Here is a 49,900-nt window from a genome sequence, read left to right as displayed (position 1 = left end):
GTTGGGTTGCGTTTTGAAATTTTAGGACGGCTGCGGATGATGTCCAGACCACGCCAGTTAGCACCTACTACTGTTCCTACTTTACCGGAGAATCCACCAAGGATTCCTTTGTTTAATGTTGCCATATCAAAGATTTTTAAAATTTGTAACACGAAGGTATTGCAGAAAACAACAGCCTGTACATCCCTGAACGGTTTTGACCGGTTCTGACTGGTTTTGACCGGTCATGTGTTGTATTCCTTCGGGTATTCTTCGGAAAAAACATCCTTTTTCCGAACAAATCCCGAAGAAAGGTGGGAGAATAACGGGAAGATCTGACCGGATTTCCGGTAATTAAGATGATGAACATATTAAGATCCTTCGGCTCCGCTCAGGATGACACGGATGTAATCAAAGTGAGAGTTAAATATTATTCTCGCAGATATGGCGGATTGGGCTGATTTTGTAAGATCCTTCGACCCTACTCAGGATGACAGTGAATTGAACCCCATAGTCAATATCCAGGATCACAATACAAAACCCATACTATATAAATGGCATGGGTTATTAATTCAAAAAATAAAGCCTTGTTTTATTTCAGCAAATTTTCTATTGACTGGCGGGAATAATAGTATTTGCCGCCCAGCTTAATGAACTTGATTTTCCCGTTTCGCCTTAACCGGTAAATAGAACTGTCGCTCAGGTTATACATCTGCTTGAGATCGGCACTATCCAGAAGGTCTTTGCGAACGGTTTTGAGTGCTAAATTATCAATACGGCCGATCAATTCCTTTAACAATACATGGAATAAATAGTCATAGGACTCTTTTGAAGGAAAATTAGTTTTCATCATTGTAGTTTTTGTGATTTCCCCCTAGAACGACCATGCTATTCAATTTATTTTGCCAAACGTATAAAATTTTATGATTTAAATTACCAAATTATCATAATCCAAAATTCAGAAACAGACTGAACCTGGATCTGGCTTCGATATCGCCACCCGCTAATCGGTTATAAGCCGGCAACATCAGCTCACTACCGAGACTGAACTTTTGGTAAGACACCTCGAATCCCAACTTCCCGTACAAAGCGCTGCCGGCAGTTCCGGGCATCACCTCACTAAACTGCCTGTTCCAGTCATAGACTTCCCCTTGCAAACCCAGCTTGCCGGAAAAGATGCTCTTCTCGTTACGCCACAACCTGTAAAATCCTGTTGCAGAATAATTCCACTGGTTGCCGAAACGGTAATGTTTTTTATTTTCTGTTTTGATGGTATAATCGGTATTCAACATCAATGCAAAGAAGTTTTTCCGGAATGTGTAGCCCAATGCCAGCTGGTAATCCCAGCTCCCCATCCCCAGCTGAAAACTCGGATTGATGCCTGTGATCCCTTTCTCATCAAATTTTCCCAAGGGAATTTTAATCCCTAAGCCACCATTCAGCTGATGGTATTCGCTTTTGGACCTGAGGATTTCGTAGATGCCCATTAGGCTGGCATCCCCTATTCCATTGATCTTAATGTCACCCTGCAGGGTTTTCTTCTCATGAAACTGAAACGGAATGCTACCATAAATACTTAATTTCTGAGTTACCGGAATCTTGCCCCAAAGCTGAATGGTGTTAAAATACTGGTCCTGTGTCAAATCCTGCGTGAACAGGTTTTCTTTGGCTTTGTAATGCTGTGCAAAATATTTGATACCGATGAACTGAGGATTCAGCAACGACTCGAAGCCGGATGAGCCATTGCCGGCAGCACAACCACAGGCGTCGCAGAAAAATTCTTCGTAGCTGGATAGATGCTGTATTTGGTTTTGGTATTGTGGAATGTAAAGGCTGTCCCAGTTGGCTTTTATTTGCTGAGACAGGATGATTAGTATTAAGAATAGGATTGATTTTTTCATTGTTGATTTTTATTTTACCACAAAGGCACAAAAGTTAAACACAAAGTGCACTAAGTTTTTGTTTTAAATCTGTTAATATGCTCCAAAGGCATTTCGCTTAAATAAGTCTGTTTTTAATGAACTTATTATTTATTTCCTTTTGTATCTTTTGTGGTAATCATTAATTTATTCTGCGAATTTTTTATTGCTAATAAATTGTTGGTCACTGAGGGTTTTCAGGAAAGCAATGATGTACTGTTTTTCTAAAGTGGTCATTGGGATACCGATACGTCCGTTTTGTTTCAAGATCGGGTCCAGATTGACCTGATTCTCGACATTATCCGAATAGAAATTAAGCACAGCATCCAGAGAATAAAACCGCCCATCATGCATATAAGGAGCAGTATATTCTACATTTCGGAGACTTGGCACACGGAATTTCATATTGTCGTTCCAATCCAATGTCACACGGTATCTGCCACGGTCGTCATACTGGGCATTATAATACATCCCGGTATTCCGGTAACTTTCATCAGTAAACAAATCTCCTGAATGACAACTTGCACATTTGGTTTGAAATAATGCCAAACCTTGCTTTTCTTCATTGGTAAATGCCGCTGTTCCTTTCTTCATTCTGTCGTATTTGGAATCGGCGGAAATCATTGTGACCATAAACTGAGACAGGGCTTTCAAAACTCTTTCTCCTGTGATATTGTCATCGCCATAAGCTGCTTTGAATAGCCTTTTGTAACTGGCATCCTGACTTAGTTTTGAAACGACTTCGGGCAGAGAACTGTCCATTTCAAAATCTGTAGTAATAGGAACCAAAGAACGCTCATCCAGATTATGGCTCACGCCATCCCATGTATAATTTTTGAGAAATGCCATATTCTGAATCGGTGGTGCATTTCGGATACCAAGTTTATCATCAATACCGTGACTCACCGGGTGACCGTGATGTGTAAAAGCATACTCCTGGATATGACAGAATCCACAAGAAATGGTATTGTTACGGGACAGTTTGCCTTCATAAAATAACTTCTTACCCAAAGCAACGCCATTAACGGTTACAGGGTTTTTATCTGTGTCAAATAACAGTGCCGGAAAATTAGCCGGAATCTCCAGATTGTAAGCTTTGTCTTCTTCAAAAGCTTCGCCTTCGTATTCGTCCGTACATGACATTAACATTATAGAAAATGCAATGAAAATCCAAAGAGAACGCACCTGCTCCCTTTGGAATGGTAGAATTGGATTAATCATTGTGAACATGGTCAACTCTGAACATATTAATAAGGTTGTTGCTGACATCCGCCAGATGCTGGCTGCTGCCCATCGCCATATTGTTACTGGTATCTAAAGTCAGTGTTTTTTTCCCGCTCAGATATTGGTTAAGGTCTGCAAGGATGTGGATAGAAGGTGTAATATCCTTATTCACTCTGGCTGTAGTCGGTAAATCCAAAACAACTTCCCTGTAAAGATCTGCAGTTCCGTTTAAGGAAACATCTCCCATATTACCGCAATGGTTCATAAACTCGGTATCAGGTGTTGATGTTCCATACTTTCCTTCAAGTTTTGTGAAGATATAACCAGCAGCCCAAGACCAAGCCATTCCTTCTTGTTTGGCTTTATCCCAAAACAAACCTTGTCCATCCTGACCAATAAGATAAGCTGTGGGACTGATGCCTAAGCCTAATTTGATTTTCTTGTAATTACCTTTTGGGATCTCGGTAAGGTTGATATAAACTATTCCGCCTTTGGCTTCTTCCTGGTTGATGATGAAAGCACCTTTGTCCGGATTATTATAATTGTATTTGAATTCCGCTCCGTTTTCATCGATGAGTGAGATGTTGCTGATTATGTATTTAAGCGTTGAAAACTGATGTTTCTGTCCATTGACTGAGGTTTGTGTAGTCTGATTGAGCACGATATCACCGAGATTGTTGAAACCATTCTCGAACTTGAGCTGGAGATTTCCGGGTGTGTTATCTTGGATATCATCATCATTGTTACTGCAAGATGAAAGAGTTATTATTGAGATGAATAGTAATGATAATAGTTTATAGATTTTCATTTGTTCGATATTATGATTGATAATTTTTAAAGGTTTTTATCGCAAAGGCACAAAAGATTTTTTAAACAATTCTTCGTTTCTAAGGCACAAAGGTTTGACTTCGCCAATATTGACAAAGACTGTTTTGCTGAAATGTGAGTTTTTGTGCTCTGCTGCGATAGGGATAGCAGCGGTTACCCCGCAGGGCAGCGGCGGAGCGAAGCGGAGCCGTTGACCGAGGAGTATGAGCGGATAGCCCGACCCGAGTGGCTGCCTTAGCATCGGAGAGGGAATCGCCCTAATTACCTATATTATCTAAACAATTGGAGGTCTGAAAATGTGTTTCAGATACAGATAAGAATAATCTGTGGTGTATGGGAAAGTAAGGCTGGTAAAGAATCTTTGCCCTACTGTTTTGACTGCAGCAATCTCAACCGGAATATAGCAGTCGATGATTTTCTGGGTCGGATTTTTGGATTTGGAATCTTCTGAGCTATTTTTGGCAAGCTCTTTTCCGAGGTAACATTTACCGTTGCAATGCAGCTCCGGTTTTTTCTTGTTGATACACAAAACGTTTGAAATATAATCATAATTAACCGCATACTCTACCAATGGCAGCACTGGTTTGAGCACCAAATAAAAGACTAGTAAAATGTTAAAGATGAGTTTCAAGAATCTGTTTTGAGGATTTTAAAAAGCACAGGCTAGCTGTGCTTTTTTTTTGATATATTGAGACTGTTATTTAATAGCTTCCTCGTATCTTCTGCTGATCTCTTTCCAGTTGGTAACGTTCCAAAGTGCAGCTAAGTAATCTGCTCTTTTGTTCTGATATTTAAGATAATAAGCATGCTCCCAAACATCAATTCCGAAGATAGGCGTTCCTTTCACCTCCGCAAGGTCCATCAAAGGATTGTCCTGGTTAGCTGTAGAAGTCACCGCCAATTTTTTGTCAGCCGTTACTACCAACCAAGCCCAACCTGAACCGAAACGATCAGCACCAGCTTTGCTCAGCTTCTCCTTCAAAGCATCCAAACTCCCGAAAGAATCGTTGATTGCTTTTGCCAATTTTGCAGAAGGCTGAGTATTTTTCTCAGGCGTTAACACAGTCCAGAACAACTCATGGTTATAGTGTCCGCCGGCGTTGTTTCTAACCGCAGGGCTTTCTTTTGAAATGTGGGAAAGAATCTTTTCCAAACTCTCTTTTTCCAATGGTGTTCCAGCAATGGCTTTGTTAAGATTGGAAACATAAGCTGCCGCGTGTTTGGTATAATGGATCTCCATGGTCTGCGCATCTACAGAACCTTCCAAAGCATTGTAAGCATAAGGAAGAGGCGTTTGCTTGAATTGTGCCGTTACAAACTGTGCTGCTAATAGAAATGCAGCAGCTGAAATTTTTAATACTTTCATATTATACGATTTATTGTTAATGTTAATTATTTAACACAAAGTGCACAAAGATTCTCTTTTTCAACTAACTGTTTAAGGATCATAAAGGCGCTTCGCGCATAAAGGTTTTAAATTTTATTTTAATAATTTTCTGATATCTTCTATCAATTTTTCCCTATCCGGATGATATTTCCCTCTCAGACTGGTTTTAGTTCCAGCTTCATCTTCATAATTCAGTCCAGAATAATAAAGAACCGGCATATTGTTCTCATCAAACCGGCAACGGAGGTTTCCTTCTTTATCTACCAATGCAATCATCCCGCTATGATTGAGGCTTTCTGAATCATCTTCCTTGTCACCTACATAGATATCGAACATATCCGCCAATTTACCGATATAATCCCGGTTTCCCGATAGAAAATGCCAATTGGGCGACTTGGCTCCAATCATTTTAGCGTGATTTTTCAGAACTTCCGGCGTATCATTGGTTGGGTCTATACTGATCGAGATAATTCCAAAATCCGGATTGTTGATCTGCTCATCGATGTATTTCATATTGGAATTCATCACGGGACAGATTGTAGGACAACGGCTGTAAAAGAACTCTACGAGATAAACTTTTCCCAGCATATCTTTATTAGTAATTTTCCTGGAATTCTGGTCTGTGAGCGCAAATTCCGGAACTTTCATTATCGTGTAAAGACTTTTTTTGAAATAGCTCATCCCAATTCCTATCACCAAAAATAGTACCGCAAAAACTATAATCGGCAGAATCAGTTTACTTTTCTGGAAAGCCTTCTGTTTCTTTTTGTTTGTCATTTCAGAGCATATTTAGCTGGACTTTTCCTGAATTCTTTTTTGCAATGGTCGCTGCAGAATCCATAAGTTTTGCCTTTATAAACAATAGTATCTTTTAGGAATTCTGCTGTTTTCATTTGACAGATCGGATCATCGGCATTCACGACCTTTACACCTTTGAGGTCGGTTTTGGGTTTCATTTTGGAAACCTGTTTTACTTTTGGTGTTTCCTGCGCACAAGACAGTACAGATACCGAAAGTAATATCATTGATATATTGAATTTCATTTTTTTGAAGTTGATTTAATTGTATTGTTAAAGCTTTTGAACACAAAGCGCACAAAGATTTTTTACTTTATGCTTATTTAGGCTCACAAAGTCGCTTCGCTTAAAAAAGTTTGAGCTATTATTCTAACGCAAAGGCAGCTTTGTTCAGCTAATATTGGTTTGTTAAACACAAAGGCACAAAGATTATTTTTTAATAATAAATGTTTTTAAGGCACAAAGAGGAGCTTCGCTTAATTGGAATGATTCTTTTATTACTAAATCAACGGTGGATGGAATATCCTTGAGTTTAATGAGAAATTGTAGAATGAACTTAAATAAAAGTTCTGTTTTTGAATGTCCGAATTGAAATTGAACTCATTAAGAACAGTGAAAACATTTCCGACTGTGAATAATTCTGAGAATACAGAAAGCTTCAGCTGGTCTTGCTTTGCAGAGTTCTGAGAGGATTTGGAAAGTTCTTTGGCTAAATAGCATTTCCCATTACAGTTCATTTCCTTTTTTGCTCTGTTCTCACAAAGATTTTTGGTGATGTAATTGTAATTCACGGTATAATCTATCAATGGCATTACCGGTCGCAATGCGATTGTGAAGATAATGAATATGGAAATGAATGCTTTCAATACAACAAAAATAAAGTATTAGTCCCATATACCAAATGATATTTGACAGTAGATTTCAAAAGTTTACTGAAAATAAAAAAGGCCAGAAGAAACTCCTGACCTTTTTTATGATTTGAATTAGGTTAATCCACAATTACTTTCGTACTGCTGGATTTTGTTTTCACAAAATAAACACCTTTAGAAAGCTTTTTCAAGCTGATTTTTTCGTTGTTGTTAACGTTATTGATTGTTTGAATCAATTCTCCGCTGGCACTGTAAATCTGAACTGTTTCATTTTTAGAGATTCCGGCGATGAACAATTCACCGTTTTTAACAGGATTTGGATACACTGTTAATTTTTGATTTTTAGAAGCTGATTCTTCAACTGCCATTTTAGTGTAGCAAGTCCAAGATAAGTTATCAAAAGAAACTCTATTGTTTGTGATATCATCTACCAGCTCAATAACTACATTGCCTTCTACATTGATATCATTGATCGTATAAGTCTTAGCCGTTTTGGAATAAGGAATCTGACCTTTTACCTCTCCATTAACCTTCAATGTATAATTACCGTCTGAATCACTAAAAGGCAGATAAGTTTTAACCGTTAATGAACCGATACCTCCGGAAATTGTAGATGATTTCAATGAACCTTTTCTCAAACAGATGGCTCTGTTATTGTCTCCGTCGATGTAGATCTGCTTATCTGTTCTTGCATTGGTTGCAGTCCAAACAATATTCTGGTTAGACCATTCTCTGTCCAGATAAGAAGAGTTGGTTGCCGGCATACTTTCGAAATCTTCAGTTCCGCAAGTTGTTCCTGTACCAGGTGTGCTTGTATTGTCGGTAGTTCCTTGTACAGTTGCGCTGTTTCCAGATCTGTTTCCAGCCGCATCTTTCGCCACAACATAGAATGAATAGGTTGTAGCAGGCGCAAGTCCTGTTACTATTCCGCTGTTGGTATTAACGCTGGTTTTTAACACATCATCAACATAAATATCATATCCGCTTACACCAACATTATCTGTAGAAGCCGTCCAGGATAAAGAAATGCTTGAAGATGTTTTTCCGGAAACCAAAAGATTCACAGGTGTAGTTGGTGCTTCGGAATCAGCTGTTGTTCCTCCGTTGAACGTATCCGGCCAAGTATTCTGAGCAGCAGGGCCACCCCATATTACTGTTGCCAAATAAGGATTATCAATAAATGGGTTTCTATTGTGCTGAACCCCATAAACCACATTATTTCTTTGTCTTTCGAAATCGGAAACAGGATCTTCGACATTCCATTTCAAAAGAATATCCGGAAAGTCTGAAGAATAAGTTGCAGGATTCATTGTGATGTTCAATGGCAAACATCTTGTGTTGTATCTTACATACATATACATCAGGATCCTCGCTACATCTCCTTTCCACTCATTACCAGGAAACCAACCTCCACGACTTGTTTTATAAGCAGTTGCCCCGGTTCCGTCATCAAATAACAGACTCCCTCTTGTACTGTTCAAAGTATTGTCTGCAGGACGCAGGTGGTGACCATCTGAACCCGGACCGGAAGTCCCCAAATTAGGTGTCCCTTTTGATTTTGCATACACATGCTCTCTGTTCCAGCTGCCACTGTAAGGACGGCTTCTCTGGTGAGTACCGGAACTTTGTGATCCGTAAATCAATAAGATATTGGATGGATTTTCCGGGTCCGCATCACTTGTTTTGAATAGAGATGCCAATCCTTCAGAGTAAGCAATAGTCTGTGTATGGGTCGTTGTAATTAATGTTGCAAGATCAGCTTTTAAGTCATTTTTTGTCTTGCTAAAGTTAACTCCCGAATAATACGACGGAGCTGACTGTGCAAAAGCAAAAAAAGATAAAATACTTGCAAAAAAGGAAACCTTTAATTTCATAAGTAAATATTTAATTATTTTAATAACTCTTTATAATTCTATCTTGATAAATGATATCGAATGGGTGTTCCTCAATAATTACTGAGATTTTGTTTTCAAACTCCAGAAAAAAGCTTTTATCAAATCCATAAAGTTTAGTCTGAATTTTATTTTCATTAATCTGAGTCGAAACTTCTACATCAATCCCATTTTCTAATTCTTCTTTAGAAAAATTAATATCACTTAATTCTAAATTTTCTCCAAGACGAATAACACTCGTCAAAAGTCCCGGATGCGAATCTCCTGCTCCCACAAAAAGCCTGTTCTCTTTCTCATCAATCCAGATGACATACAAAGGCTCTTTTTTTCCACCTACATTGATTCCTTTTCTTTGTCCAATCCTGAAATTTTCTACACCTTGGTGTTCACCGACCAAAAAACCATCAAACAAAGAATACTCTATTTTCCGAGATTTCCAGATGAGTTCATCTTTTTTTGAATGAAATACCGGTAATTCTCTGCTATAGATTAGAGCGCTTGCAGGGATTTCTACTATCTGTCCTTTTTTGGTCATAAAATCTTCGATATAAATCTTTTGTATCAGGAAGGGCGCGCAATTTAATTATTTTAAATTAAATACAACTATTTTTCAAAAAAATTATCAATTTATCTGAAAATAATTGTTTTAATTATAATGGTAATATTTTATCTTAATCAAATAAAAACTTCCCATCAATTTAGATAGGAAGTTCTTTAAAAGAAAATAATATAAACTTGATTTGTGAGAATCAATTCTTGTTAGTAGCCAGCATTCTGGCTCAGGTTCGGGTTTGCTGTAATGTCTGCAGATGGCAATGGATATATATTGAATTTGGAATCCACGGCTTTTCCAGCCTGGACATTTCCTTTCCAGCTCCAGAGATAATCGCCTGTAGTAAATCTGTTGAAACGGATAAGATCCGTTCTTCTCAATAATTCCCATGACAGCTCTCTTGATCTTTCATCCAAGATGAAATTAAGGCTCAGGTCAGAAAGAGTGATTGCTCCATTTCCATTATTATAAGCTCTGTTTCTAATAACATTAATATAATTGAGCGCTTCGGAGGATTTTCCCAGTCTCAGATAAGCTTCCGAAGCGTTCAGATAAGCCTCAGCAAGACGGAACATAGGGAAATCTGTGTCTACATAAGCAGCGTCAGAACCTGCTACTCCATTCTTAGTAACATTTCTCCATTTAGTAAAAGCATAACCATCCTGAAAGGTTCCGGGAAGCGCAGCAATATCCTTCTTATGTCCAATGTTGAAGAACAAAGCCCTGCTGTCACCTTTTGCAAATGCATTGGGATCTGTAGTTGTAAAACCCTGATCCGTCGTTTGAAATTTGTTGACAAAATCCGGACGGACACGAATATTCCCCCAGCCTCCTGAGATTCCCATATTCAGGTAAGTGAGCATTGTTCCTCCGGTCTGAGCTAAGACAAAGAATGTTGTACCGCCATAGGTTTTAGCTTTTATACCATCCATATTCAGAGACCAGATCACTTCCGGCGAAGTATTGTTATCAGCCAGAAAATTATAAAGATATTTTGGTGCCAGACTGTAATGGCTACCAATCACTTTTTCGGCATACTCTGCTGCCTTATCCCATTGTGGAGCATTGGTGTAAATCTGGGCATTGAGGTATAATCTTGATAATAAAAAATTTGCTGCCGTTTTATCAACTCTTCCATATTCATTGGTTTCCGGGAGAGCGGTTTCAATATCTTTTAATTCGGTTTCTACATAAGCATAAAGATCACTTCTTGAGATCTGTCTGGGCAAAAACTGCGGATCTAATTTATCGGAATCTGTGACGAAAGGGACCTTACCAAAGGTGTCCAGTAAAACCCAATAAGAATAAGCTCTGAGGAAGCGCGCTTCTGCCCTGAAATTAGCAACCTGTTGCTTGAAACCTGGATCCGTGTGTCCTCTTTCCTGAAGTTTGGCATCAGTAGTCTGTCTCAAAAACTCGTTAGTATAACCGATGATCTGGTATAATCTTGCATAATAACCATTTAAAATAGCGGTGTTAGAATCCCAGGTGTTGGTAGCCATCTGTCTCAATCCGTTGGTCTGCGAACCCATTATCGCCTCATCTGTCGACAGTACCTGGACATAAAATGCCAAACGGATGAATGAACTGTAACCTTCATCAAAATTACCGAGATCAGGATCACCTGTTGGCCCTTGCTGACCGCTAAGGCATAATGCTGCATAACATTTGGCCAAAACACCTTTGTAATTGTCCGGATTGGAATATACCTGTTCCGTGGTAACTATATTGGGATTAATTGGAGCTGTATCCAAATCATTGATACATGAACCTGCCGTAAAAAGCAAAAATATAAAAGGAATGATATATAAACGTTTCATCGTAAAATTATTTAAAGTTAACATTAAGCCCGAAAAGGATTGAACGTGGTCTGGAATAGATATTATTATCAATACCCAAATAAACTTCCGGATCAAGACCGCTGTATCCTGTAATAACAAAAGCATTCTGTAATGAGAGGTTCATCCCGATATCAAACTTATCACTGATATTTTTGAAGTTATGTCCTAATGTGATATTATCCATACGAAAAAATGAAGCATTCTCTAGGAAAAAATCAGAATAGAGCTGCAGATTCTCAAAGCCTTCATTGGCTGTATAGCTCAGGATATTGGTATATGTTCCGTTTGTAGGCAAAGTTCTGGACTTATAATCCTTTGATTTGACATTATTATAGACATAGTTTCCGAAATTGGCATGTGCGTTAAATCCGAGATACCAGTTTTTATAGCTCACTTTGGAAGACAATCCCAGATAAGCCCTGGGCATCGGATTTTTACTTTTCACCAATCCTCCGTCTTTGTATTTTCCTTCTATCGGTTTCCCGTTCTCGTTATACTCCTGCTGATAGAGGTAAAAAGTATACGGCGCATAGCCTACTGAATGAATCTGTATCGTCCCAGCCGTAGAGCCGGAAACGTTTCCTATATTAACACCATAATTTGGGCTATTTACTAATGTAAGTTGTGTGATCTCTGATTTGCTGAATGTAAGATTTGCGTCCAGATTCCATTGCCAGCTTTCGGTTTTAACCGGGATTGTGTTCAGTGTTAGCTCTACCCCTTTATTTTCCATAGATCCGATATTGGTATAGATCATATTAGTAAGGTTGGATCCTGCAGCAACGGAAATCTTATTCAGTAGATCATCAGTCGTCCTTTTATACACTTCTACCGATCCCGAGATCCGGTTATTCAAAATACCGAAATCCAGACCTATGTTATATGTGGATGTAGTTTCCCATTTCAGATTGGGATCGTATCCGTTCGGTCTTATTGTAGTGTAATAACGGTCACCAAACTGGTACATTGCATTGGGTTGGCTAAAAGTATAGGTCTGCATCCATTCATAATCTCCACCTATATCCTGCTGTCCAGTCTTCCCATAGCTCAATCTCAACTTCAGATCAGAGAAAAATCCAGCATTCTTCAAGAAATTCTCCTCATTGATCTTCCAAGCAAAAGCTGCGGAAGGAAATAAGCCCCAATGATTCTCTTTAGAAACTTTTGAAGAACCATCACTTCTTAGGGTAGCAGTGAAAAGGTATCTGTCCTTAAAAGTATAATTTAACCGACCATAGAATGATAAAAGATAGTACTCCGATTTTTCATCAGCAATATTCTGATATATCTTGTTCCCCACTAGATTAGCCTGCTTGTTATTATAGCTTTTCCAGAACCATTGCCAGGAATAACCTCCCATAACATCTAGCTTATGATCACCAAGCGTTTTGGTATAATTGGCGTAAGCATCCAGCTGTAGGTTCTTTTTTTCATTAACATATTTACCGGTCATTCCCTGTCCGTCGTTCCCTACAGAAACCCAGGTAAGAGGTGCGTTATCCGGAATGAATAGATCGCCTTTACTTTTCAGAATATCGAACCCAGTATTAAGATTCAGCTTCAGATCTTCAAATCCGTGAATTTTATAATCCACTTGGATATTCCCAATATGACGAAATATCTTTGATTCATCACTTCTTAAATTGAGAACTGAAACAGGGTTTGCTCCGGCCTGGGTTATCGGCTTTCCGGCAGCATCCGTCCAGATAAAGTAGCCTAAGCCATAAGGTTTGGAATTATCATAAACCGGACGCGTTGGATCAAAAGAAGCTGCTCCGCTTGCAGGATTGGAAATAAAATCATTATTCTCAATGCTCGGCTTATAGTTTAGGTTCACGTTTAGATGCTTGTCAAAAAATGAAGGATTAAGATTCAGGCTCAGATTCATTCTTTCATATGCATTTTTTCTGATAATCCCTTCCTGATTCGTATATCCCAAAGATAATCGGTACGGAACATCCGCCACTGCTCCCGTCATACTGAAATTCTGGTCATTACTAACAGCAGTTCGATAAATCTCTTTTTGCCAATCAGTATTATACGTGCCTAATCCATTAATTACAGCTGTGTTACCGGCATATGTTCTTTTCATAAAATCTCTGTATTCATCTGCATTAAGAACATCTAATGTTGCCGGATTCCAGTCTATTTTGGTGTTTGAAGAATATTGGTAACGAGTTTTTTTGCTTCCTTTTTTTGTTGTAATAATGATAACACCGTTAGAAGCTCTGGAACCATAGATCGCTGTTGAAGATGCATCTTTCAGTACGGTATAAGTTTCGATGTCATTTGGATTTATCATCCCGAGAATATTGCTTGAACCTGATGTTGAGGAATTGTCGATAGCAATTCCGTCAATTACAATCAGAGGATCATTACTTGCAGACAAAGAAGAGCCTCCCCGGATCCTAATGGCAGAACCTGCACCAGGTGCACCCCCGGGAGAAATAATATTAACTCCTGCCGCCTTTCCTCTCAACGCATCCTGAGCAGTTACCGGATTACCGTCATTTTCCTCATCTATTTTTACCGTGGTTAGCGAACCTGTCGCATCGGACTTTTTAACTTTACCATAACCAATAATTACAACCTCATCAATCTTTTTCTCCTGCACCGAAATAGTATCTTTGGGAATGGGAAAATTTTCTGACTGGGAAATCAATTTAACACTGGTTTTTCTAAGAACAACCGTATTATTTTTTATTTCATATTCTATCGGATAGAATTTTTTGAGATATCTAAGCGATGATTCCAAAGATGAATAATTAATAGCATTTTCATCAACCTTAATATCTTTGAAGTCTGTGCTAGAATAGAGAAACGGAATCTTGGAAGATTTGCTGAGCTTATCAAAAACTTTGATAATGGACACCGGATTCTCTTTTTTCATAGCAACCGGCGGTGTTTGCCCGGCTTGTCCGTAAGCGACTGGAAGACCTGTGGCAACCAATAAGATTACAGACATTACTGTTTTTTTCATAAATTTGAGGATTAATTTGATTATACTTTAGCGAGTCGAATCATTTATTGCATCGATAACCGTCATTATCGGTGCTTTTTTATTTTAATTGTATTTGATTGTCAGATTTTTTTTCAGCTTTAAGATTAAATGGATAACAAATTGCGAACAACACCTCGTTCATATCGCCCGAGAATGAACCTTTAATTTTCTTTTTGGAATATTCCTGTGGATAATCGATTTTAACATTATAAACCACTTCCAGTTCATTGATGATATTTTCAAAATTTTCATCTTCGAAAGAAAAATTCCTTTTAACATTAGCAACGACATAAGTCTGAGGCTTTTCTTCCATATTCTTGTTCCAAGATTCGTTTGGAAGCAGATAGGTAATTTTCCCTTGATGATTGACTTTTACTTTCCCTTCAAAAAGTTCTACTTTTTCTTTTCCGCTTGTTTGGTCAAGGAAGAATTTAGTACCTAAAACCTGTACTGTAAAATCTTTTGCATTGATTTTAAAAGGTCTTGTCTTATCTTTTGCAATATCGAAAGTTGCTTTTCCAGTAAATGTGATTTTTCTGTCTGTTTTGCCGAAATCCTTTGCCAGTTCAAGTGTACTGTGAGGTTCTAAGACAATATTACTTCCATCGGGAAGACTAATCTTTTTCGTAAAATCCACACTGGAATAAAATTGAGACTGAGCTTTCTCCACAGAAGCCGGCGAAGAAGGCGTGTAAAAAAGAATACCAAATCCTGTGATTACCGCAGCTGCAGCAACCCAATATAATTTTTTGAACTTGTTGCCGGATTTTATCTTAGTCTGAATTCCCGCTTGGATTCGTGCATCTGTCTCCGAATCCATTCTCTGGTTTTCTTCGTAAGTTTTTTCCCAGTTCTTTTTAAAATTTTCGTCGTCTATGTTGTTCATATTCAGTATTACGCAAGATTTTTAAATCGTCAACCTTTTTTCTAAAGTTTTTTAAAATTAATATTAGTTAAAAATTCGATATTAATTTGACTTGGTTATTCTTTCCAAATAGGCTTTCACATCATTCCATTGGTAGTAAGGAAAACTCTTGGTTTCAACAGGAACGCTGACCTCATTTTCATTCAATAGAAATTTTACCAAAACATCACTTTTCTTATTCTTATAAAAAATCATCTGAAGATTGGCAGCCATTGGTGCAGCCTGAAAAGTATTCCAAACTTTATAGACTTCTTTGGGATTGATTTCTTCTTTATCCATTCCTTCAACTCTCATAAAAGCTAATAATGGTGCAATATTTCCATCGTGACCAAATCTTAGCGAAGCGCCACTTTTATTATTTTTAATATAATCGTCTGCTTCTTCCAGAATATTTTTAACTAATGGAATTGCATTATCTTTTACCAATCCTTTGCTCAAAGGCGATGCAGCATCATTCACATAAAATTGATAATTGATGGCCTGATAAATATTGAACAATTCATCTTTCGTGAACAAATCGTAAAAAGAAATGTCCGTCTCCAGATTCTGCATATCGCTGGCAATCCAGTAGAAAGATTCCACTACTTTTTCAGGATTCACGTTTTTGTAAACATAGTCTTCATTATTGAAAAGATTTTTGATAAAACGTTCTGAGCGTAATGCATCTTGTTTCAGTTTCCTCTTCTCTTCCTGCCAGAAGTTATCTGGGCTTTTGAAATCGATAGATTCTTTGGTATGATGATTCAGATATTTCATATACTTATCGGAAGATTCTATACTGATGTTCAGTTTTGGATTGTTCGCTGTTAATTCGTTTGTAAAATACGCCATACTTATGATGCATCTTGGAACAACCGTTGATTTGGCTGTCACAATCGCATTATTTCCAAAAGCCTGCGGATTGTTCTTGAACATTCTTTGAGAAATCTGTTTATGCTGCAATCCTCCTAATTCCGTCAAATCGCCATTATGCCCCTCAGCAATTTCCCAGATTTTCTCCAATCGTTGTAACGCTGATTTTCCGTTTTCTGTCAAGGCATTATTCTCATTAGCTTTTTTCAGAATGTCCATCACACCGGAAAAATCTTTATCATTGATGAGCCATCTTGAGCCGTGTCTTCCGTAATGACTGATGTAAAATGGCTGATATCCGGACGGAACAGCAGTCAGTTTTTTTGTCGGAGTTGGATAAGCATAGTAAACACCGCCTGTCTTATTGAGGTCTGAAAGGATTTCTTCTTTGGTAGTTTGTCCCTGATAAAAAAAGGAAACTGCAATTAGCAGAATTGAAAATGATTTCTTCATTATAAACTTATTTTAGTTTCAGATTGATTTCTGTCTTATAATTTAATTACGCAGACCCATTGAAATCGTCAACCCTAAAAAAGCTTTTTAATGAAAATCAGTAGCAGAAAAAAGAGATTAATATTTGTTTTTAGAATATGAAGCACCTTATTAACGTGCTTGGCCACAGCATTTTTGGAAATACTGTTTTCTTTTGCAATTTCGGAATAGCTCAGTCCGTCAATTTTATGTTTGAGAAAAAAAGATTTACTTTTTTCGGGAATCAGCTGGAGTATTTTTTCAACCTGTTCAGAATAGGATTTGAATTCGTCCTCGTCATATTCTTCCTTTACAATACTAAGATGAGATTGCTCTTTGAAATCTGAGAAAGACAATTTATTTTTTCTATAGAAATTAGCAATTTCCTGTTTCGCAGTCTTGAAAACAACAGCTTCCTTATTCTTATCCAAAGCATCTTTGTACTTCCACAGATGAACAAAAATATCCTGCACGATATCCTCAATATCATCCTGTCCGTGAACATATTTTTTCACGAAAAAGAAGACCTGATGTTTATAGTCAGAATATAGTTTTTCAAATTGAGATTGCACTTAGGAAATATATTTTTAAGGTCTAATATATACGAAGCTTTCAAATATATCAAAAAAAGGAAACCTGCAAAATAAAATTTAATTCACTATATATCAACCATTTAAAACCAATAACAAATAACGATACTTTCCCAATACGCTTATCTAAAACCGATACTTATTCCGGAAACTCTATTTTGAAACCAATCCCGCGAACAGAATCGAACTTGATTCTATCATCCTTTTGGAAATATTTACGTAACCTCGTCATAAAGACATCCAAACTTCTTCCCAGAAAATAATCATTTTCTCCCCAAAGTGTTTCAAGGATTTCTTTACGATTAATAATTTTCTGATTGTTTTTGGAAAGTAAAAGCAACAACTCAGATTCTTTCTCCGTCAACTGAATGGTTTCATCATGAAAAAGCAACTGAAACTGCGAAGGAATGAAAGAATAATTCCCGAGTTTAATTATTGCTTTTGTAGAATTCTGTTGTCTTTTGAGTATATTTTTGATTCTTAATATCAGCTCTTCCGGTTCGCAAGGTTTTGTAATATAATCGTCTGCGCCAAGTTTTAATCCTAGAATCCTGTCAATACTTTGACCTTTAGCAGTAAGAAAAAGAAACGGAATCTCAGACGATTTTCTGATTTCCTTAGACAATTCGAAACCGTCGATAACTGGTAACATCACATCTAGAATCGCTAATTGATATTGGTCAATCTGCTTTTTGTTTTTAAGAATTTCTTCAGGATTCGGGATCCAATTCACATCGAAATCAGAAAATTCCAAATACTGTTTCAGAACCATTCCTAAATCTTGGTCGTCTTCAACTAATAAGATTTTAGGCTTCATTTGGAATCGTTATTTTAAATGAAACACCTTTCTTTTTTGGATTCACTTCGATATCGCCTTTGTATTTGTCAACGATTGTCTTAACCAGAAAAAGTCCGACTCCAAGACCATTGACGTGAAGATTTTCGTCTCTCGTAATGCGGTAATATTTATCAAAAATGTTTTGCTTCTCTTCTTTCGGAATTCCGATGCCGTCATCAGAAACTTCCATTCCAATTGCGTTGTTCATTTTGATCAAAATCTCGATTTTCTTTGCGCCATATTTTGATGAATTATCGATGAGATTATCCATAATTTGCTTGAAATCGTTTTGATATAAAGATTTGTTCTCAATAAAATCCAATTTAATTTTGAAATCGATGTTATGAAAAGACTTCTGTATTTCCGAAAAATAACGTTCCATCTCGTTTTTATTCATTAAAACATCATCAGAATCATTGTTATGAATGGACGAAACAATATTCTCGAGGCGTTTGATCTGACGTTCGAGCAGAGCTTTGGTTTCAGAATCGGAAGATTGAGCAACTGAAAATTTCAGAGTTGTAATTGGTGTATTCAGTTCGTGAGCGATGGAATCGATTGTTGTGTGAAGCTGTGAGATTTTCTTTTCCTGGCGATTCAGGTTTTTGATACTGTTTCGGAATAAGATTACAATCAGAGTAACAATCAATAAACTAATGATAATCAACGGAATGATTTTCTTTAGAACTAAAAATTTGACATTCAGAAGTTGGAAAGTCGATTTAGATTTAACTAAATAATAATCTTTCTCATCCAAATTCAAATCCGTATTTTCCCTGGATTGACGACTGGACCATTTGCCTTCATTAATGGTCAAAGGCTTTGACATTTTTTTTACAGTTTGGTACAAAACAAGTGAACGATTCTTTGGCAAAAGCTCTTTTTTCTGAACCTCATCCAGTATCGAATAGATCTCGCTTTTCATTGCGATCTCAAAACCAGAATCTCCTATATTGTCTTTAAGCGTTTTCTCAAGTTTTTGATTGTATAGCTTTTCCGAGCTATAAATCCTTTCCGGATGTGTAATTTTTTCTTTTTGTATCGTAATACCTTTTTTTAGTCTTTCAAAATCACCAACCAGTTTTTCTTCATTCGTCTCGGTCTCGTATTTTTCCATTGTCTCCAGTGTTTTATCCGCAATCATCCTGGCCTGTCTGTTGAGCTCTTTTTCCTCAAGACGGTAAGAATTGTAGATATAATAACCCTGCAAAACAACCAAGATAACAAGGCTGAACGTGAACAAAATAATTGTGATGTTTTTCTTCCGATTCATATTGATTCTTCTAAAACCATAAAGAATAATTTAAACGCAAAGTCCGCAAAGTTTTTTGAATCTTATTGAAAATATTTTTAAGATTCGCAAAGGCGCTTCGCTCAGCAAAAATTAATCTTGAAATATTCAAATTCGTGTTCTTGGTGAAAATCTTTGTGCCTTCGTGTTTAACTTTTTGAACATCAAAAATACAATCAAATTTCTTTCAAAAAAGACATTAACCTTCCATTAACCGTTCATTAACAAAACTTTCCTGCGTTTCGTCTCAATTTTGTCAAAATTATTGAAATGAAAATTTATAATGTAGTTTTACTTTTACTTCCAATTTTTATCTGGAGTCAGAATATCAAAGGCCACATCGAGAATGAAAATCAGGAACCGGTTTCTGAATCAAGCATTGAAATCAATGATAATCAAACGATATTCTATTCTGATAAAGAGGGAAATTTCAATCTTGAAGGAATTTCAAAATTCCCTGTGTCAATAACAATCAAAAAAATGGATTATCAGGATTATGAAATCACTCTGGAAGAAAATGAATTTCTGAATATTATTCTCAAAAAAGACACGGTAAAATCAATTGCAGGTGTAACAATAAAAGCCAACAAACCTTTACTGAAAAGGAAAATTGACCGAATGGAATTCAATATCGATAAAACAGCACTTCAAAATCTGAATGCCTGGGATATCTTGAAAAGTACACCCAATATTTTAGTGAAAAATGAAGAATTAAGTGTCAGAGGAAACTCGCAAATCATCGTCACCATCAATGATAAGAAAACATTGATGACTCAGGAACAGTTAAAACAACTTCTTGAAAATACCGACGGAAATAATGTTTCATCGGTTGAAGTCATCACCAATCCGCCTGCGAAATACGAAGCACAAGGTAGCGCCATTATCAATATCAAAATGAAGCAAAATGTTTTGTCTGGTTACAAAGGAAGAATCTCGACAAGATATACTCAGGCAACTTATGCCAAGGGATTAATCGGGACTTCGCAATCTTACAATACTGATAAATGGCAACTGACGGGGAATTACAATTTTGTAAGCGGAGATTATGTCCGAAAAAACTTTGATGTTGTGGTTTTTGACAAGGACAAAACCCGTTGGGAAAGCGATATGGTAAGAAAAACACACGCTCACGAACAGCACGTCTACAACTTCTCAGGACAATATAATTTGGATAGTTTATCGACTGTACAATTTGGTTTTGATGGTTACAATGCGCCAAACAACAATGGTCATTACAATGTTCCGACGAATATTTACAATACGGAAAATAATCAGTTGCAATCGTATTATTTAACATCCAACAAGAAAAAGCAATATGATAACAGTTTTAATTCTTATCTGGTTTATGATAAAAAATTCGGGAACAACAACCTGACTTGGACAAATAACTCAAGTATGAAACGATTCAAGGAAAATCAGGATGTAGAAACATTATTGAATTTCCAAGGACAGCCGGAAAGTAAAAACAGGTTTGCCAACAACAGCATTCAGGATATTTCGCTTTATGCGACGCAATTGGATTACCGATTTTCGAATGATAAATTCACGTTGGAAAGCGGATTGAAATACAGTTTTGTTAAGAATAAAAATGACCTTAATTTCTTTGACGGAACCAGCGGAACTTTGATTCAGGATTTAACAAAAAGCAACCTGTTTAATTATAAAGAGAATATTTTTGCTGGTTATATTTCCACGGAATACAAATGGAAAAAATGGGAAATGAAAGCCGGTTTGCGCTCAGAAACAACCCTTATCAAAACCAATTCTGATAATCCGGTTGTGGAAAATAAGACGACCAGAACCGGACTCTTCCCTACTTTTTACCTGATGTATAACCTGAAAGAAGACCAGCAATTAGGATTCTCGTACGGAAAACGTATCGACAGACCAAACTACGATTTCCTGAATCCTTCCAAATCTTATTACAATCTGTATTCTTACTTCCAAGGTGATGCGAATCTGAAATCAACCATCATTCATAATCTGAGTCTGACTTACACGGTGAAAGACTGGAATTTTGAAGCTTATTACAGCTATATCAAAGACCCTTCTATGGAAATTTCTATCCAGAATCCGCAGACTTTTGAAACGGTTTACAATTACACCAATATCGACCACGGACAAAACCTGGGAGCGAATTTTTCCAAAAACTTTTCTATAAAACCTTACTGGAAACTGAATCTTTTTGCAATGGGCGAATATCAGGAGAATTATTTTATGGGAACTGATAAGATTTTGTATAAAAATGACGTCTTCTTTTATAATGCGAATATTTCTACGCAAATCACGTTGGACAAAGCAAAAACCTGGGATCTCAATGTTTCCTATGTTTATAATTCGAAGACAATCCAGGGTTCGTTTGACATCAGTTCCTCTCAGAACACCAATGTCATCATTAACAAGAAAATGTTTGATAAAAGATTAGAAGCAGGCTTGATTTTCAATGATATTTTCAGAACGAATAAGAATACGATCTCGACGAGATATGCAGACCAGAATCAATATTTCAAGGATTATCGCGACACACAATATTTTATGATTAATCTGAAATATAATTTCGGAAATCAGAAAGTGAAAGATGCGAAAGCCGGACGCAAAACGGATGAACAAAACAGGTTATAATCGGATTATTGGCCAATCAATTATTATAAGCGTCGGAATTAAAATGTTATATAATTGATATTATTCTGACATGAAATGGAGACAATGGAGGGAAAAATAAATCATAGTTCATAAATAATCAATTCAGAGTTCTGAATTGATTATTTATAAAACTGAATTTAGCTGACGCCTGATTTCTGAAAAATCTGTAGCATATTGTGGATTATAAATCCATATCTCTATGATTGTTTATTTTTTAATAAATTTGAATGATCTCATGATACTTGAAGATGACTTTACTGTCAGAATATAGTTGCCTGAGTTATATTTTTCAACATTGATTTTTCCTGAGTTTACAACTCCTATTTCCAAATTTCTACCTAGGAAATCTGTGATCGAATATTGATAACCGTCCGAATCTTTGGCATTTGTAATGTAAATATAATCTGAAGTTGGATTTGGATAAATGTTTATTTCGCTAGCTGCGCCTGACCAATCATTTACATTTAAGTTAGAAGAACTTGTTGCCAGCCAGATAGTCGCATTTAATAATAATGGTTTATGATTTCCATTGGCATCACCTGTATAACCATTGTACAAAGTATCGCTAGGATCACCTGTTCCATCGTCCGGAACCGAACTGTCTCCCAAAGCACAAACTTTTCCAAGTCCGTAAGTAGCGGTTGCAAATAAAACATTGTTAGTACCAGATGCAGAAGAGCCTGTTTTAAACATCAGTCCTTTTACAGATGGGTTTGCGACTTTGTTAAGAGTCATTGTCGTTCCGTTGCTGAACTGGATCTGTGTCGGTGTTCCTGCCGGACCATGCAGAATGGGGTCTGTTGGAAGATTTGCAATATTGGTGCTCGTTTGCGAAATATTCTGCAAATCAAAAGTGATCCCGAAAGGGTTAGGTTGTACTGTATTATTGCTTAGGATATCATTCCAAACTCCGGGAGAATCCCACCCGTCACCATTTCTATCACTTATATCGTGATCACTGATCATAAACAGCCCACCACCGTTGTTCACAAAATTAACAAGGGCATTAGCTTCAGCTGTTGTAAACTTCAGATTAGGCTCATCAATGATGTAAACTTTGTAATTGGACAAATCCTGTGCATTTGAAGAATCTCCATAAGTAATTTTACCATTATAAGGAAGCGTTTCTACAATATATCCTCTTTTCACCAAATCTATTGCCCATGCACTTAAAGCACCGGTCCAATAGGTTTCCGCTGTATTAATCGTTACACCGCTTTGTGCCGGAGTCGGTATCCTTTGGGGATTAGAATCCGATCCGCCTGTAGTAACAGTTCCGTTAGAATTTGCTTTAAGGTTATGTAAATCCGCATCGATTACCCAATCTCCATTTCCCGCCATTTCCGCTTTTGTGGCATCAAATAAAATTTTGGTTTGTGCTTTTGAAAAAATAACAGCACCTAATAAAGTGAGAATAATTATTCTGTTCATAAATGGCAATTTATATTAAAAATGTATCAATTTTAGAAGCGTGCAATATTGCAATCTAATTCTGTAGAAAAATTGAATTTTTTAATATCAAATAGAAATTATAAAAAAAACTGTAAAATATGATGTTGCTATTTTACAGTTCTCTAGTCCTAAACAATATTTAAATCAAATTGTGGCAGTTTAAACGAAATGAAAGGAAACTTAGCCATTCATTATTTATAACCGGTCAGCACTTTCATTGACTGTCTTTTCTTTGTAATTGGATTTACCGATATTGCCTAGGTTGTATTTTAAAGTCAAAGATACTGTAGGTGTATTACCATAAAAAATACCTGTAGAAGCTATTTTTTTATAAGTCAATTTTTGAATGTAGTCCATTTGTTTGAAAATATCGTTATACCTTGCAGTAATATCAAGTCGGCCAAAACTCGCATTCAATCCCAGGTTTACCAGACACATTGCATTGTAATCAAAAATACCCTGCGTGCGTTTGGCGATGTATGAAGCATCAAGTAAAAAGCTGATATTTTTCCTGAAGCTGTAACTGTTGTTGGTGGAGAAATAAATGTAAGGCGTGACTTTTCCGGAGATCGCCATAGCATCTTCGATCTTGTCAATATTAAGGCTAAGATTGTTCTGAGATGTCCACTTTTTATAGACCAGTTCATAGTCTACACCCAGATTACCTCCAACTGCCCTGTCGAAATTAACAATTGTAAATGTTGATATATTTTTTTCTTCGTCAAATACCAACGTGTACCCCATAGGATTTTTATCTTCATAAAGAGAAGCGGTTAATGACCATTTTTTCAATTTGGCATTCAGTGCCAGTGTATTGGAGTATGATGGTAGCAAGAATGGATTTCCTCTGTACTCGATGTAGGGACTTCCGTACAATCCTCCTGACGAAAGATTACCATAACTAGGTCTTGTAATACTTCTCCGATAATCCAGGCTATAGTTAAAATTCTCATTAGGTTCAAAACTCAGCTGAGCGGACGGAAACCAATCAGTATAGTCTCGCATTATGTTATCCACCTCTGTAAATTTATTTTTTCCCTTGGCAATGGTATTTTCCATTCTGACACCACCCTTCAGAGCAAATTTTTTCAAAATGATATCTAGATTAACATAAGTTGCTGTATTCGATTCTTGAAAGTGATATTCCAAATGTCCCAACTCCTGGGTATTGGCAAACCGGGTGGTATTATCTGTCAATGTTTCGGCGCTGTTATAGCTGCCTCCAAGTTCCAGTTTCAAAAGATCTGAAAATTTCTTTTCTATATCCATTCGTCCGGAATAGACATTCCCTGAATAAAGCTGATGCCGAAACTGGCTGAATTCAAAACCTGAAAAATCCCTGTTATCATAAAAATCATATTTGACATTGTCGCTCTCTCTTTTATACTGGAAACCCGTGAAAATACTGGCATTTAATTTTGGAAGATTTTTATTGAAATTAAACATCGCATTGATCGTTGTTCGATTCCTGTCCTGCCTGTTCATCGTCTGTACATTGGAACGTATCATATCCTCGGTATAATTTGTAATCGTATTATTATCGCCTTTATCCGGTCGCATATTGCTGTTGAGAGCCATAGAAATATAATCTCCGTCATTGTCTAATTCCTGATAGAAATTGGCTCCAAAGATCAACTGTGGACGCTTGGTGATGGATTTTATCACATAGTCTGAGGTAATTGCTTTTGTATCGACCTTATAATCAAAGCCGTTACTCTCCCAGTGATTGATCTGGTTATAGGAAGCATTTAGTTTCCATTCAGATTTATTTTTCTTTGCCTGGTAATTGGCTGAGAGATAATTGCTGTATTTCTTTTGAAACATCGCTGTTTCTGTCAAAGTTAATTTCTGGCCGTCTTTTTTGCTTTTTTTAAGGTTGATCTTTATAACAGCTTTGCCTTCAGCTTCATATTTGATCGATGGATTTCGGATCAGTTCTACTGACTTGATATCATCTACGGAAAGCGAACTTACGACGGAAAAATCAACTCTCTGATTATCGATATATAATAAGGGAACGCCTTTGCCAACAAATGAGAGACCTTCACCATTGGAATCAATTCTTACAAAAGGAAGCCTGGATAACAGATCTGTAGAATTTGCCACTTTGCTCAGGGCTGAATTGGTAATATCGATGTTTAGATTGCCATTCTGAACTTTTACATTATTTCTGTTTTTAATGATCTTCAGTTCTTCCAGCTCAGTCACATCAGAATTGAAAATGATTTTGGTCCTGTAATCTGAGTTTAAAGTAAAGATCGGCTCATTCTGTATCCTGGAATGGCTAATGATCTGGATGTAATAACTATTGACATCAACATCTTTGAATTCAAATGTACCGTATTGCGAAACAGTGGTCTTGACCAAATGATTTTGATTATCGAATAAATTAACTTCAGACAACTCAAGTCTTTGATTTTTCTGATCCACGATCTCACCGGAAATACTGAAACGGGTCTGAGCAGTAATACCAATCGAAAACAGGCAAAGAAGCATAATAATGCTTTTCATACTAACAATAATTTTTGCCAAAAATAGCTTCCGGTATCAAATCACCGAAACATTTGACGTCCCAATTGATGAATTAAGACCACTCTAAGGTCCTGATCTTTCAATTTGTAGAATAGCTGCCAGTCGTATTTCATCTATCACCTGAACTTCCTTGGAAAAATAGTTTATTTTTGTGTGTAATAACTTTTAGAGATGAAATTATTCAACAAGTTTCTAATTTTCTTTTCTTTTCTGGTGCTAGGTTTGGTTTGGGAAAAAGCTGTTCCGGAAAAGGATTATACTGCTTTGAGACAACAATATATCTCTCTGCAGGAAAATGACGCTGCAGCTTTTGACAATGGTCTGGATGCTTTTATTGCTAAAGCCATAAAAGAAAAAAATTACGAAAAGATGGCTCAGGGATATGATGATGCTATCTTTTTCACCTCTGACAGACATCAAAAATTAAACTATGCCAATGAAGCCATTAAGAATGCATTAATTTCCAAAAACAAGGATACGATCGGCAGTGCTTATCTCAGAAAAGGTGTTATTTATTATAATCATTTCAGACAATTCAAAAAAGCACTAAACGAATATTTGCTGGCTTACAGATATTTAGAAAGTTCAAATAATAAAGTCTTGACTCATCAAAATCTCTATCATATCGCTGAGATGAAAGCTTATCTGGGTTATAATGAAGAAGCTCTGCTCCTATTCAAAAAATGTCTGGCTTTCTTTGGTAATGATCATAAGAAGTCGGAATCTTACTCAAAAGATTATCTGAATAGCCTGCACCAAATCATAGTATGCTTTCAGAAACTGGATCAATTCCAAGAAGCCGATACCTATCTCACAAAAGCACTATATATAGAAAAAGATGCGGGCAACACATTACAAAAAAGTTTATTTTATAAGTCCAAAGGCATATCAGAGCTGCATCGGGGTAATTATCAATCAGCAGGAAATTATTTTGAAAAAGCACTTCCGGGATTAATTTCGCACAACGATTTCATCAATATTTCTATCATCCATTTTTATCAAGGTCTTCTGTTTGATAAAGAAAATCAAAAGCATCTGGCTTTAGAATCTTTCAAAAAAGTAGATTCTATTTTCAACAGACATCAATTTGTTCTGCCCGAAGTCCGACCAGCCTTCGAATATCTTTTGAAAAACGAACAGAGCAAAATGGATGTGAAAAACGAATTATATTATACAAGGCAACTCCTAAAAGTGGACGGAAATTTAAATGAAAATTTCCAATATCTATCCGGCAAAATCCACAAAGAATATGATAGACATTCGCTCGAAGTACAGCAGCAACTGTTAAGAGATCAGGAGACAAGGACTTTGTACATACTGCTTTTTGTGGCTATATTATTGGTATTTTCCGTAATATTCGGGGTTTATAAATTACTGGAGCATCGCCGTTCCAGACGGGAGTATTTTACATTAAAAAATCAGTTGCAACAGATGGAAAATGAACTGAATACTATAAAGGATATTGCTTCTGAACCACTTGAAAAACCAAAGCTCCAAATACCCAAAGATATTACAGAGCAGATCTTACTGAAATTAGAGATATTCGAAAAAGAACAAGGCTTTTTACAAAAAGGCCTGACACAGCAGAAACTGGCTTCTCAGCTACAAACTAACGTTAATTATCTCTCACAGGTGATCAACGAATACAAAGGCTCTAATTTCAATAAGTATCTTGGCACGTTGAGAATTGGTTATATCACAGAACAGTTGCATAAAAACAGTGTATTTAGAAAATACAGTGTAGAGACCTTAGCTCATGAATGTGGTATTGCTTCCAGACAAAACTTTTCTGATCTTTTCTTTGATATCAACGGCATAAGACCTACAGATTTTATCCGTGATCTCAAAACAACAATTTAACAAATAAATCTTAGTTCGCCCTATTCTTTTCATCAAATGTCATCTGTCGCCCTACTGTTTTTATCTTTCGGTTTCCAAAATTATACGTGAGTGAGACAGACAGGTTTCTGCCATCGTAATAGTTATCAAAATAATGGGTGGAATCTACATAATAGATCTCGCCATGACTCTTGCCCTGCCTGAAAATATCAGAAACATAGATATTCATCAGAAGATCTTTGTTCATCAAGTTTAATTTCAACCCAGCCGTAAAATTACCGACAAAATAGGAATAGGTATTCCCAATGCTGGAAGGCACACGGAACCAATAATTCATCAGGAGTTGTACGCTTTTATCTTTGGTCAATGAAAAATTGTTTCTGATATCAAAACTGCTGCTATTACCTTTTCGGGATTCGGCATCAGTGGCAAAAACCTGTGTTTTCATATAAGACAGATCTGCGGAGTAGCTGGCTTCCCAAAAATTAAAGAAAGTATCTGAATAATTCAGAGAAATGCCTGTACTGTTTTTGTTGAAGAAGTTGTAAAAATTACTCGTCTTATTCTCACCTTCCAGAATAACCAGCTGGGCAAAGGCATTCAGTTCCCGCTGGAAGTAAGTGGAAACAGAAAATCTTCCTTTATATAGGTATGACAATTCAAAATTATGATTGACTGATGGGTTCAGAGCAGGATTTCCTGAATAATAGGAATTGATGTTCGTGTACCATCGAAAAGGATTAAGTGCGCGGAATCCCGGCCTGTTGATACGCTTGGAATAATTAATATTGAAAGTATTATTGTCATTGGCTTTATAAGTCAGGTAAGCTGTAGGAAAAAACTTGCCATAGGAATTTTCCGAACTCTGACCTGATGAAACAGAGTTTCCGGTGATGGTGGAATATTCATACCTTAGCCCGGCTTTTACAGTCCATTTTTCGCCGAGTTGTCGTTCCATTCCTACATAGGCAGCATAATTTTTTTCATTATAATTGAAAAGATCGCTCTTTAGGGGATCAGTCACATAATCCTGGCCGATAAAATTTTGGTATTGCAGATCTGAATTGTTATCAAAATTGGTAAATTTAATTCCGGCTTCTGTCTTTGCAAATTCAAATGGCAGCGTAAGATCGGCCTGACCGGAATAGATCTTATAATCCAATTCAGACGGTGTTCTTACGACATAGGAATTAGCAGAATTATCCTGAGTGGTAAAATCGATATTGCTACTCGGTGTGTTAGAGAAATAGTTACCTGTTATGCTGAGCTTATTGCTCCGTTTCCCAAACTTAAGATCATAATAGGCACTTACCGTGGCTTGCCTGTTGTCATTGCGGTGCTCTGCATAAGTAGATAAGGTATTTGTGTAGTTTTGATTCTGGAAATAATCCGAAGTGTTCATGATATCCATTCCAGATTTTCCGGATCCGTAGTCAATTACAAATCCAAGGCCGGACTTACTATTGATCTCATAATCTGAACTGAAGTTGAGGCCTGTACCTTTCCAGAAATCTCTTCTGTCATCAGCACTTTTCAGACCATCTGAGCCAACAATTCTGTAATTTTCATAAGAATGCTTCTGGCTGTCATATTGCCTTAGTTTTAATGAAGACCTTAATTTTTCATTCTGATAATTTACAGTTACAGAGTTCGAATTGCCCGTATAAGTGGTCTGAAACAGACTTGTGGTGAGACTTCCATTCCACCCCAGATTTTGATTTTTCTTCAGTACGATATTGATGAGACCGCTATTTCCCTGCGCCTCATATTTAGCCGGCGGTGCTGTGATAACTTCTATTTTTTCAATATTTTCCGATCGAAGACTTCTGAGATAGTTGATAAGTTCAGACCCGGAAAGGTTCAGCATACGTTCATTGACCATAACCGCCACACCGCTTTTCCCGACCATTGTTATCCCCGCATTTTCATCTACTTTGATCTGTGGTGTCGTATCTAATGCCTGTACACCGTCCATACCTTGTGATGCTGCGGAATTAGACAAATTATAGATCAGACGGTCCGCCTTTCTCTCGATCAACTTTTTCCTGGCTGTTACAGTTATACCTTCAATTTGCTTCTCATTCACATCTGGAATCAATAAGTCATAAGCTGTATTACCATTAACCTTTACTTCTGCCCTATAGAGTGTATTTCCGTCATATATGCATTCAATAGTATAGATTCCGTTTTCAACAAGTTTTAAATCGAAATGACCTTTTTCATCCGAGATCGTTGATTGTTTGTACTGATCTTTTCTGGCAATGATCTCTGCATAAGAAATGGTGTTTTTTGATTTTTTGACCGTTCCGTTGATACTTTGTGATAAAGCAAATAAAGGCATCAGCAGTAAAACTGAAGATGTTATTTTCAGCATGGTTGTCATTTTTGAGGTTGTTCTATAATGACAATCTTAATCTGTATTTTATTACATTGTAGCCTTAATATATAATAATTCTTAGATTTGAATCTTGGATTTGGTGTCTAATCACTATACGGTTAGACGAAATAAAGATGAAAATTGCAAAATGACTAACGTACTTGAAAATTATTTATTCTCAACAGGGGTATTATCAGCCGATGAAATCAAATTTTCTTCGCAATTCTTCCAACTGGTCCGCTTAAAAAAGGGTGATTTTTTTATTCGCGAAGATGAGTTCTGCCGTCATATTGGATTTATTGCCAGTGGCGCTGTGAAAGCATATGCAACTGACAAGGATGGAAAGGAAAATATAACCTGCTTCAAGTTTGAGAATGAATTTATGACTTCGTTTCCGGAATTTGTAGCGCAGGAAAAATCAAAAAGGAATATAAGAACAATAGAAGATAGTATAATCTACAGGATAAGCTACCCGGATTATCAGTTTCTGCTTGGTAAGGTTACCGCTTGGCACGGAGTTATAAAATCGGTAATGGAAAAAGAGTATAACCAAAAAGAACGTTATTTGCTGAATTACAACAATAAGTCAGTTGTAGATAAGTATCTTCATATTCTTTCCAACGAATCAATGCTCATCAAGCGCACATCAACACAGGATCTGGCATCATATCTGGGCATTACACAACGATCGCTTACACGCGCAAAAGGACAAATACATCTAACGAAAGCATTATAGGACAAATGTCCTTATACAGCCATAAGCAGCAATGTAGATTTGCACAAAAAATCTATGCTAAATCGAATTGCTCCTAAAGTTTACCAGATATCACTAATACCGCGAAACAGCATTAACTGCTATATCATTGAAGGCGTATTGGTAGACTCGGGAATACGAAGTTCTTATAGTGCTATAAAGAAAGCTATTCAGAAAGTCCCCGTTTATCAGCATGTATTGACACATGCGCATGCAGACCATCAGGGCTGCAGCGATCAGATATGTGCAGAATTTGAGATACCATTAATCTGCCATCCTAACGAAGTTTTCAGGACAGAAACGGGCATGGTAACGAAAGATTATCCAACTCCGCAACATTGGATAGCAAAGCTTCAGCAAAAGTATTGGGCAGGTCAGGGACATAAAGTCGACCGGACAATCATTGAAAATGACAGGATCGGAAACTTTCGGGTAATAGAGACTCCCGGACATTCGGCAGGTCATATTTCTTTATTTCGTGAGCGGGATGGTGTGCTTATAATCGGGGATGCAGCAATAAATATGAATCTGCTTACGACGGCGACCGGCCTGCGACTTCCGCCAAATATATTCACTTCGGATCAGCAACAGAATATCAAATCACTTCAAAAATTAGCAAAACTCAACCCTGCTATTATCTGCTTCGGTCACGGGCCGGTCATGCGAAATACCGATCGGGAGTTCGAACGATTTGTGGCTAAATGCAGCGCGGCAATTTAAATATAGATCGTGCTGGATACATAATTAAAAATAATTTGTAATATATGTATCAATTGATGAGAAATTAATAGTATAATTAAAATTCTCTTACATTGGTTCGTTTAAGAAATCCTTATTTATATCCTTTTCCTTTTTCAGTTCTGTTTTACCAAATTTATAGCTAAAGCTGAGTCCAAAAGAGCGGAATGGTAATTGTCGAACTGAGTAAGAATCATAATCACCGGTAATAACCGTTGTAACCTGTCTAATATATTTATTAAAAGGATTGGTCATTGTGAATCCTATGCTGGCTTTTTTATTCCAAAACATTTTTCTGCCCGCTAATGTATAAGTAATGGACTGAGGATTTTTTCCCTGAATGTTTTTTGCTGCTGAATTATAATTTCCGAAAGCTTCTAAAATATAATCATTGGCAAACTGGTAATTTAGATTTAAATTCAGACGATATCGGAATCCCATATCAATATTGCCGAAGTAATCACTTACGATATATCGATGAAACGCCATAAAATTACCTCGCACATTGAGCTTGTTATTGCAAAATGGCAAAGAAGCGGTAATGATACCTCCTGAGTTATATTCTTTCCCTACATTTTTCCTTGATGTAACAGACACATCATTGTACTCGACTCCATTTGCTGTAAATACCGGATAAAATGTTGTGATTTGTTTTAAATCCTGACTGTTTATTCTCTCTGTCAGCGTCATAGAAATATTACCTCCGTTATCAAAATTTTTGCTGTACCCGAATTCCATATTATTTCCTATCTCAGGTTTTAATGCCGGATTTCCCGTAGTAATATTGTGAGGATCGCTGATATTCAAAAACGGGTTAAGCTCAGCATATTCAGGTCTTTCTACTCTTCTGCTGTAAGCAAGTTTTAAGGTTCCGTTATTATTAAATTTATGTGACAAAATCAAGGATGGGACCAATAAACTATACGAGGGTATATGAGTTCCCGGAAAATCTATTTTTAAAGTGGTAAACTCATATCTTGCCCCTGCTCTTACATCAAGCCAATTATAAAATTTAAATGAAAAAGAGAAATAGGCCGCATACACCCCCATATCGTAATTCAAATGATAGGACTGAAGAGGATCTGGTTCATATTGATTTGACAAAGTATTATAAACATGGACGTCAGTCGAATTGGTGATATGCTGAAAAATGGTTTTAGCCCCCATTTCAAATGTAATATTATCTGATACAGGATGCACATAGTCTATAGAAATATTATGGCTGTTATCTGTTCCCGGATTATTAGCAGAAATTCCATTGTATGGGAAAACTGTACCGTTAAGACTTTGGGTTTGGATATAGCTGCTTTCAGGAGTGCCATAACTAACAACATAGTCTGCCGTTAATTCCTGACCTTCTTTTTGGAATGTTTTTCTGTAACTTAAACTTCCGTCAATGGAACTTACTGTTGAGCGATTATAAAAATTTCTGTAACCCAATATAGATTCAAAAGATGAATCTGAAAAATCTGTAATATATTGCTCCTGATTAATAAAACCTACATTTTTATTACTAAAGTTGTTGTAAGATATCGATCCGCTAACCGTATTTTCTTTGTTGATGGACCAATCGAAACCGAGTCCCGTCCTATAACCATGCCTTTGAAAATCCGTGTAGCCGTCCTGCAGCAATCTTGTTTGGGAATTTCCCTGAATATCTTTCGATAATCTCTCCTGTGAAAAAGGCGTTCGGGATTTTAATTGAGCATTGCCGCTGAAAAATGCATTCATACTGAAATTATTATTTCTATAACTCAAATTTAGAGATCCTGTCTCAAACCTTGTTCCTGCAGATGCATTGATGATTCCGTTAATCCCTTTTACCTTGGTTTCATTCAGGATAATATTGATAATGCCTCCTGTGCCTTGTGCATCGTATTTTGAACCGGGACTTGTAACGGCTTCAATACTTTTGATCTGGCCGGCAGGAATTGAAGCCAAAGCATCTGCCAAACTGTTGCCGAAAATGCTTGATGGCTTGCCGTTAATTAAAAATCTTATGTTTGGATTGCCTTGTAATTCCACATTGCCATCCGCGTCAACAGTTACCTGAGGAACCTTTCTCAGTACATCGATTGCAGCTCCGTTCTGTGATGTGAGATCATTAGCGACATTGTAGACTATTTTATCAATTTTGTTTTCCACAACAGCCTTTTTACCACTAATAATGACTTCCTGAATAGTTTTTACTTTATCGGTTTTTAAAGTGTCGTTTTCCTTCTTTCCTGCTAAGTCAGTTTTTTTACTTTGAGCATTTACGAACATGGTGGATATTACTGTTAAAAGAACCGGTATTTGCTTCACAATCTTATTTTAAGACACAAAATTGAGATACAAATTAGAATAAATCCTGAATTCTATTCGAAGTAAGATAAAAATCCTGCTTGCATCAGACAAGTGATTAATATCATATTTTCATTTATTGGCACATTAATTGAGAATTATTTCCCAAATTTTAAAAATATGATTAAAACAACACAATTTACAAAGGCAATTTTTATTTTTTTAACAGCATTATTTAGCAGCAGTTTTACTGCTCAGACTTTCATTAAAGTAAATACAGATATTTTTCCAAAAGCCGAGAAAAATCAGAAGAAAGTGGTCATAGATGTACCTTATTCTCCAACAGATGCTAATAAGAAAATAGAAATCTTTGTTGGAAAAGATATGGAAACTGACAAATGTAACCAATATAGCCTTTCCGGAAGTTTTGTGAAGAAAGATCTGAAAGGTTGGGGATATGATTATCTGGTTTTTAACTCAAACGGGAATGCGGTTTCAACCATGAAGGCATGTCTGGAACCAGGAAAAAAAGTACAGTTTGTTTATGCACAAGGATATCTTACTGATTATAATGGTCGTATGCCGATTGTTATATACATTCCGGAAGACTTCAGTGTAAAGTACAAAATCTACAAGGCAGACTCCGAATGGTATGAAGCTCCTGAAGTATCAGAGAAAAAGTAATATTCCAACCAACACAAAAATTTGGTAAAAATATCAATCAATTTTCAATATTTAAAAGCAGTTCGAATTATTTTGAACTGCTTTTATTTTGAGAGCTTAAATGTTTACGAGTGCTTATCAAAATGCATTTACAATAATAATTATGATTTATTATTGTTGTAATAATTCCAGCCATAAATCCAGTCAAGTTGCCGAATTTGCTTACCGATAAAAACGCCAATGAAGCGGTCACGAAACCACGTTGCTATTGGATTCGTTTTGGTTTTAGTATCACCTACTTTTCTGGCGCTTTTTATTACTTTCTCTACTCTGGACTGGCGTTCGGATTGGAAAATCTGAAATGCAGTTCCGTAGTCTTGATGTAATTTTAATAACTCAGCAATGACAACTGTATCTTCCAATGCCAATGATGCTCCCTGTCCAATATGCGGAGAAATACCGTGGGCAGCATCTCCGATAAGGCAAACTCTGCCTTTGTACCAGTGCGAAAGTTTCGGTACATCATACACAGGATATGCAATAATCTCGTGACTGTTTCTGATTATTTTGGAGAATAATGGGTCATCATTTTTATGAACGTTTACCAAATGATCCTGAATTTCAATTTTTAATGTATTTTCTATTTCGTACGGTTTTGGCTGTTGCTCCCTAAAATAGTTGTTAAACCACCAAACCTCACCTTGGTCAGAAACCGAATAAGCAAAGAACCCTCTTTCGCCGAAGGTCATCCGAATTGAATCCAACGGTTTTGAAAGCTCAGGAATCTTTGCGTAACCACCAGTAGAAATGAGTTTTGTATATTGAATTGCGGAAACGTCCGGAAATAATTGACTTCTAACCTCAGAAAACATCCCGTCACAACCGATCATAATATCAGCAGCAGCTGAAGTTCCATCAGCAAAATATGCGATTACCTGCTCATTTGTTTCATGATACTTAATAAACTTTTTATCATAAGATATTTTTATACCTGCTGCTTTTGCCGCTATCCGGGCATATTTATTGAGATTCGATCTTTTAATCTGAATGGTCTCAACACCATATTGCTCGTTTTGGTAAGCTGTTCCCAACTTTGCGATCTGTTTTCCTTTAGAATTAAAAAATTTCATTGAGCCAGGAGTATAATCTTCTTTGAGCAGCCTCAAATCAACAAACTCTTTTAATATATTCAAACCATTAGGAGTAAGTCCCAAAAAAGCACCTTCTTTTGTGTTGTCTTCTGACCTTGATTCAAATATTTCAGAATCAAATCCTATTTTTTTTAGTTGTAAAGCCAGTATTGGTCCTGCTATACCTGCACCTATGATGATTGCTTTTTTATTCATTGTTTTTCTCTTTAAATTTTAATCCGGGTATTAGTAAAAAATTAAGTATAAAAAATATTGCCACTCTCAGATCATTCAGATTGCGCCATTGAGCGGCTTTTTCCTGTAAGAATATATCAACAGTATTGCTATACGGTAATTGCTGGAACTCCATGATAGTCGGGGCAAAATACAGTAATGTCCAAACCCTGACTGCAATATGCCCAGCCAAAACCAGTAAAATTAAATTTCTGCGTTTCCTGATCTTCCAGTTAAAAATTAAAGCTGTGATAAATATTAATTCATGTATTCCATGTGTTATTATCCAGAACACTTTAAAATCCAGGCCATAAGGTTTTTGAAAAAAGATTAATGAAGAAGGCGGAGCTGCAGTCCATGCAGGAACCATCAGAACGGTTTCCCATAATTGTGCGCCATTCATTATAAAGTAAGCACAGATGGCATAGAATAGCCATTTGGTAGCGTTTGAGAATTGGTACGTATTATCCATATTTAAAGATTGATATTAATGCTATGTTATTTATGATCGTTTTCGAAGTCAATAGGCTATGGAATTTTTTCTAACTTTGATTTTGTTTAATCTCGCATAACTCACGGTACAAAATTATTTTCTGATCAAAAGATGAGGTTACAAAAAAAGGAGTTAAACTGGCAAAATAGGGAGCAATGGGATTTGAGTTAAGAAATCATGAAAAGGCTTTTAAAATGGCCTTGAAAGAAAATGACTTTAGTAATCAAGGTTTTAAAGAAGATACCTTTAAGATCAAAATCCCTTTTGGACAATTAACTGCCAAACAATGGCTTTTTGATGGCATCAAGATTTTATATTCCGAAACTGATCTTGATAAACCAACAGAACTGGATTGGAAAGGAGATTCGGAATTAGTAACTATGCATTTTAATTTACAGGGAAGAACTTCAATACAACAGGATGGAATGAGCAATTCCTTTGCATTGAGCACGAACCAGCATAATTTGTTCTATGGCACGAGCGCTGAAGGCAAAATGAAAGTTGACGAATTGCGGATGAAATCATTTATGATTCAGTTTTCAAAGGATTCTTTTTTGAAAATATCCAAAGACGGGAACGAATCACTGAAACATTTTGCAGACAAAATAATTCTGGGAACGCCTGTCGCTTTTTCAAATTCTAATCTGAATATCGACTTGCCTTTACAAACCTGCATTAATTCGATTTTGAATTGTGATTATACAAATGGCTTAAAGAGATTATTCCTTCTTTCAAAAACAATTGAGCTGCTTGTTTTGCAGGCAGAATCGTTTAATAATTTTCAAAATTCAGCATCTGCATATATCAAATCTGATTACGACAAAGAACGAATCGTATTTGCCCGTGATTATCTGGTCAAAAATATAGAATCACCACCTACATTGGTAGAATTGGCAAAAATAGCAGGGCTAAATGAATACAAACTGAAACGGGGCTTTAAAGAAGTGTTTAATCAAACAGCTTTTTCTTATTTGTCTGATTTACGTTTAGAACTGGCAAAAAATAATTTGCTTGAAGGCAAAAAACAAGCTACTGAAATAGCGTTTGAATTGGGTTACTGTTCATTACAGCATTTTAGTAGTGCATTCAGGAAAAAATTTGGCATTACTCCGAGCCAGGTGAGACGTTAAATAATAACAAAGCAAAATTCTTAAACACAGCCGATGTTACGGATTTGCAATCTGTGATTTACGAGGTACTTCAGCCCTGTTTTTGCCAAATCATTGTTGAGCGTCTGTGATTCTTCTGTCGTCTGGTCTATTTTGTCCTATTGATTGTTTCTTCATAACCATCATCCCAATACATTTTAATAGCGTTACATACATTGTTGCTATCCGTTATAAACTCTACTTGATAATCAGTGCCTATCTGGAATAAATTAGCTGTTATGGCTATTGCTTTTCTTGGTTCGTTACTTTTTTGATTGGTGTCTCTAAACATCAATTGATTCTCCGAAAGAGTAATTTCAAATTCCTGAAATCGCCCGATTAACTTTGTTAATTCTGTTGGATTGATGATTACATTTGAAGATTTTGATTGATTAAAATTGATTTGCCAGTTAATTTTCCTTTTCTCATTTTCATCTTTTTCGGTCAGTAGCTTTTGATTCAGGAAGTGATTCTGAGCGGTCAAAATACAATTTTGCTCTTCTGCTTCAATGTCCGGAATTACGCCAATACCTTCCCAATCGGTTTTAGTGATAACATTTTCTTCTCGTGAATATGGAATAAATGCCACAAAGCCATTTCCCATGCTGAAACTTCTTGTTGCATGAGCACCGCCTTTTGATGTATTTCCAATGATAACAGCCTTTTTCATACTTTGTAAAGTATAAGCAAAACTTTCAGCAGCCGAAAAGGTTCTCCTGCTTGTTAGAATATACAAAGGCATTCCTAATTTTAAACCGTTTGTTATTTCCTTTTTATTTTCAATATAAGAATCTGTCCATTTATTTTCGATTCTGTTATAAGTTTTCCCTGTGTAAGTTTTTGTAGGAAAAAAGTAACTTAGAATTTCACCTAACATTTCACTATTACCTCCGAAATTATTTCTTAAATCAATGATCAATCCGTCAGTATGGGAAATAAACTGCATTGCTGAATGTACCGTCTTTCTTGCAGAAGGACTGGGAACAGCGAAGTTTGTAAATTCTATGTAGCCTATATTTGAAGGCAGAATTTCTACCTTTTTGAAATAAAAATTTTGTTTTTCATCTTTTTTAATTTGGTCTGCTAAAATTGCATTTGCCCCTTTTTTATTGGCAAGAAATTTTATGATGTCTTTTTCTAATCGGGGATTATATTCAATTCGCAAATGATTGTCTTCATTTACTGAACGAAGCGCTTTTTGAATCTCATTGGCGAATTGGTTGGGGTTTGTGACAGACCTAAATATATTGTTTTGAGTTTGTTGCTTCAAAAAGTCTGTCATCACTTTTGCCTTGTCAGGGAAAACATAATTATTGATCAGCGAATTACAAATGCTGTTTACAACTTCTATTTTCGTTAAACTGTCAATCTTTGGCGGCTCATTATTTTGAGCAAAAAAAAGTTGTCCAATGAAAATGAATAAGCCCTTCAAAATGTTTTTCTGTATTATTTACTGTCCGTTTTAAAACCATTGATAAACTTTCTGAGCTTAGGCTAATTACGCTGTTTTTTGTAAACATATTCATGTCTTTTAATCCATGCAGTTTCTCCGGAAAAAAGGACATCTTTCTGTGTGGATAAAGAAGTATTGCCTAATATGTAAGTCTGTCTTATGGTTGCTTTCTTGCCATCGTTTCCATCCTTGCCTTCTTTTTCAGTGATGATTCTTATATCGCCGTTGGAAAGTTCTGTCCTGGAAACCAGCTTTTCTTTACCGATGTATTGTCCATCTTTTGAAATAGAAAGGGTATCGGTCTTATTCGCACTTTTTTCTTTGGGATAAGTGTGAACGAAAAGGAATTCATTGGTGTTGGAAATTCTTTTTATCTCAAGATCCGCAGACATCGTATAAGGTTTTCCGGAGCTGTAATCCAGATAGGTTAATTGTCCTGTCCAATTTCCTTCAACCTTCATAAAATCATTGATTAGCCGATTGGATTTTTTCTGAGCCTGCATTAATATTACTGTCAGTAAGAAGAACCCGATAAGTAGAATGTTTGTTAATTGTTTCATATTAATTTTTTTGATTAATTAATTTCACTTATATAAATCTTTCAACATTTTACCGCTTCAGAATAAGAAATTGATTGTGTGATTTTTAGTTTATAATTAAGACAAATATTACTTTAGAACTGTTACATTTCGGTTTGCCCGTATATGTTTTGCCTGATCTAAATTCAATTAATTTCTATTAATTAATTGAATGGTATAATCCAGTTCCAAATCTTCCTTATTGATCCAATTTTCGAATGTAGTTAATGTTTCGTGATCCGGTATTGTCCCGCGGCCGAAGTTTTTATTCAGATCAACTGCATTGGTGTATTTCTGCAAAGGTATAGTAATAACCAGCCCGGTCGGAATTTTAGCCCTGCTCAGCATTCCGCTTGTATTGCCCTGATAACCACCACCCGTCTCCTGCCCGATCACTAAAGCTTTTTTGTTATGTGACATTACTGCCGTAAAATCAGCACAGGATGAAAGGCACAGACCGTTGGTTAGCAGATAGCTGTTTCCTTTAAAATTCATTTTGGCAGGTTCCTGCGGTTCGTAGTAATCGAATTCTTTTGTGATCCAGGATTTTTTCCAGAGATACAGTCCGTTATTTTCTTCAGGTTTTTTGTAGAACATCTTGTTGACACCTTTAATCTCTTTCGCGACAGCTTCTGTAACTTCAATCTTATCCCAGTATCTGAATGTCTTGTCGAAGAAGAAAGATGCCAGCAAAGCAGCATTATCATCTGTCCCTCCTGTATTGTTCCTTACGTCAATGATAAGATTTTTGATATTCTGTTGTTGCAGAGTCTGGAATACTTCCTTGATAAATTTCTTAAAATTCTGCCCGCTTTGCTTTATTGAAGTATCGGCAAAGGAATGAATTTTTAAAATAGCTATACCATTTTTCACCTCAAACTCAAGTGGCAAATCATAGTTCTTTTCAAGCTGTTCTAAAGGAGGAAAAACATCTTTGAAAGCTCCATTTAGCTCAAAGGTCTGATCAATGCCTTCTGATCTCACAACCACTTTAAAAACTTTGGGCGCATCTATTATTTCTTGATACCAAAATGGAAATCTGTAATTCAGCAAAAGAATTTTTTCCGTTTGGTTATATCCGTCTGATGGAATAGCATCGAGCAATTTATTTAATATCGCTGAAATCGGAGTTCCATTAATTGAAACCAATTCTACCCCCCGTTTAATACCTTTATTTTCCGAGTAATTCTTTGAGATTAATACCTTCTGATTCTTGGCATCTACGAAAATTTCTAACGGCAACAAAGTATTGGAAGCATTAATAGAAGTCTTGGATTCTTCCGGCAGCTCAATTCCGGTATGGAGGCACCCGATCTTAGCAAACAAAGGTTTCAATTTTCTGTAAAATTGCAGTTGGGTCAAAGAATCCTGAATGCTCTGTCGAGTGGAATCAATTAAAAATCCAAATTTTTCCTTGTCTGTATATCTGTAGAATCCGGGATGTTTTTTGCTGATCTCATCCATTAATCCTGATGTCCATTGACGTAAGCTATCAGCCGGATATTTTTGCTCGGGTTTAAATTCCTTTGTCTGCCCAAATAAATTTAGCGTTGAAATTATCAATAGCATAATTATTAATACCGGTTTGATAAAATAATTTCCTTGTTTTGATAGATGTATCATTGTTTCTATAGTGAGTTAATTGTAATATTCCCCCTATTTTCAGAATTTACTTATAAAGGTGTCGTTATTAAAACAGAAGTATTTATTTCCCTGTATTCTCGAAAGATTTATAGAAAATCATAAATGCAATCCAGATTACTAATAATATGGCAATTATGATCAATTCCGTCTCATGAAGGCCATTTCTGAAAAAATTATTCAGCGAATGAAATCCGGCTACAGCCAGTAATGAATAGGTCTTGCTGTAGACTTTGCCGATTCCCCATGTACCTAAAAACAATACACCAAGAAAAATCATATTGGGAGTAGTAAATTCAAAATTCAGATGCCAGATAAACCATAAAACGGCGATAAAGATGATGCTTTGAAGTTTCGGCAGATCTTTTAATTGTTCCTGCAAAAATCCGCGCCAACCGATTTCTTCCAATAAACCATACACCAAAACTGTGGAAAGCAACACAAAAGGAAATTGTCCCTGCTGAATATAGCTGACTGTTCCAATAAGCAAGACCGGAACAATCCAGAAAACAAGAAAAGGCAAAAATATGTTTCGATAATTTCCTTTCAGGGAAAGCTTTAAGGTAATATTAAACAACTTAACCGAAACAAAAGCACCGATAGCCGGACCAATTCCTCGTAGTAAAATTTTTATAAATTCGTTGTCGGTAAAGTCAAGCAGATTGGTTTTCACTGCCAAAAAGCGAAACAGAATGGCAATAGCATAAAAAACGATAATGCTTCCAAGTCGTTTTCTTTCTTTCATATTTTTTTGAATTAGATCATCCAAAATTAATTATAAGAAAGCCAAATCCACTTGACGATGGGTAAGTTTTACTTCCCAGTCACTCTTTTTCTGAGGCGGCTAAGACTTTCCGCAGTTAACCCCAGGTAAGAAGCGATTATTTTGAGAGGTGTACGCTGGAAAATTTCGGGGCGCTGGCTAATGAGATTGAGATAACGTTCTTCCGGACTCAGTGTCAGAAGATTGATCTGATCCTGTTGTTTTCGCAGGAACAATATTTCGGGAATCGCTTTGCCAATCCTTAATCCTGTTTCATTACGGGAATAGAGCTCATTGAGATCTGGATAGCTGATCGACCATAATATACAGTCTTCCAATGCCTGTGTTTTAATACCTGAAGGCTTCTGTTTGAGGAAAGAAAAATAATCGCTCATAAAACTGTTTTCATACAGTAAATTGATGCAGATGTCTTTCTTTCCGTTCCAAACGAATAAGCCGACAGAACCTGAAGCTACAATATTCAAATATTTTTCTACACTCTGATAATCTTTTATAACCTCATTTTTCTGAAATTCTCTGACCTTTATTTTTTCTGAAAAACGCTCCCAGATATTGGTTTCAGCATTATAAAACGGAGAAAAAACCTTCTGAATATCTTGTGGTGTAGGCATATATTCTGTTTATACAAGCAAATTTAATATTTCCAGTCAAATTAACCGAGCGTACTAGTCATTCTTATTAAAAGCATAATTCCACATTTGTTATACTATTCAAAGTTAATATTTCATAAATATAATTTGCTCACCCATAAAATTAATGGTATTTTAACAGTATTATTCTTTTTTTTTCGCAACTTGTCGTCATCAAATTTTTCTTCCTATCAATATTCATTTTGTAAATGTTTTAAAGCTAAAAGCTTTAAATTTATTTCAAAATTGAGTCTTAATAAAGTGGCTATTCTATTGCTTTATAAATATGAAAATAAAAATACTATAACTACTTACCGGATTGGTGGAAATTAATCAAAATATCTGAAAGCATCCTTTCAGGCGAAACGAACTGTAGATATTGCAGTCTTCAACCTTTCCGTATATCACATTTAAGGAAAAAAGATATTATTGGAATCTTAAAGTAGGAAAACACTGGGACGAATTAGGTATAATTGTAACGGCAATTGCTTCCTGATAAGCCAATTTTGTGGAAGAATCTATTGACCACCATTCACCACGCCCGTCATAAACGATCACATAAAACCATCTTTTTTTATTCTATATGTGACATATAACAATTGCAATATTGATGTTGCGAACACATCTGAAACACTATTTATGTCTGTCAATACTTTATTTCTGCTTTTGTCATTTTGTCTACCTATAATACCATTTCTAAATTTTTAATGTGATGAAACAACAATAAAGGAATACTGATTTTCAATACTCTTTTTATTTACCAACTTGTTTGAAATGCAACCAATTTTCCAAGATTTCTAACCACTAATCCTAATGATTATCCTTTGGCTAACAGTCTTTTGCAATAGCATCACCTACTTCTGAACTTACTCTTGTTATAATTACGAATTTTTGTTTCCACATCTTTTTATTTACGATAAAGCTACTTCTCTCAGTAAATTTTAGTGTAAACAAAAGGCGGAAAGGACTATACATTTTACCTTTTTTGATATCATTTGTTTCTTGCCTTAGGCTTCATCAGCATTACACAAGCACCAGCCAGTAAGAACAGCAAACCCGTCAGAATAATGACTGACGAAGGATTATCATCCAGAAAAGTCTTGTAAATGAAGCCGAAAGAAACAGTCTGTAACAGCATAGGTATTACAATCATCATATTGATAACGCCCATATAAATTCCTCTTTTTTTCGGGGGAATTGATGGAGAAACCATGGAATAAGGAAGTCCCATCATGGATGCCCAGCCTATTCCCAAAGCGACCATCGGAAGCAGGATGAGGTATTCATTCTTAATGAATGGCAATGTCATGATCCCCAATCCTGTGATACAAAGACAGAAAATATAGGTATTTTTAGAAGTGAATTTTTTGGCAAAAGGTACCAGCAACAAGGCAGAAATCATTGTTATGATATTGTATGATCCGTTCATCAGTCCGGTTTGCCCTACTGCCACTTCTACCATGTGAAGCACATTTTTTGCCCAGGACATATCTTTTTCTGCTACGGACACGCCACTTTTTGCTAATGCAATAATTTTGCCTGCCTTTTGCTCATCATTTTCAGAAATTCCGTAAAGTGACCACTTGAGCATTGGTGTGATGAACTGCCAGTAGCAGAACAGTGCATACCACTGAAACATATATACCAAAGCCAGCTGCCAAAGTAATTTCGGCATATCGCGTATTGCAGAAAAGATTTCGATAAATGGTGTAAAAAAGTGGCTTTCCTCCTTTGATTTTCTGAGTTCTTCCAGCTCTTCATCAGATGGCGGAATCTCAGGCGTTTTGTAAACCGACCATACAACCGATGCAATAGAACAGAAAGATCCCAGGAAAAAAGAATAATAAACCCAAACAGGAATCCCCCCGCCGGAAGCATTGCCGCCGAGATATTTCTGGAAAATAAACAATGACAGGTTAGCAAGTGTAATCCCGGCTCCTACAAACAAGCTCTGCATCTGAAATCCGAAAGTCTGCTGTTCGTGCGGAAGCTTGTCTGCAATGAAAGCACGGTAAGGTTCCATCGCCGTATTATTGGCAGCATCCAGGATCCAAAGCAATCCTACTGCCATCCAAATGGCGGAGCTGAAAGGAAACAAAAATAAAGCGATACTGCAAAAAATGGCTCCCAAAAGAAAAAACGGTTTTCTGCGCCCCCATTTCGGACTCCAGGTTTTGTCGCTGATAGCACCAATCAAAGGCTGAATCAGCAGTCCTGTAATAGGACCGGCAAGATTCAGGATGGGAAGCTGCTCTGCGTGCGCCCCAAGAAAAGTATATATCGGGTTCACCGCGGTCTGCTGCAATCCAAAACTATATTGTATTCCGAAAAAGCCGACATTCATATTCCAGATTTGCCAAAAACTGAGATGCGGAATTATTTTCTTTGTTGTCATAATTTATTTTTCTTTGTGAGAATCAACAGGGTAAGGCACTATTAAATCTATCTTTTATTTCAGCAAGAGTTCGTAATTTTTTCCAAGAACCAAGTCTGCTTTTGCTTTGAATTTTTTAATAATCTGATGTTCTATCTCCAATACCTGCTCTACAAAATCACTCTTTTCGTCGCGGTTTCTGCTCATCCTGTTTTCATAGGTATCTTTGTAATTTCTGTCGATGAAAATTGTAAAATCAAAATCATCAATCTCCAGAATGTATGTTCCTTCTACGATAAGAACCTTATAATCTAATGTATCTATCTCTTCATCTGCAATTCTGTTCTCATTGTAATGTACCAGAGGTTTTTCTATAATTCTTTTTCCGTTTTTAAAGTCGGAAATATTCTGAGAAAGCTTTGCCAAATCGACTTCCAGTGTTCCTACATTTTCTATGGATTTCAGGCGATTTTCGTGATTGCTCTTTGGTGGAAGTTTAAAATAATCATCCATCTGCCACACCAGACTTTTGATATTATTTTCGTTTAAAATCTTTTGGAGTGCAAAAGCGGTCACAGATTTGCCGCTTCCGCTTTCTCCTGCAATTCCTATGGTGAGTTTGTGTTTATTTTTTAATGGCAATCTTACATTCAGCATTTCAAATATTTCTTTACCTATTGCCAAATGCTTTTCCTTAAGTTCTATTATATCTCCAATCATTTTATTCTTTCTTAATTTATTCATTCTATTTTTCCAGGGTCATCATCAGATATCCTGAGGCCGAAAAACACAATTGCTCGGTTCCCAGAGGCAGGAGTTTATCAGTGGAATAATATTCCCTGAAATGAAAACCTTTTTCCTGCATCAACTGTTCGTACTGTGAAAGTATTTTTCCAGGGATCTCTGCCAATCCTTTTCTATTAAGTGCCAAACAAAGCCATCCCAAAAATATAGGCCAGGAACCGCCATTGTGAAAATGGTGTGGTTCGTTTTTGAAGCTATAACTGTAATTGTTTTCCAGGAGTTTCCAATCGTAATCGCCGGGATAAATCACGGGATAGAATACTGGAAGCATCCAGTGTCCGAATTCTGTATAAAGCTCTTCCAAAAATTCTGAAAAAGCTTTAAAATCCAATTCAAAATCTAAAAGAATCGCTAAAGCATTTCCTGCAAGGTCGAAACGCACATCGTAGCCATTGGCGTTCAGCGAAGCCCAGAAATAGGGTTTAAATTCGGTTTTGGAGTAGGCTGTTTCGTGGTATTTTAGAGAATCGGATTCGGTTTTATAAAAGTTGTCCTGAATTAACTTTTTAATATTCGTTGCCTGATTTTCCAGTTCCTCATTTTGATATAATCCTGCTGCATTTTTCACCGCCCAATATCGTAAAACGTTATCATACAAAGTGTATCCGGAAGTTACATATTCGTCTGCCCAATTTCCTCCAAGCGGGCTGTATAAAAAACCTCTTTGATTATATTCCCAGGTTTTGAGACAGGAAAGCGCCTTGGAAATTTTTTCTTCGAGATCTTTTTTGAGTTCTGTTTTATTATATCTGATAATATATTCACAGGTAACAACAATCCACCAGGTTGTTGCGTCGGTCCTGCCGACGTGTGTTCCATAGCTTGCTTTGTCATTAAAGACATTGGACGGAATCTGCCCGTTTTCTGCCTGATGTTTTGCAAGCGTAAGAATGGATTTTTCCAGGCCTGCAAGAATCTCTTCATCATTAATCAAAATCCCGGCAAAACCTGCCATCATCGAGTCTCTTGCCCAGACTCTGGCATAGTTGTCCCTTTGTTGCGCTGATGCCAAAATTCCTTCTTCTGTAATGGCTTTCCTGATGATGTTTAAGGCTTCTTCTTTAAACATTTTAAATTAGTTTGTTCATTAATATTTATTCGAAAGGATTTCAATCAAATTGAATTTACTCTTTCGAAATTATGTTGAATATCATTATTGTCCGATGAAAAATACAAATGAATTTATAGGATAAAACGACAGGTCGCTCCTCCGGAGCTATGTTTTTATCGGCTTAATTTTTTCTATTAACAGCTGTTCTCTCTGAGGCCAGATACAGCTCCGATAGGAGCAAAGCTGTTAATAGCTAAGTTTTTTTCAAGCAATTAAAGCTCCATAGGAGCGACCTGTTTATGATATCTATTTTTATCGGACAATAATTTTAATATATTTTATTGATAGGAGATTGCATCCTATCCTTTGTTAAATCATCCCTTAGGGACTCTATTCTTTTTAAAAAAATGCGACAATTTAGGTAGCATACCTACGGCGTGCTTTTTCCAAATAGTTCTTTTGTTTACACAAATATTGCTTCTACGAGCAAAAAAAGCTTCTGCTGACTCCTATTTTACCCCGAGCTTCAGTTCGGGGCTATTGATAGGAAACACCATAGAGCTTTTTATAATCAATTATTTATAAATCAAATTTCACACTCACGCTATAGCTGGCTCCCGGAAGAGTTCTTGCTCTCACGATTCCGTTTCCGCCGGCAATTGAACCTTCTTCTGCCTCTGTCACCGCAATGGTATTGAAAACATTATTAGCATTCAGACTTACCGAAAGGTTTCTGAGTACCTGGTAAGAAACATACGGATTTACGATAGCGTAACCCGGCATTACCAATTTGTTGTTATCCTGGGTGAAAGCTTTGGTAGCACCAATCAGGTAGAATCCTATATTGAACTTGTTCGCATTAAAGTTAGGATTCACAGAATACATTAATTTCGGTGTTCTTCTCGGCATATTCCCGATGATAGTGGGGTCTATGGCATTTTTGATTTCTGCGTGGGTGTAGGTTAGGCCGGCCTTTACATCTAACCCCTTCGTAATTTTGTAATAACCATCCAATTCTACCCCGAAAGACTGGTATTTGTTCTCCGTTTTTCTCTGAGTGGTCGCTTCGTAATTGGCTTCTCTTGTTCCGGCATAGAACAACGTGGTGTTAAGGAAATATCCTGAGCCTCTTAGCTTATAACCTGCTTCTACCTGATTCACCTTATTGACTTTCACGGCATCCAAAGCCGGGTCATCATTATTGGTATAATTATATCCGGAGAACAGGATCCTGTCCGCAGATGCGCTTCCGCCCTGGCTCACTCTTGCGAAAACGGCATTTTTGTTGTTCAAAGCATAGTTCGCGCCCACTGAATATCCGAAAATTCCGTATCTGTAATTTACTGGAACATTAATATTATCATTGGAGCCAACCATTTGTTCAGGAATGTCAATTACGCCGTTTCCGTTCATATCCCGGCTGGTGTAAGTTACCGTTGCTCCTGAAAAATAGCCTGTTACTTTTCCAATATCATATCTTGCGCCTGCATCGATGGTTAATTTGTCTGTTGCGTTGATTTCCACCTGAGCATGCGGAGCGGTAATATCATATTTGGTGTTGTAGTCTCTTTTCAGGTTGCCCCAGTCTTTCATTCCGTAGTTAAGCAAACCGTTGTCGGTAATGTACTGTCCGGCGGTATTTTTCACATCAACTAATCTTGCGTTTTTATCGCTGACTTCCTGCAGATAGTTGTTCCACATCCAGGACATATTAATGTTCTGGGAAGATTTGTACAATCCTGCGTTAAACTTCACAATATCCCATTTTTTGCTGATATTGAAGTCATTCACAAAATTATTGAAGTTATTCAGCTTTACATTGAAAAGGGCAATTTTCATATAGTTCGCATTCATGTCAATCGGTGTGTTGGTTCCTGCATAGACTGCGCTTCCGAAATTGGTAAAGTTAGTTGCATTGAAGAAGTCGCTTCCTTTGCTCACACTTGCCGGAAAAGGCGCTACAAACTGCCCGTCATTGGCTGCATATCTGATTTTTTCTTCTAATTTCCAACCTTCACCAAGGTTATAATTGAATTCAGCACCGATAACTTTTGACAGAGAATGCATCCCGTCTGAAACATCAGTATTAAAGATGTTACCATCATTTCCCAAAGTTCTGTCGTGCTGCAGGTTGATGGTTTGCAGGGCTCCTGTAAGAATATTGTAGTTAGGCAGTGAAGACCATTTCGGGTCAGCATCCGTTCCGGTAACGCCAACAGGCATAGGCATATAAGCTGCGGTTCTGTCGTCCAGGAATTTGGCATAAACGCGGAAGCTTCCTTTTTCAAATTTTTTAAGGAAAGAAAGTCTGAACTGTCCGCCGTTGTTGGAGTTGAAGCCTGTTTTCCTCGGGCCGTCCCCAATTCTGTAGAAGCCTCCAACTGCCATATAAGTATCATCACCTATTTTAGTGCCGTAATCGAAATCGGTTCTGTAATTTTTGTAGTTAAGTCCCATCTGCTGGGTAATGCTTCCGCCTTCTTTCTCACCGGTCTTGGTAATAAAGTTGATAATCCCTGCCGGAGAATTGCTGGCAAATACAGAAGCCGAACCTCCTCTAAGCGCTTCAACTCTTGAAACGAACGAGTCGAATCTTGTAAACTGGTCCTGAGTTCCGAAAGCGATGTCTCCAAACTGCATTACCGGAAGACCATCTTCCTGAATCAGCAAATATCTGGAACCACCGGCTGAAACGGGCACCCCTCTCACGGTAATGTTAGAATTACCTTCTCCTCCGGAAGATTCTGAACGGATTCCCGGAATGGTACGGAAAATTTCTGCGGTCGTTCTTGGTGCAGCATTTTCTATATCTTTCATTTTTAATGTGGAGATAGAAGTACTGGTCTTAATGGATGCCTTAGGATTGGAGTTTCCTGTAATCACCACTTCATCAATTGCTTTATCTCTTGATATTGTGTCATTTACATTGCTCTGCGAAAACATAAAGGCCGCGGTGTTCATCGCACCGAAAACCAGTAATTTAGTAAACATCTTTGATTCCATATTTTTATGAGGTTTTTTTGTTATGGGTTAAAAGTATTTT

At 36.7% G+C, this 49,900-nt stretch carries 40 protein-coding genes; 6 read left to right on the top strand and 34 right to left on the bottom strand.

Annotation, left to right across the window (positions count from 1 at the left end; genetic code table 11):
• Window positions 1–136: 136 nt before the first annotated feature.
• From QOL71_RS16600 to QOL71_RS16510, 19 genes are all read right to left on the bottom strand, one after another.
• Window positions 137–349 (bottom strand): hypothetical protein, encoded by a 213-nt coding sequence (locus QOL71_RS16600; protein ID WP_283418012.1) that lies wholly within the window; start codon window positions 347–349, stop codon window positions 137–139.
• A 222-nt stretch (window positions 350–571) separates the two neighbouring features.
• A complete protein-coding gene (locus QOL71_RS16595) occupies window positions 572–832 on the bottom strand; it encodes a helix-turn-helix domain-containing protein (protein WP_283418011.1) in 261 nt (86 codons plus the stop codon).
• A gap of 91 nt (window positions 833–923) precedes the next feature.
• Window positions 924–1,880 carry a transporter gene (locus QOL71_RS16590; RefSeq protein WP_283418010.1) on the bottom strand — a complete coding sequence of 319 codons (957 nt, stop codon included), beginning with the start codon at window positions 1,878–1,880 and terminating at the stop codon, window positions 924–926.
• Between the two features lie 165 nt (window positions 1,881–2,045).
• On the bottom strand, window positions 2,046–3,128 hold the full coding sequence (locus tag QOL71_RS16585) for a cytochrome-c peroxidase (protein ID WP_283418014.1): 1,083 nt from the start codon (window positions 3,126–3,128) through the stop codon (window positions 2,046–2,048).
• Window positions 3,112–3,930 (bottom strand): MbnP family protein, encoded by an 819-nt coding sequence (locus QOL71_RS16580; RefSeq protein WP_283418009.1) that lies wholly within the window; start codon window positions 3,928–3,930, stop codon window positions 3,112–3,114. The genes QOL71_RS16585 and QOL71_RS16580 overlap by 17 nt, the downstream gene beginning before the upstream one ends.
• Window positions 3,931–4,224: 294 nt before the next feature.
• Window positions 4,225–4,542 (bottom strand): hypothetical protein, encoded by a 318-nt coding sequence (locus QOL71_RS16575; protein WP_283418008.1) that lies wholly within the window; start codon window positions 4,540–4,542, stop codon window positions 4,225–4,227.
• A 105-nt stretch (window positions 4,543–4,647) separates the two neighbouring features.
• Window positions 4,648–5,316: a superoxide dismutase gene (locus QOL71_RS16570; protein ID WP_283418007.1), complete on the bottom strand. Its 669-nt coding sequence runs from the start codon at window positions 5,314–5,316 to the stop codon at window positions 4,648–4,650.
• A 114-nt stretch (window positions 5,317–5,430) separates the two neighbouring features.
• Window positions 5,431–6,114, bottom strand: a complete 684-nt coding sequence (locus QOL71_RS16565; RefSeq protein WP_283418006.1) for an SCO family protein — start codon at window positions 6,112–6,114, stop codon at window positions 5,431–5,433.
• Window positions 6,111–6,380 carry a YHS domain-containing protein gene (locus QOL71_RS16560; protein WP_283418005.1) on the bottom strand — a complete coding sequence of 90 codons (270 nt, stop codon included), beginning with the start codon at window positions 6,378–6,380 and terminating at the stop codon, window positions 6,111–6,113. The genes QOL71_RS16565 and QOL71_RS16560 overlap by 4 nt, the downstream gene beginning before the upstream one ends.
• A gap of 254 nt (window positions 6,381–6,634) precedes the next feature.
• Window positions 6,635–7,000 carry a hypothetical protein gene (locus QOL71_RS16555; protein ID WP_283418004.1) on the bottom strand — a complete coding sequence of 122 codons (366 nt, stop codon included), beginning with the start codon at window positions 6,998–7,000 and terminating at the stop codon, window positions 6,635–6,637.
• 122 nt (window positions 7,001–7,122) lie between these two features.
• Window positions 7,123–8,877, bottom strand: coding sequence for an endonuclease (locus QOL71_RS16550; protein ID WP_283418003.1), 1,755 nt, complete (start codon window positions 8,875–8,877; stop codon window positions 7,123–7,125).
• Between the two features lie 19 nt (window positions 8,878–8,896).
• Entirely contained in the window at window positions 8,897–9,430 is a 534-nt protein-coding gene (locus tag QOL71_RS16545; RefSeq protein ID WP_283418002.1) for a tRNA methyl transferase PRC-barrel domain-containing protein, read from the bottom strand.
• A 224-nt stretch (window positions 9,431–9,654) separates the two neighbouring features.
• A complete protein-coding gene (locus tag QOL71_RS16540; protein WP_283418001.1) occupies window positions 9,655–11,268 on the bottom strand; it encodes a RagB/SusD family nutrient uptake outer membrane protein in 1,614 nt (537 codons plus the stop codon).
• Between the two features lie 7 nt (window positions 11,269–11,275).
• Window positions 11,276–14,269 carry a SusC/RagA family TonB-linked outer membrane protein gene (locus tag QOL71_RS16535; protein WP_283418000.1) on the bottom strand — a complete coding sequence of 998 codons (2,994 nt, stop codon included), beginning with the start codon at window positions 14,267–14,269 and terminating at the stop codon, window positions 11,276–11,278.
• A 79-nt stretch (window positions 14,270–14,348) separates the two neighbouring features.
• Window positions 14,349–15,176, bottom strand: a complete 828-nt coding sequence (locus QOL71_RS16530) for a FecR family protein (protein ID WP_283417999.1) — start codon at window positions 15,174–15,176, stop codon at window positions 14,349–14,351.
• An 81-nt stretch (window positions 15,177–15,257) separates the two neighbouring features.
• Window positions 15,258–16,520 (bottom strand): histidine-type phosphatase, encoded by a 1,263-nt coding sequence (locus QOL71_RS16525; protein WP_283417998.1) that lies wholly within the window; start codon window positions 16,518–16,520, stop codon window positions 15,258–15,260.
• Between the two features lie 74 nt (window positions 16,521–16,594).
• Window positions 16,595–17,110, bottom strand: a complete 516-nt coding sequence (locus QOL71_RS16520) for an RNA polymerase sigma factor (protein ID WP_283417997.1) — start codon at window positions 17,108–17,110, stop codon at window positions 16,595–16,597.
• A 157-nt stretch (window positions 17,111–17,267) separates the two neighbouring features.
• The gene (locus QOL71_RS16515) at window positions 17,268–17,945 is read right to left on the bottom strand and encodes a response regulator transcription factor (protein WP_283417996.1); all 678 of its coding nucleotides are present in this window, start codon (window positions 17,943–17,945) and stop codon (window positions 17,268–17,270) included.
• Window positions 17,935–19,239 (bottom strand): sensor histidine kinase, encoded by a 1,305-nt coding sequence (locus QOL71_RS16510; RefSeq protein WP_283417995.1) that lies wholly within the window; start codon window positions 19,237–19,239, stop codon window positions 17,935–17,937. The genes QOL71_RS16515 and QOL71_RS16510 overlap by 11 nt, the downstream gene beginning before the upstream one ends.
• 288 nt (window positions 19,240–19,527) lie before the next feature.
• Here QOL71_RS16510 and QOL71_RS16505 point away from each other — a divergent pair, with 288 nt between their 5' ends.
• Window positions 19,528–21,879, top strand: a complete 2,352-nt coding sequence (locus QOL71_RS16505) for an outer membrane beta-barrel family protein (RefSeq protein WP_283417994.1) — start codon at window positions 19,528–19,530, stop codon at window positions 21,877–21,879.
• 228 nt (window positions 21,880–22,107) lie between these two features.
• Here QOL71_RS16505 and QOL71_RS16500 read toward each other — a convergent pair whose 3' ends face one another.
• Both QOL71_RS16500 and QOL71_RS16495 read right to left on the bottom strand, forming a co-directional pair.
• Window positions 22,108–23,331, bottom strand: coding sequence for a T9SS type A sorting domain-containing protein (locus QOL71_RS16500; protein ID WP_283417993.1), 1,224 nt, complete (start codon window positions 23,329–23,331; stop codon window positions 22,108–22,110).
• Window positions 23,332–23,547: 216 nt separating this feature from the next.
• Complete coding sequence (locus tag QOL71_RS16495) at window positions 23,548–25,863, bottom strand: outer membrane beta-barrel family protein (protein ID WP_283417992.1); 2,316 nt, start codon at window positions 25,861–25,863, stop codon at window positions 23,548–23,550.
• A gap of 192 nt (window positions 25,864–26,055) precedes the next feature.
• Here QOL71_RS16495 and QOL71_RS16490 point away from each other — a divergent pair, with 192 nt between their 5' ends.
• Window positions 26,056–27,744 (top strand): helix-turn-helix domain-containing protein, encoded by a 1,689-nt coding sequence (locus tag QOL71_RS16490; RefSeq protein WP_283417991.1) that lies wholly within the window; start codon window positions 26,056–26,058, stop codon window positions 27,742–27,744.
• Between the two features lie 10 nt (window positions 27,745–27,754).
• Here the strand turns inward: QOL71_RS16490 and QOL71_RS16485 are convergent, their stop codons facing one another.
• Window positions 27,755–30,097 (bottom strand): TonB-dependent receptor domain-containing protein, encoded by a 2,343-nt coding sequence (locus QOL71_RS16485; protein ID WP_283417990.1) that lies wholly within the window; start codon window positions 30,095–30,097, stop codon window positions 27,755–27,757.
• A gap of 151 nt (window positions 30,098–30,248) precedes the next feature.
• On the opposite strand from QOL71_RS16485, the gene QOL71_RS16480 reads away from it, so the two are divergent.
• A complete protein-coding gene (locus QOL71_RS16480) occupies window positions 30,249–30,836 on the top strand; it encodes a Crp/Fnr family transcriptional regulator (protein ID WP_283417989.1) in 588 nt (195 codons plus the stop codon).
• A 54-nt stretch (window positions 30,837–30,890) separates the two neighbouring features.
• Window positions 30,891–31,574: an MBL fold metallo-hydrolase gene (locus QOL71_RS16475; protein WP_283417988.1), complete on the top strand. Its 684-nt coding sequence runs from the start codon at window positions 30,891–30,893 to the stop codon at window positions 31,572–31,574.
• 87 nt (window positions 31,575–31,661) lie between these two features.
• Here QOL71_RS16475 and QOL71_RS16470 read toward each other — a convergent pair whose 3' ends face one another.
• The gene (locus QOL71_RS16470; protein WP_283417987.1) at window positions 31,662–33,896 is read right to left on the bottom strand and encodes a TonB-dependent receptor domain-containing protein; all 2,235 of its coding nucleotides are present in this window, start codon (window positions 33,894–33,896) and stop codon (window positions 31,662–31,664) included.
• A 159-nt stretch (window positions 33,897–34,055) separates the two neighbouring features.
• Between QOL71_RS16470 and QOL71_RS16465 the strand changes: the two genes are divergently transcribed.
• Window positions 34,056–34,559 (top strand): ecotin family protein, encoded by a 504-nt coding sequence (locus QOL71_RS16465; RefSeq protein WP_283417986.1) that lies wholly within the window; start codon window positions 34,056–34,058, stop codon window positions 34,557–34,559.
• 140 nt (window positions 34,560–34,699) lie between these two features.
• On the opposite strand, the gene QOL71_RS16460 is transcribed toward QOL71_RS16465, so the two are convergent.
• Both QOL71_RS16460 and QOL71_RS16455 read right to left on the bottom strand, forming a co-directional pair.
• Window positions 34,700–35,884, bottom strand: a complete 1,185-nt coding sequence (locus QOL71_RS16460) for an FAD-dependent oxidoreductase (protein ID WP_283417985.1) — start codon at window positions 35,882–35,884, stop codon at window positions 34,700–34,702.
• The gene (locus QOL71_RS16455; protein ID WP_283417984.1) at window positions 35,877–36,374 is read right to left on the bottom strand and encodes a transposase; all 498 of its coding nucleotides are present in this window, start codon (window positions 36,372–36,374) and stop codon (window positions 35,877–35,879) included. Before QOL71_RS16455 ends, QOL71_RS16460 begins: the two co-directional genes overlap by 8 nt.
• A 176-nt stretch (window positions 36,375–36,550) precedes the next feature.
• Here QOL71_RS16455 and QOL71_RS16450 point away from each other — a divergent pair, with 176 nt between their 5' ends.
• On the top strand, window positions 36,551–37,525 hold the full coding sequence (locus QOL71_RS16450; RefSeq protein ID WP_283417983.1) for a helix-turn-helix domain-containing protein: 975 nt from the start codon (window positions 36,551–36,553) through the stop codon (window positions 37,523–37,525).
• A gap of 127 nt (window positions 37,526–37,652) precedes the next feature.
• Here QOL71_RS16450 and QOL71_RS16445 read toward each other — a convergent pair whose 3' ends face one another.
• From QOL71_RS16445 to QOL71_RS16405, 9 genes are all read right to left on the bottom strand, one after another.
• Window positions 37,653–38,975: a S41 family peptidase gene (locus QOL71_RS16445; RefSeq protein WP_283417982.1), complete on the bottom strand. Its 1,323-nt coding sequence runs from the start codon at window positions 38,973–38,975 to the stop codon at window positions 37,653–37,655.
• 62 nt (window positions 38,976–39,037) lie between these two features.
• Window positions 39,038–39,556 carry a hypothetical protein gene (locus QOL71_RS16440; RefSeq protein ID WP_283417981.1) on the bottom strand — a complete coding sequence of 173 codons (519 nt, stop codon included), beginning with the start codon at window positions 39,554–39,556 and terminating at the stop codon, window positions 39,038–39,040.
• A gap of 168 nt (window positions 39,557–39,724) precedes the next feature.
• Entirely contained in the window at window positions 39,725–41,197 is a 1,473-nt protein-coding gene (locus QOL71_RS16435; protein WP_283417980.1) for a S41 family peptidase, read from the bottom strand.
• Window positions 41,198–41,279: 82 nt separating this feature from the next.
• Entirely contained in the window at window positions 41,280–41,960 is a 681-nt protein-coding gene (locus QOL71_RS16430; protein ID WP_283417979.1) for a CPBP family intramembrane glutamic endopeptidase, read from the bottom strand.
• 68 nt (window positions 41,961–42,028) lie between these two features.
• Window positions 42,029–42,610 carry a Crp/Fnr family transcriptional regulator gene (locus QOL71_RS16425; RefSeq protein ID WP_283417978.1) on the bottom strand — a complete coding sequence of 194 codons (582 nt, stop codon included), beginning with the start codon at window positions 42,608–42,610 and terminating at the stop codon, window positions 42,029–42,031.
• A 1,009-nt stretch (window positions 42,611–43,619) separates the two neighbouring features.
• Window positions 43,620–45,023 (bottom strand): MFS transporter, encoded by a 1,404-nt coding sequence (locus QOL71_RS16420; protein WP_283417977.1) that lies wholly within the window; start codon window positions 45,021–45,023, stop codon window positions 43,620–43,622.
• Between the two features lie 54 nt (window positions 45,024–45,077).
• Entirely contained in the window at window positions 45,078–45,746 is a 669-nt protein-coding gene (locus QOL71_RS16415; RefSeq protein ID WP_283417976.1) for a uridine kinase family protein, read from the bottom strand.
• 1 nt (window position 45,747) lies between these two features.
• Window positions 45,748–46,875, bottom strand: coding sequence for a glycoside hydrolase 100 family protein (locus tag QOL71_RS16410; RefSeq protein WP_283417975.1), 1,128 nt, complete (start codon window positions 46,873–46,875; stop codon window positions 45,748–45,750).
• A 561-nt stretch (window positions 46,876–47,436) separates the two neighbouring features.
• Window positions 47,437–49,848, bottom strand: coding sequence for a TonB-dependent receptor (locus QOL71_RS16405; RefSeq protein WP_283417974.1), 2,412 nt, complete (start codon window positions 49,846–49,848; stop codon window positions 47,437–47,439).
• Window positions 49,849–49,900: the final 52 nt, after the last annotated feature.

This window comes from Epilithonimonas pallida, from assembly GCF_900182975.1.
Classification (GTDB): Bacteria; Bacteroidota; Bacteroidia; order Flavobacteriales; family Weeksellaceae; genus Epilithonimonas; species Epilithonimonas pallida.
This window is presented reverse-complemented; position numbering and strand designations above follow the sequence as displayed.

Coding starts and splice junctions, on each gene's coding strand:
- QOL71_RS16505 (WP_283417994.1), top strand. CDS start 19,528: ATGAAAATTTATAATGTAGTTTTACTTTTACTTCCAATTTTTATCTGG.
- QOL71_RS16490 (WP_283417991.1), top strand. CDS start 26,056: ATGAAATTATTCAACAAGTTTCTAATTTTCTTTTCTTTTCTGGTGCTA.
- QOL71_RS16530 (WP_283417999.1), bottom strand. CDS start 15,176: ATGAACAACATAGACGACGAAAATTTTAAAAAGAACTGGGAAAAAACT.
- QOL71_RS16430 (WP_283417979.1), bottom strand. CDS start 41,960: ATGAAAGAAAGAAAACGACTTGGAAGCATTATCGTTTTTTATGCTATT.
- QOL71_RS16480 (WP_283417989.1), top strand. CDS start 30,249: ATGACTAACGTACTTGAAAATTATTTATTCTCAACAGGGGTATTATCA.
- QOL71_RS16465 (WP_283417986.1), top strand. CDS start 34,056: ATGATTAAAACAACACAATTTACAAAGGCAATTTTTATTTTTTTAACA.
- QOL71_RS16460 (WP_283417985.1), bottom strand. CDS start 35,884: ATGAATAAAAAAGCAATCATCATAGGTGCAGGTATAGCAGGACCAATA.
- QOL71_RS16485 (WP_283417990.1), bottom strand. CDS start 30,097: ATGCTGAAAATAACATCTTCAGTTTTACTGCTGATGCCTTTATTTGCT.
- QOL71_RS16440 (WP_283417981.1), bottom strand. CDS start 39,556: ATGAAACAATTAACAAACATTCTACTTATCGGGTTCTTCTTACTGACA.
- QOL71_RS16455 (WP_283417984.1), bottom strand. CDS start 36,374: ATGGATAATACGTACCAATTCTCAAACGCTACCAAATGGCTATTCTAT.
- QOL71_RS16405 (WP_283417974.1), bottom strand. CDS start 49,848: ATGTTTACTAAATTACTGGTTTTCGGTGCGATGAACACCGCGGCCTTT.
- QOL71_RS16515 (WP_283417996.1), bottom strand. CDS start 17,945: ATGAAGCCTAAAATCTTATTAGTTGAAGACGACCAAGATTTAGGAATG.
- QOL71_RS16585 (WP_283418014.1), bottom strand. CDS start 3,128: ATGTTCACAATGATTAATCCAATTCTACCATTCCAAAGGGAGCAGGTG.
- QOL71_RS16475 (WP_283417988.1), top strand. CDS start 30,891: ATGCTAAATCGAATTGCTCCTAAAGTTTACCAGATATCACTAATACCG.
- QOL71_RS16545 (WP_283418002.1), bottom strand. CDS start 9,430: ATGACCAAAAAAGGACAGATAGTAGAAATCCCTGCAAGCGCTCTAATC.
- QOL71_RS16580 (WP_283418009.1), bottom strand. CDS start 3,930: ATGAAAATCTATAAACTATTATCATTACTATTCATCTCAATAATAACT.
- QOL71_RS16435 (WP_283417980.1), bottom strand. CDS start 41,197: ATGATACATCTATCAAAACAAGGAAATTATTTTATCAAACCGGTATTA.
- QOL71_RS16420 (WP_283417977.1), bottom strand. CDS start 45,023: ATGACAACAAAGAAAATAATTCCGCATCTCAGTTTTTGGCAAATCTGG.
- QOL71_RS16525 (WP_283417998.1), bottom strand. CDS start 16,520: ATGAAGAAATCATTTTCAATTCTGCTAATTGCAGTTTCCTTTTTTTAT.
- QOL71_RS16570 (WP_283418007.1), bottom strand. CDS start 5,316: ATGAAAGTATTAAAAATTTCAGCTGCTGCATTTCTATTAGCAGCACAG.
- QOL71_RS16415 (WP_283417976.1), bottom strand. CDS start 45,746: ATGAATAAATTAAGAAAGAATAAAATGATTGGAGATATAATAGAACTT.
- QOL71_RS16595 (WP_283418011.1), bottom strand. CDS start 832: ATGATGAAAACTAATTTTCCTTCAAAAGAGTCCTATGACTATTTATTC.
- QOL71_RS16500 (WP_283417993.1), bottom strand. CDS start 23,331: ATGAACAGAATAATTATTCTCACTTTATTAGGTGCTGTTATTTTTTCA.
- QOL71_RS16535 (WP_283418000.1), bottom strand. CDS start 14,269: ATGAAAAAAACAGTAATGTCTGTAATCTTATTGGTTGCCACAGGTCTT.
- QOL71_RS16450 (WP_283417983.1), top strand. CDS start 36,551: ATGGGATTTGAGTTAAGAAATCATGAAAAGGCTTTTAAAATGGCCTTG.
- QOL71_RS16425 (WP_283417978.1), bottom strand. CDS start 42,610: ATGCCTACACCACAAGATATTCAGAAGGTTTTTTCTCCGTTTTATAAT.
- QOL71_RS16410 (WP_283417975.1), bottom strand. CDS start 46,875: ATGTTTAAAGAAGAAGCCTTAAACATCATCAGGAAAGCCATTACAGAA.
- QOL71_RS16590 (WP_283418010.1), bottom strand. CDS start 1,880: ATGAAAAAATCAATCCTATTCTTAATACTAATCATCCTGTCTCAGCAA.
- QOL71_RS16565 (WP_283418006.1), bottom strand. CDS start 6,114: ATGACAAACAAAAAGAAACAGAAGGCTTTCCAGAAAAGTAAACTGATT.
- QOL71_RS16550 (WP_283418003.1), bottom strand. CDS start 8,877: ATGAAATTAAAGGTTTCCTTTTTTGCAAGTATTTTATCTTTTTTTGCT.
- QOL71_RS16600 (WP_283418012.1), bottom strand. CDS start 349: ATGTTCATCATCTTAATTACCGGAAATCCGGTCAGATCTTCCCGTTAT.
- QOL71_RS16495 (WP_283417992.1), bottom strand. CDS start 25,863: ATGAAAAGCATTATTATGCTTCTTTGCCTGTTTTCGATTGGTATTACT.
- QOL71_RS16510 (WP_283417995.1), bottom strand. CDS start 19,239: ATGAATCGGAAGAAAAACATCACAATTATTTTGTTCACGTTCAGCCTT.
- QOL71_RS16560 (WP_283418005.1), bottom strand. CDS start 6,380: ATGAAATTCAATATATCAATGATATTACTTTCGGTATCTGTACTGTCT.
- QOL71_RS16540 (WP_283418001.1), bottom strand. CDS start 11,268: ATGAAACGTTTATATATCATTCCTTTTATATTTTTGCTTTTTACGGCA.